A 57,020-nucleotide genomic window follows, 5' to 3' on the forward strand; every position below is an offset into this window, starting at 1 on the left:
AAACCCTGTTCGCGCTGCTGTACGGATTTGCCTGGCAGCAACGCTGGCCCACCCACATGGAGACGGTGGCGATCGTCTGCCTGGTCTCCGGTGTGCTGCTGTGCGCGCATGCGCATCGGCCGCCACGGGCGGTGGCCGAGCACGTCGGCTGAGCCCGAAGCCGCGCGGCGCAAGGATGGTCACATTCGCAACCGTTTCGCCGATGTTGCGCGGCGTTGCCTGCATCGGTTTTTTTGCAACGCAGCACTTGACAGGGCCCGGGCCGGCGTAGTTTTCTTGACGCATGGACCTGCGTATCGCCACCGCCTCGACGCCGCTTCCCGCCTCCGCGGGTCGCCCGGTCATGGCCGCCGGTACCACCACCATTACCACCGTCACCACTCGCCTGGTGCGGCCCGTCGTCTTCGCGTAATTTCCGAAAACCACGGCCCCGCACCCGGATCAGGTTGCGGGGGATGCCTTCAACCTGAACGACGCGGGGCCTCGAATCGAGGTCAGCATGTCTTCTGCCGCCGTTCCACCCCGTTCCGCCGATGCCTCCGTTGCTGCCGCGCCGCTGCGTGCGGTCACCTCGACCGTGGTCCACAAGTTCGGCGGCACCTCGGTCGCCGATGCAGAGCGCTACCGCCATGTGGCGCAGCTGCTGCTGGCCCGCGAGGAGGCGACCCAGGTCACCGTGGTGTCGGCGATGAAGGGGGTCACCGATGCGCTGATCGCCCTGGCCGGGCTGGCCGCCGACAACGCGCCCACCTGGCGCGACCACTGGCATGACCTGCGCGCGCGGCACCGCGGGGCGGCCGTGGCGCTGCTTGGCGAGCATGCCGGCGCGACCGTGGAATGGCTGGATGCCCGTTTCGAGCACCTCGCCGAGGTGCTGGGCGCGTTGGCGGTGATCGGCGAACTGCCGGCCGAGGTCCTCGACCGGGTGCAGGGCCTGGGTGAGGTGTACTCGGCGCACCTGCTTGGCCACTACCTGCAGGCCACCGGCGTGGTGTGCGAGGTGCTGGATGCGCGCGATGTGCTGGTGGTCGACCGCGGCGAGCTGGGTGTGGATGTGGACTGGGCGGTGAGCGCGCAGCGCCTGCAGCAGTGGCGGCTGGCGCACCCGGCCCCGCGCGTGGTGGCCACCGGCTTCGTTGCCCGCGACCGCCGTGACCGCGTGACCACGCTCGGGCGCAACGGCAGCGACTACTCCGGCGCGATCTTCGCCGCGCTGTTCAATGCCGATGAGCTGCATATCTGGACCGACGTGGACGGGGTACTGTCGGCCGATCCACGGGTGGTGCCCGAAGCGGTGCAACTGGAGGCGCTGAGTTACGACGAAGCCTGCGAACTGGCCTACTTCGGCGCCAAGGTGGTGCACCCGCAGACGATGTCGCCGGCGATCGAGCGCGGCCTGCCCATCATCATCCGCAACACGTTCCGGCCCGATCATCCGGGCACGCGGATCACCGCCGAGCGCACCGCGTCGGGCCCGATCAAAGGGTTGACGCTGAGCCCGGATCTGGCCGTGTTGAACCTGGAAGGCACCGGTCTGATCGGCGTGCCGGGCACCGCCGAACGCGTGTTCGCGGCACTGCGCAATGCGCACGTGTCGGTGGTGATGATCTCGCAGGGCTCGTCCGAGCACTCCATCTGCTGCGTGGTCCGGCAGGCGGAAGTGGCCCGCGGGCGCGACGCGCTGCTGCATGCGTTCGCGCATGAGCTGAGCCTGGGCCAGGTGCAGCGGGTGCAGGTCACCGACAACGTGAGCGTGCTGGCCGCGGTGGGCGACGGCATGGCCGGGCAGCCCGGCGTGGCCGCGCGGCTGTTCGAGTCGCTGGGCCGCGCGCAGGTCAACATCCTGGCGATCGCGCAGGGCTCGTCCGAACGCAACATCTCGGTGGCGGTGGACAGCCGGCACGCCACCAAGGCGCTGCGTGCGGCGCACGCCGGTTTCTGGCTGTCCCCGCAGACCTTCGCGGTCGGCGTTATCGGCCCCGGCAACGTGGGCGCAGCGCTGCTGGACCAGCTGCAGGGCGCACAGGCGTCGCTGCTGGGACGTGCCAACCTGGACCTGCGCCTGCGGGCGGTGGCCTCGCGCAGCCGGATGCTGCTGGACCCCCGCAGCCTGCAGGGGCCGTGGCGCGACGCGTTGGCGGCCGGCAGCGTGCCCAGCGATCTGGACGCCTTTACGGCGCACCTGCTGTCGGCGCACCTGCCACATGCGGTGATCATCGACTGCAGCGGCAGCGCGGACGTTGCCGATCGCTACGCCGGCTGGCTGGCGGCCGGCATCCACGTGGTCACCCCGAACAAGCAGGCCGGCGCCGGCTCGCTGGAGCGCTACCACGCCATCCGCGAGGCGGCCGCTGCCAGCGGTGCGCGCTTCCGTTACGAAGCCACGGTCGGCGCCGGGCTGCCGGTGATCACCACCCTGCGCGACCTGGTCGATACCGGCGACGAAGTGCTGGCCATCGACGGCATCTTCTCCGGCACGCTGGCCTGGCTGTTCAACAAGTACGACGGGCAGGTGCCGTTCTCGGCGCTGGTGGAGCAGGCGCGCGGCATGGGCTACACCGAGCCGGACCCGCGCGACGATCTGTCCGGTGTCGACGTGGCGCGGAAGCTGGTGATCCTCGCACGCGAGGCCGGGCGCGAACTGAGCCTGGCGCAGGTGCAGGTGGAAAGCCTGGTGCCCGAAGCGCTTCGCCAGGCCAGCGTGGAGGACTTCATGGCCGGGCTGGATACGGTGGACGCGGCGTTCGCCGAGCGCCTGGCGCAGGCGCGGGCACGCGGCGCGGTGCTGCGCTACGTGGCGCGGCTGTCGACCGACGGCGCGTCGGTGGGGCTGGTCGAACTGCCGGCGGGGCACGCGTTCGCCGGTCTGCGGTTGACCGACAACGTGGTGCAGTTCACCACGCGCCGCTACTGCGACAACCCGTTGGTGGTGCAGGGGCCGGGTGCCGGGCCGGACGTGACGGCGGCAGGCGTGTTCGCCGACCTGTTGCGCGTGGCCGCCGGTGAAGGAGCGCGCCTGTGAGGGCAGTTCTGGACCAGGCACGCGCGTTCTCACCGGCGTCGGTCGGCAACGCGGCGGTAGGGTTCGACATTCTCGGCCATGCCATCGCGGGCGTCGGCGACACCGTGACGGTGCGCCGCATCGATGCGCCCGAGGTGCGTATCGATGCGATCCGCGGTACGCCGTTCGACCTGCCGTTGCGTGCCGAAGACAACACCGCCGGTGCGGCATTGATCGCCCTGCGCGAGGCGCTGGCGTTGCCGTTCGGCTTCGCGGTGGAGATCGACAAGGGCATCGCGCTGGGCTCGGGCATGGGCGGTTCGGCCGCATCGTGCGTGGCTGCGCTGGTGGCGGCCAACGTGCTGCTGGCGGTGCCGCTGTCGCGCGAAGCGCTGTACCCGTTCGCATTGACCGGCGAGGCGGTGGCCAGCGGTGGCCGGCACGGCGACAACCTCGGGCCGATGCTGCTGGGCGGGCTGGTGCTGAGCACGGCCGACCGGCTGGTGCCGGTGCCGGTGCCGGCGGAGTGGCACAGCCTGCTGGTCCATCCCGAGGCGGTGCTGGAAACCCGGCGCGCACGCGCGGCCCTGCAGGGCGCCTATGCGCTGTCGGAGTTTGTGGCGCAGAGCGCCAACCTGGCGCTGGTACTGAGCGGCTGCTACACCGGCGATGCGACGCTGGTGCGGGCCGGGCTGCGCGATGTACTGGTCGAGCCGCGCCGTGCCGGGCTGATCGGCGGCTTCCACGCCGCGCGCGATGCGGCATTGGCGGCCGGCGCGATGGGCGCGAGCATTTCCGGCGCCGGTCCCAGCGTGTTCGCCTGGTTCGAACACGCCGCCGCGGCGCAGGCCGCGCAGGCGGCGGTGCAGCGGGCGTTCGCCGATGCCGGTTTTGACAGCCAGGCCTGGGTGTCGCCGTTGAACGCGCCTGGCGCGCACCTGCTGTGAGCGCTGCGACCCTCTCCCTTTCCCCAGGATGTCCGATGAATTTCGTTTCCACCCGTCATGCCGCTCCCGCCGCTTCGCTGAGCCAGGCCATCGCCGCCGGGCTTGCCCCCGATGGCGGGCTGTACGTTCCGGCCCGTCGTCCCGTGCCGCAGGCATGGCGCGCGCAGGGCAGCCTGGCGCAGGACGCCGCTGCGGTACTTGCGCCGTACTTCGCCGGCGATGCGCTGGCTGCCGCGCTGCCAGCGCTGTGCGCGCAGGCATTCGACTTCCCGGCGCCGCTGCGCGCGCTGTCCACGCCGGGCGACCACGTGCTGGAGCTGTTCCACGGTCCCACCGCGGCGTTCAAGGATTTCGGTGCGCGTTTCCTCGCCGCGAGCCTGTCCCGGCTGCAACGCGACCAGGCCCGCCCGCTGACCATCGTGGTGGCCACTTCCGGCGACACGGGGGCTGCCGTGGCCGCCGCGTTCCATCGCCAACCGGGCATCCGGGTGGTGGTGCTGTATCCGGATGGGCGGGTATCGCCGCGGCAGGCGCATCAGCTGGGCTGCTTCGGCGACAACATCCGCACGCTGCGCGTGGCCGGATCGTTCGATGACTGCCAGGCGATGGTCAAGCAGGCGCTGGGCGACCGCGCGCTGCAGGAACAGGTGCCGCTGAGCTCGGCCAACAGCATCAGCCTGGGGCGTTGGCTGCCGCAGATGAGCTACTACGCGCATGCCGCGCTGGAACACCAAGCCGCCACCGGGCAGGTGCTGAACCTGGTGGTGCCCACCGGCAACCTCGGCAATGCGATGGCGGCGCTGCTGGCGCGGGCGATGGGCCTGCCGCTGGGTCGGATCGCGCTGGCCACCAATGCCAACGATGTGCTGCCGCGCTTCTTCCACGGGGCCGACTATGCGCCGGCCACCAGCGTAGCGACGGTGGCCAATGCAATGGACGTGGGCGCGCCGAGCAATTTCGAGCGGTTGCGCTGGCTGTATGCCGAGGACGACGCGGCGCTGCGGGCCGACGTCCGTGCCGAGGCAATCGACGATGCGGCGATCCGCGCGCTGATCGCACGTCGGCATGCGCAGGCCGGGGAGGTGTTCTGTCCGCATACCGCCACGGCGGTGGCCCTGCTGGAACGCCTGCGCGCGGAAGGTGTCCAGGGCGATTGGGCGGTCGCCGCCACTGCACACCCGGCCAAGTTCGAGGCGGTGGTGGAGCCGGTGATCGGCCGTGCGCTCGAGGTGCCGCCGGCATTGGCCGCGCTGCTGGAGCGCCCGGCGAGCGCCGAACCCTGCGCGCCGGACTACGCCGCTTTGCGTGAGGTGCTGCTGCAGCCGTAAGACCCGTCAACGCCGGGTAGGCCCCGGCAGTGCGTCAGTACGCTTCGTCGGCCGACAGCTGGCGCAGGGCGTCCTCGTCGAGAATCTCGACGGTGTTCAGATGGGGCAGGGCGATCAGGCCCTGCTGGCGCAGCTTGGTGAAGGTGCGGCTGACCGTTTCCATCGTCAGGCCGAGGTGGTCGGCGATATCGCCGCGCCCCATCGGCAGGGTCACGCGTTGCCCGTCGCCCCCCAGCCGTGCTTCGCGCGCGGCCAGCCGCAGCAGGAAGTCGGCCAGTTTCTCGGCCGGTTGCAGGCGGCCCAGTGCGAGCGCGGCATCCTGGGCCGCATCCAGTTCCTGGCAGGCGCGCTGCAGCAGCTTGCGCTCCAGGTGCGGGAAGCGCGCGCGCAGGTCCTTCATCTGCGGCAGGGCGACCCGGCACACGCGGCTGTCGGCGATGGCCTCGATGTCATAGCGATGGTGGTCGCTGCCGCTGAGGCCGAGGTAGTCGCCCGGCAGCACGAAGCCGCTGATCTGGCGGCGGCCGTCGGCCAGGGTGCGCACCAGGCGCAGCGCGCCGGCGGTCAAGGTATAGACATGGTGGCGCGGCTCACCGGCGCGGGCCAGGTTGGCCCCCAGCGGCAGCGGCTGGGACACGGTGACGCGCTCCAGGGCCAGCACCTCGTCCGGCGCCAGTGCCGAGCACACCGCCAGATGACGCACCGAGCAGTGCAGGCAGTCGCGCAGCGGCGAGCAGCCCGGCGCGACGGGGTCTTCAACGGCGGAGAGGGCGTTACCGGGGTGGGGCCGGGTCATGTCAAACCAGGGAGCGGGGCCTGCCTATGATACGTCATGCGGTCGTTGGCCCGGGCCGTGCCCGCCGGGCGAGGTGCCGCCGCCCGGCTGCGGCTAGAATATGCAGCTCGCTCATCCCCCCGTTTTGCAGGAGTCCCGCAAGTGATCAAGCCCCGTACGCCGCCTGGCATCATGGAATTGCTGCCGCGTGAGCAGATCGCGTTCCAGCGCATGCTGGACGTCATCCGCCGCAACTACGAGCGGTTCGGGTTCCTGCCGGTGGAGACGCCGGTGTTCGAGCTGTCCGACGTGCTGTTGACCAAGTCCGGTGGCGAGACCGAGCGCCAGGTGTATTTCGTGCAGTCCACCGGTGCGCTGGCCAATGCCGCCGAAGCGGGCGACAAGAGCCTGCCGGAACTGGCCCTGCGTTTCGACCTGACCGTGCCGCTGGCGCGGTATGTGGCCGAGCACGAACACGACCTGACCTTCCCGTTCCGCCGTTACCAGATGCAGCGGGTGTACCGCGGCGAGCGCGCCCAGCGTGGTCGTTTCCGCGAGTTCTACCAGTGCGACATCGATGTGATCGGCAAGGACAGCCTGAGCGTGCGCTACGACGCCGAAGTGCTGGCCGTGATCCACGCGGTGTTTGCCGAGCTGAGCATCGGTGATTTCAGCATCCAGTTGAACAACCGCAAGCTGCTGCGCGGCTTCTTTGAAAGCCTGGGCGTGGCCGATGGCGAACGCCAGCTGGCGGTGCTGCGCGAAGTGGACAAGCTGGACAAGCGCGGCCCGGATTACGTGCGCGAGACGCTGGTGGGCGAGGGCTTCGGCATTCCGGCCGAGCAGGTCGAGCGGATCCTGGCCTTTGTCGCGGTGCGCTCCAGCAGCCACGCCGATGCACTGGCGCAGCTGGATGCACTGCTGGCCGACCCGGCCGCCAGCGACATGCTCAAGGCCGGTGTGGCCGAGCTGCGCGAGGTGCTGGAGCTGGTCAAGGCGCTGGGCGTGCCGGACTCCGCGTACTGCCTGAACTTCTCCATCGCCCGCGGCCTGGATTACTACACCGGCACCGTTTACGAGACCACACTGACCGACCACCCGCAGATCGGGTCGATCTGCTCGGGCGGCCGCTACGAAGACCTGGCCAGCCACTACAGCAAGTCGCGCCTGCCCGGCGTGGGCATCTCGATCGGCTTGACCCGCCTGTTCTGGCAGCTGCGCGAAGCCGGCCTGATTGCCGGTATCGAGGACAGCAGCGTGCATGCGCTGGTGGCGCTGATGGACGACAACGGTCTGGCCCAATCGCTGGACATCGCCCGCCGCCTGCGTGCCGGCGGCATCAACGCCGAAGTGCAGATGGAGCCGAAGAAGATCGGCAAGCAGTTCCAGTACGCCGCCAAGGCCGGCATCCGTTTCGTGGTGCTGGCCGGTGAAGACGAGCTGGCGCGCGGCGTGGTCGCGGTCAAGGACCTGCTGCGCGAGCAGCAGTTCGAGGTCGCCCGCGAAGAACTGGCCAGCAGCCTGCAGGTGGAGCTGGAGCAGGCCAAGGTCATGCCGTGAGGCAGACCGGGGCAGGGGCGCTGATGGCGCTCCTGCTGGTGGGGTGCCAGAGCGATCCGGCGCTCCACAGCCAGCGCATCGGCCCGGGGCACTACCGGCTGGTGGTCGACCGCTGCCATGTGTACGAGGTGGAGCCCCAGCAGCGCAACCCGCTGGAGCTGGACCTGGAAGCGCTCGCCGCACGGACGTGTGGCGGCCGGGCGGGGCCGCTGGAAGCGCTGCAGCCGGTGCCCAGCCGCCAGGGCAGCCTGTTCGGCGAATGCCTGCGCAGCGGCGCCCTGCGCGCCGAGGTGCGTTGCCAGGGCATCACTCCCCGATAGCGCCGACCGTGGGTCGCCTGTCGTCGTCACGACATCCCCCGGGAGCCGCCGCGCCGTGCGCTGCCCGCCGTCCACCGGTGGGCTTTCCCCCATATCTGAATCCTCCCCGGTCCGCGCCCTGCGGTGTTTGACCGTGGCCCTTCGTTTGCGCTAATGTATTAGCGCGCTATTACATTGATACGATGAAACTACGCCCGATCCCCCGTGAAAAAGATGCCCAGGCCGACCTGTCGGCGCTGGCCCGTGCCTTCGCTGCGCTGTCCAGCCCGGAGCAGGTCACCGCCTTCCTGCGTGACCTGTGCACCCCGGCCGAGCTGGAGGCGCTGTCGGACCGCTGGAAGGTGGTGCCGCTGCTGCAGCAGGGCGTGCCGTATCGCGAAATCCATGAATTGACGGGTGTCAGCGTGACCACCACCGGCCGCGTCGCGCGTTCGCTGGAGCATGGACATGGCGGGTATGCCGCCGCCGTTGCTGCCACTGCGACCCCTTCCGAATCCACGTAGAGACCCTCCCCATGAGTGCAACCCAGACCGCCCCGGCACGCGACCGGCTGCGTATCGCCATCCAGAAGAACGGGCGGCTGGCCGAGCCGGCCCGCAGCCTTCTTACCGCCTGCGGGCTGAGCTGGCGGCAGAGCCGCGACAAGCTGTTCTGCTATGGCGAATCGCTGCCGGTGGACCTGCTGCTGGTGCGTGACGACGACATTCCCGGCCTGATCGCCGACGGCGTCTGCGATTTCGGCATCGTCGGCCGCAACGAGCTGGACGAGCAGGGGGCCGCCCGTCGCCGGATCGGGCTGCCGCAGGCCTACCAGGCGCTGCGCGGGCTCAACTTCGGCCAGTGCCGGTTGATGCTTGCGGTGCCGGAGGAATGGGAGTGGCAGGGCGTGGCCACGCTGGCCGGCAAGCGCATCGCCACCAGCTACCCGGCAATCCTGGCCGACTGGCTCGAGGCGCGCGGCATCGACGCGCAGGTGGTGGAGCTGTCCGGCTCGGTCGAGATCGCGCCGCGCCTGGGCACGGCCGACCTGATCTGCGACCTGGTGTCCAGCGGCGCGACGTTGGCCGCCAACCAGCTTAAGCCGGTGGAAACGCTGCTCGACAGCGAGGCGGTGCTGGCCGGTCCGGTACGGACGCCCGATGATGCGCGCGCCGGCCTGATGGCGATGCTGCTGCGCCGCCTGGATGCCGTGGTGAAGGTGCAGGACAGCAAGCTGCTGATGTTCCGCGCCGCGCTGGACCGCGTGTCCGAGCTGACCCGCCTGCTGCCCGATGCCGATCCGCTGGTGCACCTGCCCGACGACGGCGGACACCTGCGCCTGCAGACCATGTGCCACGGTGCCTTGACCTGGCAGCGGCTGGAAGAGCTGGAGCGCGCTGGCGCCCAGGGATTGATGGTCCTGAGCGTGGAGCGGTCGCTGGCATGAATCGTCTGCAATGGTCCCAACTGGATGCCGATGCCCAGGCGCAGGCGCTGCAGCGCCCCGTGCAGGCGGTGGCGGCACGCACCCGCGAATCGGTGGCGTCGCTGATCGCGGCGGTACGCGCCGATGGCGACACCGCGCTGCGCGAAATCAGCCTGCGCTTCGATGGCGTGGCCCCGGCAACCTTCGAGGTAAGTGAGGCCGAATTCGCCGCTGCCGAGCAGGCGGTGTCGGCCGATCTGCGCCAGGCGATGGTCGAGGCCGCCGCACGCATCGCGATGTTCCACCAGGCCGGCATGAGCCAGGGCTATGCGGTGGAGACCGCGCCCGGTGTGCGCTGCGAGCGCGTGGTGCGGCCGATCGGCCGGGTTGGCCTGTACGTGCCGGCAGGCAGCGCGCCGCTGCCGTCCACTGCATTGATGCTCGGCGTACCGGCGCGGTTGGCCGGCTGCCGCGAAGTGGTGTTGTGCACGCCGCCGCGCAGCGACGGTACTGCCGATCCGGCGGTGCTGGTGGCCGCACGCCTGACCGGTGTGCACCGTGTGTTCACGCTCGGCGGCGCACAGGCCATCGCCGCGATGGCCTACGGCACCGACAGCGTGCCGGCCTGCGACAAGCTGTTCGGGCCGGGCAACAGTTTTGTCACCGAAGCCAAGCAGCAGGTGGCACAGGACGGTGCGGCGGCGATCGACATGCCGGCCGGTCCCTCTGAAGTGCTGGTGATCGCCGATGCCGGCGCCAACCCCGCGTTCGTCGCCGCGGACCTGCTGTCGCAGGCCGAGCACGGCCCGGATTCGCAGGTGCTGCTGCTTACCGACGATGCGGCCATGCTCGCCAAGGTGGCGGCGGCGGTCGACGACCAGCTCGCCCGCCTGTCGCGCGCGTCGATCGCGGCGCAGGCATTGCAGGCATCGCGCCTGATCCAGGTGGACTCGCTGGCGCAGGCCTTCGAGATCAGCAACCGTTACGCGCCCGAACACCTGATTCTGGCGCTGCGCGAACCGCGCGCCTGGCTGGACAAGGTCGAGGCCGCCGGCTCGGTGTTCCTTGGCGACTACACACCCGAAGCGCTGGGCGACTACTGCAGCGGCACCAACCACGTGCTGCCCACCGCCGGCGCGGCGCGTGCATACAGCGGCGTCAGCGTAGCCAGCTTCCAGAACCTGATCAGCGTGCAGTCGGCCACGCCCGCGGGCATCGCGGCGATCGGCGAATGCGCACGCGTGCTCGCCCGCGCCGAAGGCCTGGATGCGCACGAGAACGCGGTGACGCTGCGCATGGAGGCGGCCGCATGAGCGCTGCTTCCATCCTGTCGCTGGTGCGCAGCGATCTGCAGGCGTTTGCCGGCTATTCGTCGGCACGCAGCAGTGCGCTGGCGGGCGATGTGTGGCTCAACGCCAACGAATCGGCGTGGGCCAATCCGGCTGATGCTGCCGGTGGCGCACGCCGCTACCCGGACCCGCAGCCGGCCGCATTGCGCGGGCGACTGGCCAGCCTGTACGGCTGCGCGCCCGAGCAGCTGCTGATCGGCCGTGGCAGCGACGAGGCCATTGATCTGCTGGTGCGGGCGCTGTGTGAGCCGGGCCGCGACGCGGTGGTGACCACGCCGCCGGTGTTCGGCATGTACGCGGTGTGCGCGCGGCTGCAGAACGCGCCGCTGGTCGAGGTGCCGCTGGTCGATCATGGTGATGCGCTCGCGGCCGATATCGACGCGGTGATCGCTGCGGCGCTGGCCGCCAACGCCAAGCTGGTGTTCCTGTGTTCGCCATCGAACCCGGCCGGCAGCGCGATCATGCTGGCCGAGATCGAGCGCGTGGCGACGGCGCTGCAGGGCAGGGCATTGGTGGTGGTGGACGAGGCCTATGGCGAGTATGCGGAGCAGCCGTCCGCCACGACGCTGTTGAGCCGCTACGACAACATCGCCGTGCTGCGCACGCTGTCCAAGGCGCATGCGCTGGCGGCCGCCCGCATCGGCAGCCTGATCGCCGACGCCGGCCTGATCCAGCTGCTGCGCCGCTGCCAGGCGCCGTACCCGGTGCCGGCCCCCTGTGCGGATCTGGCGTTGGCCGGTCTTGCACCGGACGCGCTGGCCGTGACCACCCAGCGCATCGCGCAGGTCAAAACAGAACGCGCGCGGCTGCGGGCCGGCCTGACTGCGCTGCCCGGTGTGCTGCGCGTGTATCCCTCGCAGGGCAACTACCTGCTCGTACGCTTCGCCGACGCACAAGGCGCCTTCGATGCGCTGCTCGCCGCCGGCGTGGTGGTGCGCGACCAGCGCGCCGCGCCGCAGCTCGGCGATGCCCTGCGCATCACCCTTGGCAGCCCGGAGCAGAACGACCGCGTGCTTGCCGCCCTGACTGCCCGGAGGGCCGCCGCATGACCCCGATTCTGTTTGTCGACCGCGACGGCACCCTGATCGAAGAGCCGGCCGATTTCCAGATCGATGCCTACGAGAAGCTGCGCTTCGTCCGCGACGTGATCCCGGCGATGCTCAGACTGCGCGACGCCGGCTATCAGTTCGTGATCGTCAGCAATCAGGACGGGCTGGGCAGCGAGGGCTATCCGCAGGCCGCGTTCGACGGCCCGAACGACCTGATGCTGCAGATCTTCGCCAGCCAGGGCATCGTGTTCCGTGACGTGCTCATCGACGGCACCTCGCCGCACGAGAATGCACCGACGCGCAAGCCCGGCATCGGCCTGATGCTGCCCTATCTGCAGGACCGCGGCATCGACTGGGCGCGCTCAGCGATGGTGGGCGACCGGCCCACCGACATCCAGTTCGCGCAGAACATGAACATCCGCGGCTTCCAGCTGCGCACCGCGCAGTTCGGTGGCGAGTGGGACTGGAACGGCATCGCGCACGAGCTGGCCGATGCGCCGCGGCGCGCGGTCGTGCAGCGCAATACCAAGGAAACCCGGATCCGCGTCGAGGTCGACCTGGACCGCGTCGCCGAGCCGCAGACCCACACCGGCCTGCCGTTCTTCGACCACATGCTGGAGCAGATCGGCAAGCACGGCGGGTTTGCGCTGACCGTGCAGGCCGAGGGCGACCTGCACATCGACGAGCACCACACCATCGAGGACACCGGTCTTGCGCTGGGCCAGGCCCTGCGCGAGGCGCTGGGCGACAAGCGCGGCATCGGCCGCTATGGCTTTACCCTGCCGATGGACGAGACCCTGGCCAGCGCCGCGCTGGATTTCAGCGGCCGGCCGTACTTCGTGTTCGATGGCGAGTTCAAGCGCGAGCGCGTGGGCGACATGCCCACCGAGCTGGTGCCGCACTTCTTCCGCTCGCTGTGCGATGCGGCCGGCCTCAACCTCAACCTCAGCGTGCGCGGCGACAACGACCACCACAAGGTCGAAGCCTGCTTCAAGGCACTGGCCCGCGCCCTGCGCCAGGCCTTGCCGCGCCAGGGCAGCGCGTTGCCCAGTACCAAGGGGGCGCTGTGAGCGAGGTCGCCCTGATCGATGCCGGCGGCGCCAACCTCGGCTCGGTCCGCTATGCACTGGAGCGGCTTGGCGCACGCGTGCGCCTGGTGCGCGATGCAGCCGGCCTGCGCGGCGTGTCGCGGGTGATCCTGCCCGGTGTGGGCGCCGCGCCGCACGGCATGGCGCGCCTGCATGCGCAGGGGCTGGTGCAACCCCTGCGCGAACTGGAGGTGCCGCTGCTGGGCATCTGCCTGGGCATGCAGCTGTTGTTTGAAGGCTCCGAAGAAGGTCATGTCGAGTGCCTCGGCCTGCTGCCCGGCGTGGTCCGCCACCTGCATCCGGCCACCGGGATCCGGGTGCCGCACATGGGCTGGAACCGCCTGCTGCCGCTGCGCCATGCGACGCTGATGAACGGCGTGGCCGACCGCGCCAGTGCCTACTTCGTGCACAGCTACGCCGCGCCGTTGAACGAACACACCGTGGCGGCATGCGACCACGGCGGCCTGTTCGCGGCGGTGGTGCAGCGCGGCCGCCACAGTGGCGCGCAGTTCCATCCCGAACGGTCGGCCGCCACCGGCGCCCGGATCCTGCGCAACTTCATCGAGAACGCCTCCCCATGAGTTTCATCGTCTATCCCGCACTGGACATCCGCGACGGCCGCGTGGTGCGCCTGCTGCAGGGCGATTACAACCAGCAGACCACCTATGGCGACGACCCGCTGCCGCGCGCGCAGGCGTTTGCGGACGCCGGCGCCAGCTGGATGCACCTGGTCGACCTCGACGCCGCCCGTGCCGGCGGCTACACCCTGGCGCCCCTGCTCTCGGCGATCACCACGCAGACCGGGCTGAAAGTGCAGACCGGCGGCGGCGTGCGCTCGCGCGACGATGTCGCGCGCATCCTGCAGGCCGGTGCTGCCCGCGTGGTCGTTGGCTCGGTGTCGGTACGCGAGCCGGACACGGTGATCGGCTGGCTGCGTGAGTTCGGCGCGGAGCGGCTGACCATCGCCCTCGACGCCCGCCAGGCCGAGGACGGCCGCTGGCTGTTGCCGGTGCACGGCTGGACCGAGACCGCCGAGGACACCCTGGACGTGCTGGCCCAGCGCTACGCCGAGGCCGGCATGCGTCATCTGCTGTGCACCGATATCGCCCGCGACGGCATGCTGTCCGGCCCGAACATCCCCCTCTACCACCATCTGGCAGACCTTCTCCCGGGTGTGGCGGTACAGGCCTCCGGCGGCGTGCGCAGCGCCGCCGATGTGGCCGAGGCCAAGGCCGTGGGCTGCGGTGGCGCGATCCTGGGCAAGGCGCTGCTCGAGGGGCGGATGACCCTGGAAGGAGCGCTGGCATGCTGAGCCGCCGGCTGATTCCGTGCCTGGACGTGCGCGATGGCCGCGTGGTCAAGGGCGTGCGCTTCCGCGACCACGTCGACATGGGCGACATCGCCGAGCTGGCGCTGCGCTACCGCGACCAGGGCGCCGACGAACTGGTGTTCTACGACATTGGCGCGAGCCCGGAAGGGCGCGCCGTGGACGTGGCCTGGATCGAGCGGATCGCACGCCTGATCGACATTCCGTTCTGCGTTGCCGGTGGCATCAGCGACGTGGAGACCGCCCGCCGTGTGCTGTATGCCGGCGCCGACAAGATCTCGATCAATTCGCCGGCGCTCGGTCGCCCGGCCTTGATCGAGGAACTGGCCGACGCCTTCGGCGTGCAGTGCGTGGTGGTCGGCATCGATTCGGTCCGCGAGCCCGATGGCGAATGGCGGGTGCGCCGTTTCAGCGGCGACCCCGACAAGACCCAGGCGGTGCCGATGCGCACGCTGGACTGGCTGGTGGAGGCGCAGCGCCGCGGTGCCGGCGAGATCGTGCTGAACTGCATGGACAGCGACGGCGTGCGCCGCGGCTACGACGTGGCCCAGCTGCGCCAGGCACGCGCGCTGTGCCAGGTGCCGCTGATCGCCTCCGGCGGCGCCGGGGAGATGCAGCATTTCGCCGATGTGTTCGACCAGGCCGATGTCGATGGCGCCCTGGCCGCGAGCGTGTTCCACAGTGGCGCCATTGCCATTCCCGCACTCAAGCAGTTCCTGCGCGAGCAGCAGATCGAGGTACGTGATGTCTATTGAAGTATTTCCCTCCCGCGAGGCGCTGGCTGCACTCGACTGGGCCAAGGGCGACGGCCTGCTGCCGGTGGTGGTGCAGGATGCCGATACGCTGGCCGTGCTGATGCTCGGCTACGCCAACGCCGAATCGCTGGAACTTACCCTGGTGACCGGCCACATGACCTTCTTCAGCCGCAGCAGGCAGCGTCTGTGGACCAAAGGCGAGTCGTCCGGCAACGTGCTGGCGGTGACGGCCGTGCGGGTGGACTGCGACAGCGACAGCCTGCTGGTCAGTGCGCGCCCGGCGGGACCGACCTGCCATACCGGCACCGAAAGCTGCTTCGCGCAGGCACCCGGCAGCTTCCTCGGGCGGCTGGATGCGCTGGTGCGGCAGCGCGAGCAGGCGCGTCCGGCCGGCAGCTACACCACCTCGCTGTTCGAGGCAGGCACCCGGCGGATTGCCCAGAAGGTGGGCGAGGAGGGCGTGGAAACCGCGCTGGCCGGGGTGGTACAGGACGACGCGGCGCTGCTGGGCGAATCGGCGGACCTGCTGTTCCACCTCACCGTGCTGCTGCGTGCGCGCGGACTCGGGCTGGAGGATGCGGTGGCCGTACTGGCGGCGCGTCACGCCGCCTGAGCGTTGCCCCGGCTGGTTTAACGTTGGTGAAACGCACAGCAGGGGATGATGTGCGGCTTTACAATCGCCCACCCCGAACGGAACCCCCTCGATGACCCGCACTGCTGCCTGGCTGGCCTGCCTGCTGTTGACGACCGCCCCTGCCTGGGCTGCCGAGGTGACCGTGACCGGCAAGGTCTACCAGGAACGCGACGGCAAACCGGGGCGTGGCCCCACCGATCCGGGCCTGGCCGGCGTGCAGGTCTCCAACGGCGAGACCATCGTGCGGACCGCCGCCGACGGCAGCTATGCGCTGCCGGTGCGCGACGGGCAGACGGTGTTCGTGATCAAACCGGATGAGTACCGGTTCCCGGCGGCGGCCAACGGCCTGCCCGGCTACTGGCGCCACTACGCGCCGCAGGGCTCGCCCAAGCTGAAGTACGACGGCATCGCCGCCACCGGCGCCGGCACCCGCCACTGGGATTTCGCGCTGGAGCCGGTCAAGGACGCCGCCGCCGCCCGCGACGGCTTCGAGATGCTTGTGTTCACCGACTCGCAGACCGCCAGCCGCCAGGACATCGGGTATTACCAGCGCGCCATCGTCGAGCCGATCATCGGCAAGCACCCGGCGCGCCTGGGCACCACGCTGGGCGACATCGTCAATGACGACCTGTCGCTGTACCCGGACATCAACAAGGTCACTGCGCAGCTGCAGGTGCCGTGGTTCCACGTGCCGGGCAACCACGACCTGGACATGGACGCCGGCGACGACCGCCATTCGCTGGACAGCTGGCGCGCCGTGTACGGGCCGGACACCTATGCGGTGGAAGAGGGTGGCGCCAGTTTCGTGTTCCTCGATGACGTGGTCTACGACCCCACCGCGCGGCCGAAGTACGTCGGCGGCCTGCGCGCGGACCAGTTCACCTTCCTCGGCAACTACCTCAAGGGCCTGCCGCGCGACCGCCTGGTCGTGCTGGGCATGCACATCCCGCTGTTCGATGCCGAACCGGGCCGCGAAACCTTCCGCCACGCCGACCGCAAGCGCCTGTTCGCGCTGCTCAAGGACTTCCCCAACGTGCTGGTGCTGAGCGGCCACAGCCATACCCAGCGGCACTACTACCACGGCGCCGCCGAGGGCTGGCAGGGCGCCAAGCCGCTGCACGAGTACAACGTCGGCGCGGCCTGCGGTGCGTTCTGGTCGGGGGTCAAGGACAGCAACGGCATCCCCGACGCGACCATGAGCGATGGCACCCCGAACGGCTACGCCGTGCTGTCGGTCAAGCCGGCCGGCGACTACGCCCTGCGCTATTACGTGGCGCGCGCGCCGGACGACTACCAGATCGCCCTGCAGGCGCCGCGCGTGCTGCGCAAGGGGGCCTATCCGGCCTGGGGCGTGTACGCCAACGTGTTCATGGGCCAGGACGACACCCTGGTCGAGTACCGCGTCGATGGTGGCGCGTGGCAGCCGATGAAGCGCGTGCTGCAGCCGGACCCGCGCCTGCTGGAAGAGAACGTCGCCGACGACACCGCCGAACGCCTGCGTGGCTTCGACCGCTCGCCGGAGGCCACGCCTTCGCCGCACCTGTGGCGCGGGGCGCTGCCCACCGACCTGGCGGCCGGCGCGCACAAGGTCGAGGTGCGCGCGGTGCACGGCGACGGTCCCACTGCCACCGCCAGCACCACCTATCGCCTGCAGGTCGCCTCGCCCTGAGCGCGCATACGCCCCTGTACGGCAGGCGCTGCTTTGCAAACCCCGGGCGATCACCGAAAATCGCCCGGATTGATTCGATCCCAGCCAAGGCCTGCGAGTGAGCGTTGCGGCACCGTTTTCCGGGCATGTCCCGCTCCCTTCCGATTCGTCCCCCGCGTCGCCCGGTCCGGGCGCGCGCCATGATCCGATGATCATCGTTGCCGATGTCGGCGGCACCTTCGCGCGCCTGGCGCTGGCCGAGGTCCCGGTGGGCCTTCCGCCGCGCCTGAGCGGGCTGCGGCAGTACCGCTGTGCCGATTACGCCAGCCTGGCGGCGATCCTGGCCGACTTCACCCGCGCCGCCCTGCATCCGGTCGACACCGCCGTGGTGGCGATCGCCGGGCTGCTGGAAGGCGATCACCTGGTCAACACCAACCTGGCCTGGCCGGTATCGGTGGCGGCTACGCGGGCCGAGGCCGGCCTGCGCTCGCTGGCATTGATCAACGATTTCGAAGCGGTGGCCTACGCCATTCCGCATGTGCAGCCGGACACCCTGGTGCCGCTCAACGGCGAGCCCGGCGTCGCATCGCCGTGGCCGGCGCTGGTGCTTGGTCCGGGCACCGGGTTGGGCGCGGCACTGCGTTTCCAGGGCGGCGACCAGCCGGTGCTGGCCAGTGAGGCCGGGCACGCCGCGCTCACCGCCGGCAACGCACTGGAGCTGGAGATCCTGCGCCAGATGCAGCAGCGCTGGGCGCATGTGGACCAGGAGCGGATTCTGTCCGGCAGCGGCCTGATGAACCTGTATCCGTGCCTGTGCGGCATCCGCGGCGTGACGCCACGTTGGCAGTCCACCGAAGACCTGATCGCCGCCGCCCATGCGGGCGACGATGTACTCGCGGTGGAAACGCTGCAGGTGTTCAGCGCATGGCTTGGCAGCCTGGCCGGCGATCTGGCGATCACCTTCGGCGCGCGTTCGGTGTACCTGGCCGGCGGCATCCCAACGCGCGTCGCGGCGTTCCTGCATGCCGGTGAGTTCCGCGCGCGCTTCCTCGCCAAGGGCGTGATGAGCGGCGTGCTGGCGCAGGTGCCGGTGTGGCGGGTGGAACACGGCGAGCTGGGCATGCTGGGTGCGGCGGTGTGGCACGGCGCACGGCGCGACCGCGCCGTTGCATGAGGCAACCCCGCCGCGCGGTGCGGTGGGACCACGACAGGCAGTGCAGGGAGGGGTAGGCATGACCGATCGCAGGCAGTTTCTCCAGGCCGGGGCGCTGGCCGCCGGTGCGTTGGCGTTGCCGCACGCAGGCGCGCAGCGCCGCAGTGGCGCGCGGGTGGTGTCCACCTGGGATTTCGGCGTAGGCGCCAACCAGGCGGCATGGGCGGTGCTGTCGGCCGGCGGCAGCGCGCTGGATGCGGTGGAGGCCGGCGCGCGCTGGGCTGAAAGCGAGCTGTGCAATCCCACGGTGGGGCGCTGCGGCAATCCCGACCGCGATGGCGTGCTCAGCCTGGATGCCAGCATCATGGATGGCGACGGCCGCTGTGGATCGGTGGCTGCCCTGACCGACATCCTGCACCCGGTGTCGGTGGCACGCAAAGTGATGGAAAACACCCCGCACGTGATGCTGGTCGGGCAGGGCGCACAGCAGTTCGCGGTGGAGCAGGGGTTCGAGCGCGAGAAGCTGCTCACCCCGGCCGCCGAAAAGGCGTGGCGCGAGTGGTTGAAGACCGCGCAGTACACCCCCGAGATCAACGTGGAGCGGCGCGGCCGCCCCGGCGACAGCAGCAACCATGACACGCTGGGAATGCTCGCCATCGACGCCAAGGGTCACCTGGCCGGTGCCTGCACCACCAGCGGCATGGCCTGGAAGCTGCATGGACGTGTCGGTGACAGTCCGATCATTGGCGCCGGCCTGTACGTGGACAACGAAGTCGGCGGCGCCACGGCGTCGGGCGTCGGCGAAGAGATGATGCGCAATGCCGCCTCGTTCCTGGTGGTGGAGCTGATGCGCCAGGGCCGGTCGCCGGCACAGGCGTGCCGCGAGGCGATCGCACGCCTGGTGCGCAAGCGCCCGGAGGCCAGCAAAACCCTGCAGGTATGTTTCCTGGCGCTGGACCGGCATGGCGAGGTCGGCGCGTATGCGCTGCACCGCGGCTTCGTCTATGCGGTGTGCGACACGGACCGCCAGGACGACCTGCGCGACTCCGCGTCGGTCTATACCAGCGAGCAGACCTGAGCATGGCGCGCCGGCTGCTGGAGATCGCGTCCAACTCGGTGGCGTCGGCGCTCGCCGCGCAGCAGGGCGGCGCGGACCGGATCGAACTGTTCGACAATCTCGCCGAGGGCGGCACCACGCCGTCGCACGGCAGCATCGAGGTGGCGCGCGAGCGGCTGCGCATTCCGCTGTTCGTACTGATCCGGCCGCGTCCCGGTGACTTCCACTACGGCGCGCTGGATGCGGAGATCATGCTGCGCGATATCGCCCACTGCCGCGCCTTGGGGTGCGACGGCGTGGTGATCGGCGCGCTGGATGCCGAGGGTGACATCGACATGACGCTGTGCCGCGCGCTGGTGCAGGCTGCCGGCCCGCTGCAGGTGACCTTCCACCGCGCGTTCGATGCCGCACGCGATCTGCCACGCGCGTTGGAGCAGGTCATTGAACTGAGCTGCCAGCGCGTGCTGACGTCCGGTGGCCAGGCCAGTGCCGAAGCAGGGGCCGCGGTGTTGGCCGCACTGGTCGCGCAGGCGGACGGGCGCATCGCGGTGATGGCCGGGGCAGGGCTCAACGCCGGCAACATCGTCGCCGTTGCCGCCCGCAGCGGCTGCACGGAACTGCATGCGTCGGCCAAGGCCGCGCAACGCTCGGCCATGCGCCATCACAACCCGGCACTGACCGGGCTGTCGCCGGACTGGATCGCCACCGATGCCGCGGAAGTAGCCGCGCTGCGCGCCGCGCTGGACGCAATCGCCGGGTAGACCCGCGCGTAGACACCCGTCCGCTGCGGAAAAAAAACGGCAGCCGCCTGTACCAGCGCAGCTGCCGTGGAGGAACGTCCCCCGCCCGCAGGCGGGGGGAGACACTCAGAACTTCCAGGTCATGCCGAGGTAGAGCTGGCGACCGGAGTACAGGTTGGACAGCAGGCGGGCCTTGCTGTCGTTGCCGAGGTAGACGCGCTGTTCGGACTTGGTGGCGTTGAGCACCGATGCGCTGAGGATCAGCGCGTCGGTGATGTTGTAGGCCGCGTTCAGATCCAGCTGGTCGTACGGTTCGGAGTACTGGGTGAGGCCGTTGTTCAGGCCGCCCACCACTTCACCACGGCGGTTGAACGAGGCGCGTGCCAGGAACTTCTCGTTCTCGTAGAACACGGTGACGTTGGCCTGGTTCTTGGCGCTGCCGACCAGCGGCGAGGAGCCGATGCGTTCGCCGTCGAGCACCACGGCGGCCAGGTTGGTGTCGTTGTAGGTGTAGTTGGCCTGGATGCCCAGGCCGATGTCGAAGGTGTACTGGCCGTACAGTTCCACGCCCTGCGACACGCCATCCTGGCCGTTGGCCTGGGTGGAGTACTTCTGCACCGTGACCGACTGGCCACCGACGTTCATCTGCTGGTCGCGCACCACCGGCACGGTGAAGTTGCTGATGTCCTTGCGGAACAGCGCCACACCGGCGACCGAACCCGGGCGGAAGTACCACTCCAGGCCGAGGTCGTACTGGGTGGCCTCGAACGGCTGCAGGTTCTTGTTGCTGCCCGAACCGTACCAGCCGGGGGTGTCGGTGCCGCCGGCGACGCGGCGATCGTTGCTGTATTCCTCGCTCACATAGCTCAGGCCGCCCGGGTAGGCGATGCTGGTGTAGCCGGGGCGGGCGATGACCTTCGACGCGGCGCCGCGCAGCACCAGGCTGTCGGTGATGTCCCAGGCGATGTTGAAGCTCGGCAGGAAGTCGGTGTAGGTCCTCTCCATCGAGCTGAGCGCATAGGTCTTTTCACGGGCCAGGTTGTCGGGCAGGCGCACGAAACCGCTCTGGCAGACATAGCCGGTGTTGGAGGCGATCAGCGGTGCCGCCGCCGGATCGTTGCAGCCCATCGGGGTGCCGGCGGCGTTGTCCTGGAAGTAGTCGTTGAACTTCTCCACCGAATCGCTGGACTCGGCAAACTGGCGGGTACGCACCACCCGCACGCCCACGTTGCCGCGGACACGTTCAGTACGGAAGTTGGCCTGGAAGTAGCCCGAGTAGATCTTCTCGTCGACGTTGTAGACGAAGTCCTCTTCCTTGCGGTTGTGCGAGCCGCCGTAGGTCTGGTTGAGGTAGTTGATGTAGGCCGGGTAGTTGATGCCCGGGAACACATTGGCGTTGAAGCCGCCGGCGATGTTGTTGATCGGGTTGGACAGGAAGAAGCCGGGCTGGGCGGTACCGGCCGTGGCGTCGCAGCCGGACTGGTAGCGGTTCTTGTCGTAGAACGCCGGATCGGCATCCTTGCCCTGGCACACCCAGTAGGTGTTGCCGGTATTGCGGTGCACCGAGCCGTCGCGGTACTTGGTGCCGAACTGGATCGAATCCAGCCAGCCGTTTTCGAACAGCTTGGTGAAATCGGCCTGGAAGTAATTCTGCTTGATGTCGGTCTGCGTCCACGACGAGTCGGTCGAGCCGGTGTCGATTTCGGCGACGCCCGCCATCAGCTGTTCCTGCAGGTCCGGCGAGAACGTCGCGCTCGGCGTGCCGGTGAGGTCCCAGGCGCTGTAGCTGTTGCCGGACTGCCACACGCCATTGACCTGGCGGCGCGGCTTGGCCGCCATGCGGAACTTCATCGACGGGCCACCTTCGGACCAGGTCCGGCCGCCGGTGAACGATGCCTTCCACAGCGGGCTGATGTCCCAGTCGATGGACAGGTCGGCGGTCTGCGACAGCGCCTTTTCACGGCTGTAGTCGCCGGTCAGCTGCGGGGTGGGGATGGTGCAGTCGTCCGGACCCCAGCCACCCGGCGCGAGGCCGGCGGCCGCCGCCTGTTCCTCGCTGCAGTAGTAGGTCTTGCCGGCCAGCTTCTCGTACTGCGCGCCGGTCACGATGCTGCCGCTGGGATCGAAGGTGAGCCCGTCCAGCATGCGGCCGCCGGCCCAGTTGCCGTCGCCGTTGTAGCGCGCCAGATTCCATTCGGGAATCTTCAGCATGTTCTGGGTGTAGTTGCCTTCCAGCTCGAAGCGGAAGTAGTTGGCGGTCAGCGTCAGGTTGTCGAGCGGCTTGAACTGGAAGGTGAACTGGCCACCCTTGCGCTCGCGTTCCTCTTCCTTCACGGCGAAGTTCACCGAGGTCGGCATGAAGAATTCGCTGTAGTTGCGGCCGCTCTGGTCATTGAAGCCGGACCGGCCCCACCAGTAGTGGATGCCGTCCTGTTCCAGCACGTTGCCGTTGGCGTCGCGCGCATCGGTGTTGTTGCCGTACCACTGGAAGTCCTCGGTGCTGGCTTCCATCGTGCGGCTGGTGCGCTTCTGCTGGGTCACGCCGACCAGCATGCCGAAACGCTCGTCCTTGCTGTGCCAGGAGTACAGCGCCGACAGCTGCGGATCGACGTCGTGGCTGGTGTCGGAGGTGGTGCCTTCGACGGTGACGTAGCCCGAGTTGGCTTCCATGTCCAGCGGACGGCGGGTATGCAGGATCACCGTGCCGCCGATGCCGCCTTCGTCGATGCGCGCTTCCGGCGACTTGAACAGCTCGGCGCTGGACAGCATGTTCGACGGCAGCAGCGTGTAGTTGAACGAGCGCGTGGCTTCGTTGTTGGTTTCCGAGGTGGCGACGTAGTTGCCGTTCAACTGGGTCAGGGTGAGGTCGGGTGCCAGGCCGCGCACGCTCACCGTCTTGCCTTCGCCGCCGTCGCGGGTGATGACCACGCCGGGCACGCGCTGCAGCGCGTCGGCCACGTTCTTGTCGGGGAACTTGCCCACGTCTTCGGCGGTGATCACTTCGACCACGGCATTGGCGTCGCGCTTCTGCTGCAGACTCTTTTCGATGGCGTAGCGGTAGCCGGTGACGGTCACGCTGTCGAGCGTGGTGGCATCCGGCGACGCGGTCGTGCCGGCCTGTTGTGCGAAGGCGCCGGCCGGGGCCAGCGCGGCGGCGAACAGCGCGGCGGTGATGGCTGCCGACAGCGTGTCGCGGTTGCGCATGCGGGACATCTTGTTCATTCCACTCTCTCCCTCTCCTGGATTGAAACGGTGGCGATACGTGATTGAATCGATCTAATTTTGGAGGTCGCTGTTGCCAGCAACGAACGACGGTGCGTCCCGCATGCAACGTGAGGCAGGCCCCCCACCTACCTTTCCGTCAATCGTGACCGTTTGAAGTTGGATCGATCTAAACGATTGGCGGGGAATTTTTAGCACGGCCCGGGAGGCGAAGCATGCTGCTGCGCAATATGACCGCGGTGTGTCGGCAACGCCCGATTCCCGGCGTTGAGATGAAAACGTTTTCTTGCGCAGGCGGGGGCCAGGCGGTTGCTCTCGGCGGTGCCTGGGGGCAGGGCGGCGCACGCGGCCGACCGAGTGCCGGGCAATGCAGGCAGCACCCCGGTGGCACCGGCTGCGCTGCCTGACCGGACGAAGCGGGGCATCCATGTTGCGCCGCAGAATGCATCCGTCGAAATCCCCGTGCTTTACTTGAATCGATCTAAATTCACGGCAACGTGGAGTTGGATACGCGCCAACGGGGGATGGCCGGCCAGCAATGGCGGGGCTTTCACCCGTCCAGTCGCCTGGTTCCCGGCATCGGCCGGGCCAGCCTGTCGCCCGCACCGACATCGACCCACAGGAACCCCGCATGCGCCGAACGTCTGCCCTTGCCGTCACCTCCCTGCTTGCCCTGGCCTTCGCGCCCCTGCTGCAGGCGGCCGCGCCGGCCGCGCTGGAGCGCGAGGTCAACACGTTCATCGGCAGCAAGGATGACGGCAACACCTTCCCGGGTGCCTCGGCACCGTTCGGCCTGATCCAGGTCAGCCCGATCGGCGAGCACTATGCCGGCTGGCGTTACGACGATCCGAAGATCCGCGGGTTCGGCCACTCCTTCCTGTCCGGTGCCGGGTGCTGGGAGCAGGGCGGCCAGGTCTCCGTGCTGCCGGTCACCGGCAGCATCGGGCCCGGCGGCGATTTCGACACCGCCAACGCCAAGAGCTTCGACCACAAGGCCTACGCCGCGTCCTACACCCATGAGGGCGAGGTCGGCCAGGCCGGCTACTACAAAGTGCGCCTGACCAGCTACGGCGGCATCGACGCCGAGGCCACCGCACGCACCCGCGCCGCGGCCGAGCGCTACACGTTCGCCGCCGGTACCGACAACGGCCACGTGCTGGTCAACGTCGGCCAGGCCAACGAACGGCATTCGGTGATCGGCAGCGTCATCGATGTGGTGGGAGACCGTGCGGTCGAAGGCAAGCTGGTCACCCGCAGCTTCTGCGGTGGCCATCAGTACACCACCTGGTTCCGCATCGAGTTCGACCGCCCGTTCAAGGCCTTCGGTACCTGGGGCGAGGGCGGCGGGCTGCCCGGCGCGCGTCACGGCATGGAAGGCGAACTCAAGCCGAGCGGCGCCTGGTTGAGCTTCGACCTGTCGCAGGGCCGCGCAGTCACTGCCGTGAGCGCGATCTCGCACGTGGATGCCGAGGGCGCGCGCGCCAACCTGCGCAGCGACGGCATGGAAAAGGGCCGCCTGCTCGGCTTCGACCGGATGCGCCAGCTGGCGCAGACGCACTGGCGCGACGAACTGCGCAGCGTGCGCGTGCAGGGCGGCAGCGGCGACGACCGCACCGTGTTCTACACCGCGCTCTACCACGCGCTGCTGCAGCCGTTGACCGGCAGCGATGCCGACGGCCGCTACCGCGGCTACGACGATGCCATCCATCGTGCCGACGGCTGGACCTACTACGAGTACTTCTCGCTGTGGGATACCTATCGCGCGCAGAACCAGTGGCTCGCGTTGACCCGTCCGCAGGTGGCCCGCGACATCGGCCGCAGCCTGCTGGCCATCGATGCGCAGGGCGGCTGGCTGCCGCGCTGGGGCTACGCCAACTTCGAGACCAACATCATGACCGGCGATCCGGTCACCCCGTTCATGGTCGATCTGTGGCGCTTCGGCGCGCTGGACGGCCGCGAGGCCGAGGCATACGCGGCCCTGCGGAAGAATGCGTTCAGCACCCCGCCGATCAACTCGCGCCACGCCGGCCGTTCCGGCAATCCCAGCTATCTGGCCAACGGCTTCGTGCAGTACGACCGCGCGTTCCCGTCCAAGGGCATGGATGTGGATCCGCATCATGGCGGCTCGGCCACGCTGGAGTACGCGCTGGCCGACTGCGCGCTGGCACAGATGGCCGACGGCCTCGGCCACGCCGACGATGCCGGTGTGCTGCGCACGCGTGGCCGCAACTGGAACAAGGTGTGGGACCCGGAGGTGCGCGACGAGGGTGGCTTCAGCGGCTTCCCGCGGCCGCGCATGGAGGACGGCAAGTGGTACGTGCCGGCCGACGGCCGCTACAGCCCGCGCTCCCACCACGGGTTCCATGAAGGCACCGCGTGGCAGTACCAGTGGCTGGCCCAGCAGGACATCCCGGGCCTGGTGCAGGCGATGGATGGCCGCGCCGAAGCCGCACGCCGCCTGGATACCTTCTTCGCCTACGACGCACTGCGCGAGGCGCCGTTGACCGCCGCGCGCAAGGAGTGGGTGGTGGGGCCGTACAGCTACTACAACCAGTTCCGCTACAACCCCAACAACGAACCGGACCTGCACGCGCCGTGGATGTACACCCTGATCGGCCAGCCGTGGAAGACCGCCACGGTGGTGCGCGCCGCGCAGCAGCTGTTCACCAACGCGCCCAACGGCGTCACCGGCAACGATGACCTTGGCACGATGTCGGCGTGGTACCTGTTCAGCGCGCTGGGCCTGTATCCGGCCGTGCCGGGCAGCGGCCAGTTCCTGCTGCACACGCCGCGTTTTGCCCAGGTCGACGTCGACCTTGGCCAAGGCCGCACCCTGACCGTGAAGGCGCCGGGCGCCGATGGCCGCGCGCTCCAGTACGTGCAGGGCGTGCAGGTGGATGGCCGCGCGCATGCGCCGGTGTGGCTGGACTGGGCACGCCTGCAGCAGGGCGGTCGCATCGATGTGGCGCTGGCAGCGCAGGCGCCGGAAAGCGGGTGGGGCACGCACGTGGCCGACCTGCCGGTGTCGTACTGCGCCACCCCGGGTGCGGCGCTCGAATGAGCGCTGCTGCAATCGTTTAGGCTTGCACGATGCCAAGGAACCCCAGCACACGATGAACGACAAAGCTTCCCCCGCCGGCAAGGGCACACGCGCGGTGACGGTGACCGATATCGCCGAGGCGATCGGCGTGTCGCGCGCCACCGTCTCGCTGGTGTTGCGCGGCAGTCCGCTGGTCAACGTGGATACGCGCGCGCGGGTCGAGGCCGAACTGCGGCGGCAGCGCTACGTCTACAACCGGGGCGCGGCCAACCTGCGCCGGCGCACCTCGTCCAGCATCGCACTGGTGATCAACGACCTGTCCAACCCGTTCTTCGCCGAATTCGCTTCGGGCGTCGACGAAGCGCTGGGCGGGAAGGGCTTCGTGACGCTGCTGGGCAGCACCGGCGAATCGCCGGAGCGGCAGCAGGCGGTGCTGACCACGCTGATGGAACACATGCCGGCCGGGCTGATCCTGTCGCCGGCCGAAGGCAGCGATGCCGGCCAGCTGCGGCAGGTGCTCGGCCACGCCAACGTGCTGCTGTTCAACCGCGAGCTGCCCGGCGCCGAGTGGGACTTCCTGACCCTGGACAACCAGCAGGGTGCGTACCTGGCCACGCGCCACCTGATCGAACGCGGCCACCGCCGCATCGCCTTCTTCGGCGGCCACGCCGCGTCCAGTTCGTGCCATCAGCGTCGCACCGGCTATGCGCAGGCAATGCACGAGGCCGGGCTGGAGACGCAGGCCGAATGGCTGATCGAAACCTCGCCGAGCCGACTGGATGCGGCCGCCCGCAGCGGTGAACTGTTCGCGGCCGCCGCCGCGCCAACCGCGGCGGTCTGCTACAACGACAGTGTCGCGCTGGGGCTGATGCTCGGTCTGGCCTCGCGCGGCGTACACCCGGGCCGCGATTTCGCGGTCACCGGTTTCGATGACATCTCCGAAGCGGCGGTGGCGATGCCGCCGTTGACCACGCTGACCGTCGATCCGCGCGCGCGCGGCCGGCAGGCGGCGGAACTGCTGCTGCAGCGTCTGGATCACCCCGATGCCGCGCCACAGCGTACTGTTGCACCCGTCCAGCTGCGCATCCGCGACAGCAGCGGCCCCACGCTTGCCTGATGCCTGTCCCTATCACCTGCTCGCGCACTGAGGCGCGTACCTGAATGCCCATTTCCCCAACGCCCCGACTGCCCGCCTCATCGTCCGCCGCGCCCGTGGTCAACACGCGCGTCGCGCTTGCGGTGGCGACCACGATCTTCTTCATGTGGGGCTTCCTGACCTGCCTCAACGACATCCTGATCCCGCACCTGAAGGCGGTGTTCGAACTGAACTACGCCCGCGCGATGCTGGTGCAGTTCACCTTCTTCGGGGCGTACTTCCTGATGTCGCTGCCGGCCGGCCGGCTGGTGGCGCACCTGGGCTACAAGAAGGGCATCGTGGCCGGGCTGGCGATCGCCGCAGTCGGCGCGCTCGGCTTCTGGCCGGCGGCCGAACTGCGCATCTATGAAGCCTTCCTCGGCGCGCTGTTCGTGCTGGCCACCGGCATCACCGTGCTGCAGGTGGCCGCCAACCCGTACGTGGCGCTGCTGGGGCCGGAACAGACCGCGTCCAGCCGCTTGACCCTGGCCCAGGCGTTGAACTCGCTGGGCACGGCGATCGCGCCGATCTTCGGCGGCCTGCTGATCCTCGGCAACACGGTCAAGAGCGCCGAGGAGATCAAGGCGCTGCCGGGTGCCGAGCAGATCGCCTACCGCGTGCAGGAAGCGCAGTCCGTGCAGGGCCCGTATGTCGGCCTGGCCGTGGCGCTGTTCCTGCTGGCGGTGTTCGTCTATCTGTTCCGCCTGCCGGCGCTGACCGAAACCACCGAGCAGGCCGACACCGGCAAGCACACCCTGATGGATGCGCTGCGCCATCGCCATGTGCTGTTCGGCGTGCTGGCCATCTTCTTCTACGTGGGCGCGGAAGTGTCGATCGGCAGCTTCCTGGTCAACTACCTGTCGCTGCCCAACATCGGCGGCTTCACCGAGAAGGAAGCCACCCACTATGTGTCGGCGTACTGGACGCTGGCGATGATCGGTCGCTTCGCCGGCTCGGCGATCATGACCCGGTTCTCGCCGCGCGTGCTGCTGACCCTGTTCGCGGGCATCAATGTGGCGCTGCTGGCGCTGACCCTGCTGAGCCAGGGGCAGGTGGCGCTGTACTCGATCGTGGCGGTGGGCCTGTTCAACTCGATCATGTTCCCGACCATCTTCGCGCTGAGCATCGAACGCCTGGGCACGCTGACCAACAAGGCCTCCAGCCTGTTGATCATGGCCATCGTCGGCGGCGCGGTGGTGCCGTACCTGCAGGGCCTGCTGGCCGACCAGATCGGCCTGCATGAGTCGTTCATCCTGCCGCTGCTGTGCTACGGCTACATCATTTTCTACGGTCTGTCGGGCTCGCGCCCGGCGGTCGGATTCCGCCAGGGAGCGTGAGGGCACGATGTCCAAGATTGTTTGTTTCGGCGAGATTTTGATCGATCTACTCGCCCAGCCACCGGCCTCGCCGGATACCCCGCGCGCCTTCCTGCAGTACGCCGGCGGCGCCCCGGCCAACGTGGCGGTGGCCGCCGCGCGGCTGGGTGCCGACACGCACTTTGCCGGGATGCTGGGGCAGGACATGTTCGGCGACTTCCTGGCCGAGAGCCTGGCGAGCGCGGGTGTGGCTACCGACTGCATCGTGCGCACCGACGCGGCCAAGACCGCGCTGGCGTTCGTGGCTCTCGACGCCAGCGGCGAACGCAGCTTCAGCTTCTACCGTCCGCCGGCGGCGGATCTGCTGTTCCGCAGCGCGCACTTCCATCCCAACTGCTTTGACGGCACGCGCAGCTTCCACGTCTGTTCCAACAGCCTGACCGAGGCCGACATCGCCGAGGCCACGCTGGAAGGCATGCGCCGCGCGCGTGCGGCCGGTGCGATGGTCAGCATCGACCTGAACCTGCGTCCGGCCCTGTGGCCGGCGGGTGTCGATCCGCTGCCACGGCTGTGGGAAGCGCTGCTGCTGGCCGATCTGGTCAAGCTCTCGCGCGAGGAGCTCGAGTTCCTGGCCGCCGCGCAGGCGGGCGGGGGGGATGCCGTGGTGCAGCGCCTGCTGACCGCGCAGGCCCAGGCGGTGGTGATCACCGATGGTGCCGCCCCGATCCGCTGGTTCACCCGCCACACGCAGGGCGTCCTCACCGGTTTCCGCGTGCAGACCGTCGACTCCACCGCCGCCGGCGACGCCTTCGTTGGCGGGCTGCTGTTCGGTATCGGTGAGCGCGGTGGCGATGGCAGCGCGTTCGCAGCGTTCTGCCAGGATCCGGCCGCGCTGGTGGAGGCGATCCGCTTCGGCGCCGCAGTGGGCGCGCTCGCGGTGACCCGCAAGGGCGCGTTCGCGGCCATGCCCAGCCTCGATGAAGTCCAGCAGCTGCTGCAGCAACAACAGGATGACGCCGCATGACCACGCCCGTTCCGCCGCAACCCGATTTCCGTTCGCCTGACTTCCTGCGCGCCCACATTGCGCAGAGCATGGCGTTCTACCAGCCCAACGAGATCGACCCGACGGGCGGGTTCTTCCACTACTTCCGTGACGACGGCAGCGTCTACGACGCCAGCCACCGCCATCTGGTCAGCAGCACGCGCTTCGTGTTCAACCACGCGATGGCGTACCGCGAGTTCGGCAAGCCGCAGGATCTGCAGGCGGTCGAGCACGGCATCCGCTTCCTGCGCGAGGTGCATCGCAACCCGGCCACGGGCGGCTATGCATGGACGCTGCGCGATGGCGTGGTGGAAGACGCCACCAACCACTGCTACGGCGTGGCCTTCGTGCTGCTGGCCTACAGCTGCGCGCTGAAGGCCGGCATCGGCGAGGCGCGTGCCTGGATGGACGAGACCTGGGCGCTGCTGGACAGCCGCTTCTGGGAACCGGCCTTCGGCCTGTACAAGGACGAAGCCGACGCGGACTGGACCTTCAGCGACTACCGCGGCCAGAACGCCAACATGCACATGTGCGAGGCGATGCTGGCCGCGTTCGAGGCCAGCGGCGAGCAGCGCTATCTCGATCGCGCCCTGCTGCTGGCCGACCACATGACGCGCCGCCAGGCCGCGCAGGCCGATGGCCTGGTGTGGGAGCACTACGACCGCCAGTGGCAGATCGACTGGGACTACAACCGCGACGATCCCAAGCACCTGTTCCGGCCGTGGGGCTTCCAGCCCGGCCACCAGACCGAATGGGCCAAGCTGCTGCTGATCCTGGATCGGCACGTGCAGGCCGACTGGCTGGTGCCGACCGCGCGCCATCTGTTCAACACCGCCGTGGCCCGTTCGTGGGACGCGGTGCGCGGCGGCCTGTACTACGGCTTCGCGCCGGATGGCAGCGTCTGCGATGACGACAAGTATTTCTGGGTGCAGGCCGAATCGCTGGCCACCGCCGCCCTGCTGGCCGCGCGTACCGGTGATGACGCCTACTGGGCGTGGTACGACCGGCTGTGGGCGTATGCGTGGGCGCACATGATCGACCATCGCTACGGTGCCTGGTACCGCATTCTGGATGCCGACAACCGCACGTACAGCGACGAAAAGAGCCCGGCTGGCAAGACCGACTACCACACGATGGGCGCCTGCTACGAAGTGCTCAACGTGGTGCGTTGAAGAAAACAGGGAGCAGCACATGCGGATGCGTCGTTTCGTTCTGATCGTCGGGTCGCTGTTGCTGCTGCTGGGGGCGCTGCCGCTGTCGGCGGCGCCGCTGCAGGCGCAGTGGTCGTTCCGCCTGCTGCCCGGCGACGCGCGGCTCGCCGCGCATCCGCAGCTGGCCGACTGGCGCACGGCGCAGGTGCCCGGCGCAGTGCACACCGATCTGCTCGCCCAAGGGCTGATCCCGGACCCCTACGCGGGCGCGCCGGAAGCGGGTCTGCAATGGATCGGCCTGGCCGACTGGGAGTACCGCGGCCGCTTCGACGTGGATGCGGCAACGCTGGCCCGGGCGCATGCCGAACTCGCCTTTGAGGGCCTGGACACGTTCGCCACGGTGGAGCTCAACGGCGCGCCGCTGCTGCAGGCCAACAACAGCCACCGCACCTGGCGGGCGCGGGTGGACGGGCGGTTGCGCGCCACCGGCAATGAACTGCGGGTGGTGCTGCGCTCGCCGATCACCACACTGCTGCCGGGCGTGCAGGCGATGCCGCACAGGATCGCCGGCAATTACCCCTCGCCGTACGGGGACGAGCCCAAGGATGCGATGGTCGGCAACTTCGTGCGCAAGCCCGGCTACCACTTCGGCTGGGACTGGGGCCCGCGCTACGTCACCGCCGGCATCTGGCGCCCGGTGCAGCTGGAGAGCTGGGATGCCCAGCGGCTGACCGACCTGGCCGTGCATACGCGCTCCCTGGCGGCGGACAAGGCCGAACTGGACATCGCGGTGCAGGTGGAAAGCGCGGCTACCGGTACGGCGGCGCTGCGCATTGAACTGATCGATCCGGACGGGCGCGTGCTGCGGCGTTTCGACCCGCGCGCCGCACTGCAGGCCGGCGACAACCGCGTGGTGGTGCCGGTGGTGCTGCCGGCGCCGCGCCGCTGGTGGCCGGTGGGGCAGGGCGAGCAGGCACGCTATACCGTGCGTGCCACCCTCGCGCCAGACACCGCGACGGCCGTGCGGATGGAGCGCCGCATCGGGCTGCGCACCGTCGAACTGCGGCGTGAGGTCGACCGCAATGGCGGCCAGGGCTTTACGTTCGTGATCAACGGCGTGCCGATCTTCGCCAAGGGCGCCAACGTCATTCCCTTCGACATGTTCCCGGCGCGGGTCGACGCCGCGCGCATCCGTCGCGAGCTGACCGCCGCGCGCGATGCCAACATGAACATGCTGCGCAACTGGGGCGGCGGCTATTACGAAGACGACGCGTTCTACGACATCGCCGACGAGCTGGGCCTGCTGGTCTGGCAGGACTTCATGTTCGGTGGCGGCATGCAGCCCGGTTACGATCCGGCCTTCCGCGCGAACGTGGTGGCCGAGGCGCGCGACAACGTGCGCCGCCTGCGCCACCATCCCAGCGTGGTGCTGTGGTGTGGCAACAACGAGGAAGAGACCGCCTGGAAGGACTGGGGCCACGGCCGCGACCTGACCGCGGCCGACCCGGCCTTTGCGGCGACGGTCTGGCAGGGCTATGTCGACCTGTTCGGGCAGGACCTGCGCCAGGTAGTGGCCGAGGAAGGGCTGGGTGTGCCGTACTGGTCCAGCTCGCCCGGCAACGACCTCGACGAGAAGGCCAACGATTCCACACGTGGCGACAAGCACTACTGGCAGGTCTGGGGCAATCCGGCGCTGCCGGTGACCGCCTATCTGCGCGAGACCCCGCGCTTCATGTCCGAGTACGGCCTGCAGGCGTGGCCGGTGCTGCGCACGCTGGACGGCATCATTCCCGCCGCCGAGCAGCGCGTGGACAGCCCGACCGTGCGTGCCCATCAGAAGTTCATGGCCGGGGAGGGCAACCAGCGCCTGCTCAAGTACATCGAGGAGGGCTACGGCACGCCGCGTGACTTCCCCACGTTCGTCTATCTCAGCCAGGTCATGCAGGCCGAGGGCATCGCGCTGGCCGCGTTGCATCACCGTGCCTCGCGGCCGTACACGATGGGCTCGCTGTACTGGCAGCTCAACGATGTGTGGCCGGGCGCGTCGTGGTCCAGCATCGACTACGCTGGCCGCTGGAAGGCACTGCATTTCCAGGCGCGCCGCTTCTTCGCCGACCGCGCCGTGGCCGCACTGCGCGACGAGGGCACGACCCGGATCAGCCTGCTCAACGACCGCCGCGACGCGCTGGTGGGGCAGTGGCGGCTGCGGGTGATGGACCTGGACGGTCGCGTCCACACGCGCCAGCAGCATGCCGTGACCGTGCCGCCGGGTGCGGCGCTCGAGGTGGCGCGGCTGGACGATGCGACGCTGCTGGGCCAGGCCGATCCCCACCGCACCGTGGCAGTGGTGGAACTGCTGGATGGCGGCGGCCAGGTGCTGTCGCAGGGCGTGGTCTATTTCGACGTGGCCAAGGCGTTGGCGCTGCCCCGGCCGCAGATCCACAGCGAGCTGCAGCGCGAGGGCGATGGCTACCGCCTGCGCCTGCGCAGCGACCGGCTGGCGCGTGCGGTGTGGATCGGGTTCGACGGGCTCGACGCGACGCTGCAGGACAACGCGCTGGACCTGCTGCCGGGCGAAACCGTGCAGGTAAAGGTGGCCGCCGATGCGGACCTGGCCACGCTGCGCCGCGCGTTGCGGGTGCAGTCACTGGCCGATGCGCTGGCGCCGGTGGACGAGGTCGCTGCGGCGCGTTGATCGCGCCGCAGGCGCGGCCTACATGCCGCTGCGGTTGACCACTTCGATGCCGTTGACCAGCACCCGGAAGCGCTGTTCGCGGAAGGCCGCGAACAGGATGGAGCGGGTCTTCTCCACGATCACTTCCTGGCCGGCGATGCGCCGCAGCCAGGATTGGGTGGTGGTGAAGGAAAAATGCGTGCCCGGGTGCGCCGGGTGCTGTACCCACACCGTTTCATCGGCGCTGACCAGCTTCATCCCGCCCCAGAACCAGTCGCGGGTGAGCTTGACCGGTGTGGTGCCGACCATGAAATCGATGTCCATCTCGGGTGTTCTCCGTACAGGGGCAGGCAGATCGGCTCAGAGCGCGATCTGCTGGAAGTTCTCGGCGCGCTCGTGGCCGTGGGTGGCCTCGCCGCTGCGCGGCATCGGGTAGTCGTCCAGACGGTCGAGCAGGCGGGTCTGCAGGCCCGCGTCGCGGGCGGCATCCAACTCCTCGACCACGTCGGACAGGAACACGATCTGGCCGGCCGGCACGCCGATGGCCTTGACGATGTTGCGGTAGCTGTCGGCCTCACGCTTGCCGCCGATCTCGGTATCGAACCAACCCGACACCAGCCCGGTCAGGTCGCCGGCCTCGCTGAACCCGAAGAACTGCTTCTGCGCCGGTACCGACCCGGACGAGTACACGTACAGCGGCTTGCCTTCGGCGTGCCAACCTTTCAGCACGGCCGCCACCTCGGGGTAGAAGTGGGCCTTGTAGTCGCCGTTGCGGTAGCCGCTTTCCCAGATCATGCCCTGCAGCGCCTTCAGGGCGGTGTGCTTGCGATCCTGGTCGATCCAGCCCTGCAGGGTTTCCACGATCAGGCTGTCCTGGCAGGCGCCGCCGATCTCCACCGCCACCGCATCCAGCCAGCGACGCACCTCCGGTTGCTGGCCGTGCTCGGCCACGAACGCCGGCAGCGCCTGGCGCGCATACGGGAACAGCACGTTCTTGACGAACGAGATGCTGCTGGTGGTGCCTTCGATGTCGGTGAGGATGACGGTGGGGTGGGGCATGGATCAGGACGCCTTGGTCGGAATGTAACGGGGGAATTTCTGCGCGATGTCGGTGCCGGTGAAATGGCCGACCCAGCCGTCCGGCTCGGTGAAGAAACGGATCGCGACGAAGCTGGGCTCATCGCCCATGTCGAACCAATGGGTGGTGCCGTCCGGCACGGCGATCAGGTCGTTCTTGACGCACTCGATCTCATAGACCTTGTCGTCCACGTGCAGGGTGAACAGGCCAGAGCCGGCGACGAAGAAGCGGACTTCATCTTCCTTGTGGAAGTGCTCGTCGAGGAACTTCTTCCGCAGTTCGGCGCGGTTGAGGTTGTCCGGGGCGATCGAGGCCACGTCCACGCTCTTGAAGCCGTGCTGGGCCACCAGGCGGTCGATGTCGCTTCGGTAGGCGGCGAAGACCTCGTCCTGGCTGGCGCCGGGGGCAACGTCATGGGCAGCCTGCCAGCGTTCGAAGGTCACCCCGATCTTCTGCAGTTCATCGGCAATCCGCGCGCCGTCCTGGGTATCCAGCAGCGGGGCGTCGGGAATATCGTGGTCGTAAATGCGCAGTCGGCTCATGGCGGCAGTGGGGAGGGGGGGGGGGGGGGGAAAAGGTGTGGGGTGCTGGGCTCTGCCCGCCAACCCGACACCCTGCCCTGGAATTCAGCATCCCGGCCGCCGCACCGGTCGCGCCGGTCGCTGGCCGGCCCGGGCGACGCGGTTTCGATCAGGGCCCGCGCAGCTTGCGCAGCTCCAGTTCGCAGTGCAGCAGGAACTCGAACGCTTCCAGATGCCGGCGCGCCTCGGCCATGTCGCGGCCCCACGCGTACAGGCCGTGCCCGTCGATCAGGTAGCCCCACAGGCACTGCCGGTCCAGCAGGTCCTCGACCTGGGCGGACAGCACGTCCATGTCCTGGGTGTTGGCGAACACCGGGACGTCGATGGCCATCTCGTGGGTGCTGTTGCCGTGGAAGGCCTTGAGCAGCTCATAGCCTTCCAGGCGGATGTGGCCCTGCGGCGCATACAGGCGCGAGGCGACGGTCTGCACCGGCGAGTGGGTATGCAGCACGCAGCCGATCTCCGGGAACCGGCGGTACAGCTGGGTGTGCAGCAGGGTCTCGGCCGAGGGCCGCAGCGGGCGGCCGACGGCCTTGCCGTCGAAGTCCACCACCATGATGTCGTCTTCCACCAGCCGCCCCTTGTCCTTGCCGGACACGGTGATCGCGGCATGGCGGTCATCCAGGCGGTGGGAGAAGTTGCTGCTGGTGGCCGGGGTCCAGCCGGCCTGGGCCAGCTCGCGGACGTTGTCGATCAGCAGCTGGGCCAGTTCGCCCAGGCGCGCGGTGTCGTAGGGGGTGTTGTTCATGGCGGCATTTTAGCTAGATGAGGCGCTAAAAGCAGGGCGTCCGGAGCAGGGCGTCCGGAGGAGGGCTGGGCGGGGTGGGGTATGCGGGGGGCGCCGCAAGTACATCCCTGTAGGCTTAGTCGCCGCTTGCGCGTGTGCGCTGTCCTGCGCACACGGCAAGACCGGGGTTGGGCTCCTGCCCAACCCGTCGGGCGTATACGCCCGACCCATGCGGCTCATACCCCCGCAAACCCCACCCCACCCAGCCCCCGAGCTGCTGAGGCGAGTGCCGGCATTTGGGGGGATTGGGGGGAAGGGCAGAACCGGCTGCCAGCCGGCTCCAGGGCGTGGCGACCAACGGTCGCCACCCACTTCGATGTTGCTGCCTTGGCCGTTTGCCATTCGCACCGTCGCCGAGAATCTGTCCAAGGTGGGGTGGTATGGAGTCGCGGGGGTATCGGCGCCAGGGATGGCGCTGCTAAGCCTACATGGACGTATTCACGGCGTCCCCCGCGATTCCATACCGCCCCGCCAAACCGACGGCAACGGTCGAGCCAATGCTCCGGCTCCGGCTCTGGCTCTGGCGGGCGCCGGGCCGCAGGCCCGGCATTCCCTCTTCCCCTTACTTCCCGCGCAGGCGGCTGTGGCGGAAGCCGTAGAGGAAGTAGATGGCGAAGCCGACCGCCGTCCAGACGCCCATCAGCATCCAGTTGTGTGCCGTCATCGCGGTCAGCAGGGCGATGCAGCTCAGCACGCCCAGGCTGCAGATCAGCCAGGCCATCGGCATGCGGAACGGACGCGGCAGGTCCGGCTGGGTGCGGCGCAGGATCAGCACGCCTGCGCAGACCGCCGCAAACGCGATCAGCGTGCCCATCGAGGTCAGCTCGCCCAGGATGTCAAGCGGGAACAGGGCCGCCAGCAGGGCGATGCCGATGCCGGTGATCACCGTATTGATGTGCGGGGTGCGGTAGGTCGGGTGGATCTTGGTGAACACCGGCGGCAGCAGGCCGTCGCGGCCCATGATCATGAAGATGCGCGGCTGCCCGATGATCATCACCAGCACCACCGACGACAGGCCGATCAGCGCGCCGATCTCCACGATGATGCGCAGCCAACCCAGTTGCGGGTGCGCGGCCACCGCAGTCACCACCGGCTCGTCGGTGCCCAGCTGCGGGTACGGCACCAGCCCCGTCATGACCGCGGCCATCGCGATGTACAGCACCGTGCAGATCACCAGCGAGAGCAGCATGCCGATCGGCATGTCGCGCTGCGGCCGGTGCGATTCCTGCGCGGCCACCGACACCGCCTCGAAGCCGATGTAGGCGAAGAACACCATCGCCGCGCCACGCAGGACGCCTTCGAAGCCGTACTTGCCGGGGCCCTCGTTGTCGGGGATGAACGGGGTCCAGTTGGCCGGGTCCACGTACTTCCAGCCGGCGATGATCACCAGCACGATCAGGCCGGTCTTGAGCACCACCATCGCCATGTTCATCGCCGAGGACTTGCTGATGCCTACGTAGCACAGCCAGGTCAGCAGCAGCACCAGGATCGCCGCCGGCAGGTTGGCGATCGCCCCGGTCGGCCGCAGCTGGGCGTCCAGCGGCGCGCTGACCAGCGCCGCCGGCAGATGGATGTCGAAATGACTGAGCAGGCTCAGGAAGTAGCCGGTCCAGCTCACCGCCACCGCCGATGCGGAAACGCCGTACTCCAGCACCAGCATCCAGCCGATGAACCAGGCCGAGAGCTCGCCGAAGGTGGCATAGGTATAGGTATAGGCACTGCCGGACACCGGCACCATCGCCGCGAACTCCGCGTAGGCCATCGCGCAGAACGCGCAGCAGATCGCGGCCAGCACGAACGAGAGCATGATCGCCGGGCCGGCGTGGTTGGCCGCGGCCTGGCCGGTGATCACGAAGATGCCGCCGCCGATCACCGCGCCGATGCCCAGCGCGGTCAGGCCCCACGGGCCGAGGGTGCGGCGCAGGCTCAGGCCATTGGCGTCTTCATGGGCGGCGTGCGGATGCTTGGTGGCCCACAGTTGCTTGAACATGGTGTTGGGTGTCTTGGTTGGCGCCGCAGAACGCGCGCGATGGAGCAGAAACAACCGGGCCGGCACTGGGCCGGCCCGGCAGCGATCAGGCGGAGGGCTTGTTCAGCTTGCTGTTGCGGATGCCGTAGCCGAAGTAGATCAGCGTACCCAGCAGCGTCCAGCCCACGAACAGGTGCCAGTGCTCGCGGAATGCCATGCCGAACAGCGTCAGGCAGGCCAGCGCACCCAGCGGGCAGATCAGCCACGCTGCCGGCACGCGGAAGGGACGTTGCAGTTCCGGGCGGGTATAGCGCAGCACCAGCACCCCGACGCACACCGTGGCAAAGGCGAGCAGGGTGCCCATCGAGACCAGCTCCCCGAGCACGTTCAGCGGCATCAGGCCCGCCAGCAGCGCGGCGATCACACCCACGACGATGGTCGCCGCATACGGCGTTTTGAAGCGCGCGTGCACCTTGCCGAAGATCTTCGGCAGCAGGCCGTCGCGCGAGATCGTGTACGCGATGCGGGTCTGGCCCATCATCATCACCAGCACCACCGAAGAGAGGCCGGCAATCGCGCCGACTTCCACGAAGGTCTTCAGCCACATAAGCTGCGGATGGGCTTCCAGTGCAGTCACCACCGGCTTGGCGGTGCCAAGCTGGGTGTAGGGCACCAGACCCGTCAGGACCAGGCAGACAATCACGTAGATGATGGTGCAGATCGCCAGCGAACCCAGCAGGCCGATCGGCATGTTGCGCTGCGGGTCCTTGGTCTCGCCGGCGGCGGTGGAGACCGCGTCGAAACCGATGAAGGCGAAGAACACGATGGACCCGGCGCGCAGTACGCCGCTCCAGCCGAACTCACCGAAAGTCCCCGTGTTTTCCGGAATGAACGGCGTCCAGTTGACCGGATTGATGTACGCCACGCCGACGCCGATGAACAGGCAGATCACGGCGACCTTGATCGCAACGATGATGGCGTTGACGAACGTGGACTGGGTGATGCCCACGTACAGCAGCCCGGTGACCGCCGCGACGATCAGGACGGCGGGCAGGTTGAACAGCTTCCCCGACGACACGAACTGCCCGGCTTCCCAGGCGAGCGGGGCAGATGCAAGCGCATCCGGGAAAGGCAGGTGCAGTGTGGTGGTGACGAAACTGAGCAGGTACGCCGACCAGGCCACCGCAACCGACGCCGAGGCGAACAGGTATTCGAGTACCAGGCACCAGCCGATGAACCAGGCCATGCCTTCGCCGAGGGTGGCGTACGAATAGGAGTAGGCGCTGCCGGACACCGGCATCATCGCCGCGAATTCGGCATAGCACAGGCCGGCGAGCGCACAGGCCAGACCGGCAGCGATGAAGGACAGCGTCACGGCGGGACCGGCGTGGAAGGCAGCGGCCTGGCCGGTCATGACGAAGATGCCGGCGCCGATCACCGCGCCGATGCCGAGCATGATGAGGTGTTTGGCTGTGAGGGTCCGCCTCAGTGTGGGCTCGCCGTCCAGGCTGCCTTCGATGGGCTCGCCGGCATCGACGTGCGGTGCCGGTGCGACCGGTTTGACCCTCAACAGAGACTTCAGCATGCAGTGCTTCCCTAAGTGAACAAAGGTGAGGTGCGCGGTACATTGCCGCGCCCCCTGATGGCGACTGGGCGCCCCTGCGGTGCGGGGCCCGCTGTACCTTAGCCAAAGCTGAAGCCTGCGCACAAGCTCAAATGCAGCATGGGCGCGAGATAATCGGCAGATTCCGTCCCATCCCCGGTCCACCATGTCGCTGAACCCTGAATCCGTTGTGGTTACTGACGCCGCGCTGCGCGGCCAACTGACTGATTACGCACGCCGGCACCCGGAACACGCCGCACTGGCTGCCGAATTCAGCACATTGCTGGATGACCCGGAAAACCCCTTCCTGCGCGAGCGGCTGGCCGGCCATTTCACCGGCAGCGCGTGGCTGGTCAGCGCCGACGGGCAGCGCGTACTTCTCACCCACCACCGCAAGCTGGACCGCTGGCTGCAGCTCGGCGGGCATGCGGACGGCGAGCGCGACCTGGGGCAGGTGGCGCTGAAGGAAGCCGAGGAGGAGTCCGGCCTGAGCGCGCTGGTGCTGGAGGACGGGGTGCTGTTCGACATCGACAAGCACTGGATTCCGGAACGGAAGGACGTGCCGGGGCACTGGCACTACGACGCCCGCTACGTAGTGCGGGCGCTGGGCAGCGAACAGTTCGCGGTCAGCGAAGAATCGCTGGCGTTGGCCTGGCGCGAGATCCGTGACGTGGCCGCCGCGGCGATCGAGACGCCGGACGGCGACGATTCGCTGCCGCGCATGGCCAGGCGCTGGCTGGCGAGGTAGTGCCGGGCGCTGCCCGGCTGCTTGTGGTGTTGTCTTCGCGTCCGATCCAGAGCAGCCGGGTAGAACCCGGCTCTACGGTTCGCGGCGTCGGTACAGGACGCGAAGGTTCGGGGCGTCGGTACAGGACGCGGCGGTGTGGGGCGTCCGTACAGTGCGCCCCGCTGTGGGGCGTCAGTACAGGACGCGGGTGCGCAGGGTGCCGGGAATCGCGGCCAGCTCTTCGCGTACCGCGCCGGCCTGTTCTTCGCTGGCGGTGATGTCGATCACCACGTAGCCCACCTTGCTGTCGGTGCGCAGGAACTGGCCGTCGATGTTGACGTTGTGGCGCGAGAAGATCTCGTTGACCTTGGACAGCACGCCCGGCACGTTCTGGTGGATGTGCAGCAGGCGCAGGCTGTCGGCGTGCTCGGGCAGGGTGGCCTCGGGGAAGTTGACCGCCGACAGGGTGCTGCCGTTGTCGCTGTAGCGCACCAGTTTGGCCGCCACTTCCACGCCGATGTTGTCCTGCGCTTCCAGCGTGCTGCCGCCGACGTGCGGGGTCAGGATCACGTTGTCGTGCGCGGTCAGCGGCGATACGAACGCATCGCCGTTGCCCTTCGGTTCGACCGGGAACACATCCAGCGCCGCGCCGCCGATGTGGCCGCTGCGCAGCGCCGCGTCCAGCGCGTCGATATCGACCACGGTCCCGCGCGCGGCGTTGATCAGGTGCGCGCCGGGGCGCATGCGGGCCAGCTGATCGGCACCGATCAGCCACTGCGTGGCGGGGGTTTCCGGCACGTGCACGGTGACGATGTCCGCACGCGCCAGCAGGTCGTCCAGGTCGATCGCCGCGCGGGCGTTGCCCAGCGACAGCTTGGTTTCGATGTCGTGGAAGATCACCTGCATGCCCATCGCCTCGGCCATCACGCCGACCTGGGTGCCGATGTGGCCGTAGCCGATGATGCCCAGCGTCTTGCCCCGGACTTCGTGGCTGCCGGCGGCCGACTTGGACCAGCCGCCCCGGTGGCACTCGGCGTTCTTCTGCGGAATGCCGCGGGTCAGCATGATCGCCTCGGCGATCACCAGTTCGGCCACGCTGCGGGTGTTGGAGTAGGGCGCGTTGAACACCGGGATGCCGGCCAGCTCGGCCGCCTCCAGGTCCACCTGGTTGGTGCCGATGCAGAAGCAGCCCACCGCCATCAGGCGCTTGGCATGGGCCAGCACCTCGGCGCTGAGCTGGGTGCGCGAGCGGATGCCGACGATGTGGGCCTCGGCGATGCGGGCCTTCAGCTCGTCCTCGGGCAGCGCCTTGGCGTGCAGTTCGATCTGCGAATACCCGGCGGCGCTGAACACGTCGATCGCCGTCTGGCTCACCCCCTCCAGCAACAGCACGCGGATATCCTGCTTCGGGAACGAGGTCTTCTTCGGCGACATGGGCGAGCGGCAGCATGTAGGACGGGAGCCGCCAACTATGCCAGAACCCGGGCGCGATTGTGCAGTGCGCCAAACGCTGCAGCGATGGTTTCAGATGCACCTATCGGGACGGCCGAAACGCAGGCGGTGTGGAGCGGTCTGCTACCCTTTTGGGCTTCCCTCGTTCCGTGCCGACGCCATGACCGACCCGCGCCTCTCTTCCCTGCTGCAGGACTGCCCCGGGCTGCGGCTCAAGACCGACGCGGCCGACCTGGAGCACTACGGGCGGGACTGGACGCGTCGCTGGGTACCGGCGCCGCTGGCGATCGCCCTGCCGGGCAGCGTCGAGGAGGTGCAGGCGATCCTGCGCTGGGCCTCGGCGCAGCAGGTGGCGGTGGTGCCGTCGGGCGGCCGCACCGGCCTCTCCGGCGGCGCGGTCGCGGCCAATGGCGAGCTGGTGCTGAGCCTGGAGCGCATGAACAAGCCGCTGGCCTTCGATGCGGTGGACCGCACGCTGACCGTGCAGGCCGGCATGGCGCTCGAGGCGGTGCACAACGCGGCGCTGGAACACGGCCTGATCTACCCGGTGGATTTCGCCGCGCGCGGCTCGTGCTCGATCGGCGGCAACATCGCCACCAATGCCGGCGGCATCCGGGTGATCCGCTACGGCAATACCCGCGAGTGGATCGCCGGCCTCAAGGTGGTCACCGCCGACGGCCAGCTGCTCGAGCTCAACAAGGGCCTGATCAAGAATTCCAGCGGCTATGACTTCCGCCAGCTGCTGATCGCATCGGAAGGCACGCTGGGCGTGATCGTCGAGGCGACGCTCAGGCTCACCGATCCGCCGCCGGCCAGCAACGTGATGCTGCTGGCGCTGCCGAGCTTCGAGGTGCTGATGCAGGTGTTCGCCGCGTTCCGCGACCGCATGCAGCTGCAGGCCTTCGAGTTCTTCACCGACCGCGCGCTGGAGCACGTGCTGGCGCATGGCGCGCAGGCGCCGTTTGCCGAGGTGCATCCGTTCTACGTGGTCACCGAATTCGCCGCCGGCGACGAGGCCCAGGAAGCGGCGGCGATGGCGGCGTTCGAGGCGTGCATGGAGCAGGGCTGGGTGAGCGACGGCGTGGTCAGCCAGAGCGAGGCACAGGCGGCACAGCTGTGGCGCCTGCGCGAAGGCATCACCGAGTCGGTGGCGCGTTACAAGCCCTACAAGAACGATGTGTCGGTGCGGATCTCGGCGATGCCGGCCTTCATGGCCGAAACCCAGGCGCTGATCGGCCAGGCCTACCCGCATTTCGATGTGGTCTGGTTCGGCCACATCGGCGACGGCAACCTGCATATCAACGTGCTCAAGCCCGACGCGACCGCCGATGCGGAGTTCCTGACCCAGTGCGAGCACGTGACCAAGCTGCTGGCCCAGGTGCTGGCGCGTTTCGATGGGAGCATTTCCGCCGAGCACGGTATCGGGCTGGTCAAGAAGGGCTATCTGGACAGCACCCGCAGCGCGCCGGAGATCGCACTGATGAAGGCGGTCAAACGCGCATTTGATCCCCAAGGGCTGCTGAATCCGGGCAAGCTCTTCGACCTCTGACGCGCGACAGATCTTCACGCAGCCTATACGCTCTGCGTTTTCCAACGCGAACGACACCCTGATGATGCGTCCGATCCTGCTTCTTGCCGTCCTTGCCCTGCCGCTGTCCGCACTGGCGTCCAGTTTCGCCGGCAGCTCCGCCGGTTCCGCCTCCGGCGCGTCGTCGGCCGGCTCGTCCAGCTCGAGCGACGACAAGGTCGTGCTGGATGCCCGTGACGATGCGGCGGCCTTCGTCGCCAGCGACGGTGCCATCCGTGGCGCGCGTCTGGAAGCGGCACTGCTGCACGTGCGCGAGCGCGATGCAACGCAGCGTCAGGTCAGCGACCTGGCGCTGGCCAAGGCCCTGCTGGCCCGCTGATGTCCAGCGCACGTGGTCCGGCCCGCCGCTGGCGATGGGCGGTCCTGACCACGTTGCTGCTCGCGCCGCTGGCCGTACAGGCCGCGCTGCAGCTGGAGCTGCAACCGCAGGGCCTGGATGCCCGGCAGGCGAGGGCCGCCGGTCGCGTCCTCGACGAGGTGCAGGCGCGGATGCCGCTGGACTGGCAGGCCCGCTTCGATGCGCCGGTGCCGGTGCGCTGGACGGACACACTGCCGGATCGCGTCCACGGCCGTGCGCGCGCCGGCGCGATCACCCTGCGGCGCGCGCTGCTCGACGCGGTCGAGGACGACCAGCCGCTGCCCCGCGCCGTACAGGCGGCGCTGATCCACGAACTCACCCATGTGCTGGACCGCTCCGATGCCGGTGGCTGGTCGCGCAGCGCCCGCTGGCGCGATCTGGCGGGCTGGCAGCAGCGGCCGTGGCGCTGGGGCCGCACCGGCAACCAGTTCAGTGCGCGCAGCCCCGACGCCTATGAGCGCACCAGCCCGGCCGAATTCCTCGCGGTGAACGCCGAACACTATCTGCTCGACCCGGACTATGCCTGCCGACGCCCTGCGCTGCAGGCCTGGTTCGCCGAGCACCTCGGAGCGCGCGCCGACGCGCCCGCGTGCGACGCGCGCCTGCCGCTGGTGCAGGCCGACGACGCCACGGGTGCGGCATCGCTGCTGGAACTGGACCCCGCCCGTGTCTACGCGGTGGACTACCTGCTGGCCGAAGGCAACGACCAGCTGATGAGCCGCTGGGGCCACAGCATGCTGCGGCTGGTGATCTGTGCGCCGGGCCGCGCGCCGGGCCCGGCCTGTCGCATGGACCTGTCGTATCACCGTGTGCTGTCGTTCCGCGCGTTCGTCGGCGACGTGCAGATCTCCAGCTGGCGCGGATTGACCGGCTCCTATCCCTCGCGCCTGTTCGTGCTGCCACTGAACCAGGTGGTCAACGAGTACACCCAGCTGGAACTGCGTGGCCTGTCGTCGGTGCCATTGCGCCTGCAGGGCGACGAAATCGCCACGCTGCTCGAACGGGTCGCACAGGTGCACTGGAGCTACGACGGCCGCTATCTGTTCGTCAGCAACAACTGCGCGGTGGAGACCGGCAAGCTGCTGCAGGAGGGGGTGCCGCGGCTGGCGTCGCCGGGGCTCAACCGGATCACGCCGCACGGCCTGCTGACCCGGCTGGAACGGCAGGGGCTGGCCGACCGCTCGGTACTGGACGACCGTGCCGCCGCTACCCGGGGCGGCTACTACTTTGCCTCCGCGCAGACGCACTACCAGCTGTTGTTCGACGTGGTGCGGCAGGAGCTGCCGCTGGGCACCGATGCGGTCACCGTGTGGTTGCAGCGTCCGGCGGGCGAGCGCGCGCGGTGGGTGGACGCAGGGGGGCTGCGTACTACCTCGGCGCTGCTGCTGCTGGAGCAGGCCGCGCGCTATCGCGAGGAACTGCGTGCCCGCGACCGGCTGAAGCAAACGCTGGGCGACCCCGGCGCGGGTATCGATGCCGCGCGCGAAACGCTCCTTGCGCTGCTCCGTGATACGGGCCAGCTGGTCAGTCCGGCGGCCCTGCTGGACCAGGGCGGCTACGGGCTGCCGATGGCCGCCGAACGCGCCGAGGCGTCTGCTGCCGCCGCACGCATCAGCGCCCGCGGCGTCCCGGCGTGGACCGCGCTGCAGCAGCAGATGCGGGCCCGCCTGCCGCCGGCGCAGCAGCGCGAGCTGGACACCATCGACGACAGCCTGACCCGCCTGGGCGACCGCATGCGCCGGTTGGCGCAGGAAGACAGCGCTACTGGCGCGGCAACGCGATGACGAACCGGGCACCGCCGAGCACGCTGGCGGTGCACCAGACCTGGCCGCCATGCGCATCGGCGATGGCCTTGACCACGGCCAGCCCCAGGCCGCTGCCGCCCCGTTGACGCGAGCGCGAGCCGTCGCCGCGCATGAACGGATCGAAGATGTGCGCGCTCAGTGCCGGGTCGATGCCCGGGCCCTCGTCATCGACGGCGATCTCCACGTGAGTGGCGGTGTCGTGCACGGCAATGCGCACGCGCCCCGGTGTGGCGTAGCGGCGGGCGTTCTCCAGCAGCGCCATCAGGGCCTGGCGCACGCGCGTGGGATCGCAGTGCGCCGGGTGCTCCCCGCGCGAGGTTTCCAGTTCCAGCACGAAGCCGCCGTTGCGGAAGCCGGGATCGACCAGGGTCATCACCGAATGCACCTCCTGCACCACGTCGCTGCGCGCGCGGCGCACATCCAGGCGCGCGCTGTCGGCCAGGCTCAGCACGCGCAGGTCTTCGATCAGCCGTGACAGCCCTTCGACCTGGGCCAGCAGGCTGCGGAACTGCGCTTCGTCGGGCGCGAACACGCCTTCGGCGAGCCCCTGCAGCCGACCGCGCAGAATGGTCACTGGGGTGCGCAGTTCATGCGCGATCGCCGCATGCCACATGACCCGGTCGGCATCCATGTTCTGCAGCCGCCGTGCCATCGCATTGAAGTCGTCCACCAGCAGCGCCACCTCGCCGAGCGAGTGGTGGCTGGCGGCAGCGCGTGCGCCGAGGTCGCCATTGGCGAGACGACGGATGCTGTCCACCACCGAATTGAGCGGGCCCAGGATGCGTTGCGACAACCGCACCGAGGCGGCAATCGCCAGCCCGAGTCCGATCAGGGTCACCCCGGCCATCCAGACCAGTTCGGGGCCGGTAGGCGCCCAGCTGGCCGGCTCCTCGGTGGCGCCCGGGTAGAAGGTCACCAGGATGGCGTACAGCACATAGGAGCTGAGGATCACCATCACGATCACCGACAGCGCCATCAGCGACATCGACACCACGATGTGCCGGCTCAGCCCGGAGCCGCGCATCAGCGATCCGCCGCGAGACGGTAGCCGACGCCGCGCACGCTGGCCGGCACGTTCTCCAGGCCGACCTCGTCGAGCTTGCGCCGCAGCTTGCTGACGTGGCTGTCCACCGTGCGCTCCAGGGCCTCGCTTTCCGGCAGGCATTCGTGCATCAGTTCGCTGCGGCTGAAGATGCGCAGCGGCGCCAGCGCCATGCAGTGCAGCAGCTTGAACTCGGTGAGCGTCAGCAGCAGTTCGTGGCTGTAGCCGTCGCCTTCCACATGGACCTGGTGGTTCTCCGCATCGATGACCAGGTTGGCCACGCGCAGCACGCCGGAGGCGCCGGCCGGGCGCTGGTTGAGGGTACGCCGCAGCACCGCCCGCACCCGCGCGGCCACTTCGGCCGGATTGAACGGTTTGACCACGTAGTCGTCGGCACCCATGCGCAGCGCGGTCAGCTTGTCCAGGTCCTGGTCCAGCGCGGTGAGCATGATCACCGGGGTATCGCCGCGCTGGCGCAGCGTATTGAGCACGGTCCAGCCATCCATGCCGGGCATCTGCACATCAAGCAGGATCAGGTCCGGGCGTGCGCTCCGGTGCAGGGTCAGTGCGGCCAGCCCGTCCTGTGCGCGCAGCGTGCGCAGACCTTCGCGCTCCAGGTAGGCGGCCACGATGTCGGCGATTTCCGGTTCGTCTTCAACGATCAGGACCAGCGCGTGGAGGGAGCGGTCCCAGCGCGCGGCGGTGGCACTGGGCGAATCGGTGGCGTGCATGCAGGCAGGGCCGGAAGGTGCTTAGCGCTCCATCGTATCTCCACATTTCCTCCATCGAAACCCCACGCGCCCCGCGCAGACTTCGCCATTCATGATTCCAGCCGGTGATCCGGCCCGTGTGCCGCAGATGAAGACCAACAGGATTTACGCCGCCGCCTGCGCGGCGATCATGGCCGTGACCGCGGCCTGCTCCAGGGAAGAAGCGCCTGCCGTCACGGCGCCCGCGGTCAGCGTGGCGACCCTGTCGCCGTCGATCGTACAGCTCGACGATGAGCTGCCCGGCCGGGTGGCGGCGGTACGCACCGCGCAGATCCGCGCACAGGTAGGCGGCATCGTGCTCAAGCGGCTGTTCGAGCAGGGGGCGGAGGTCAAGGCCGGTACGCCGCTGTTCCAGATCGACCCTGCCGCGTTCCATGCCGAGGTCGACAGCGCGGCCGCGCTGCTCCAGCGCAGCGAGGCGACCCTGGCGCGTACCCGCGTGCAGTCCGAGCGGCTGCAGTCGCTGGCGGCGGCGCAGGTGGTCAGCCACCAGGCCCGCGACGACGCGCGCGCCGAGCACCAGCAGGCGCTGGCCGATGTGGCCCAGGCACGCGCCACGCTCGCACGGCGCCGCCTGGATCTGCGCTATGCGACGGTCGATGCGCCCATCGACGGGCGCATCGACCAGGCGCTGGTCACCGAGGGTGCGCTGGTGACCGCCAGCGATGCCACGCCGATGGCGGTGGTGCAGCAGCTGGACCAGGTGTACGTCGATGTGCGGCAGCCGGCGTCGATGCTGGAGAGCATCCAGCGCAGTGTGGTATCCGGCCAGCTCGACAAGGCCAAGGGCCTGCCGGTGACGCTGCTGGGCAGTGGTGGGCACGCCTACCCGGAGCAGGGCAGGATCCTGTTCTCGGGGATCAACGTGGACGCCGAAACGGGCGACATCGTGCTGCGCATCGTGGTCGACAATCCCGAGCGGCGCCTGCTGCCCGGCATGTTCGTGCGCGCCCGGGTGCCGCGCGGCGTGCAGCCGGCGGCGCTGCTGCTGCCGCAGCAGGCGGTTCTGCGCAGTACCGGCGGGCAGGCGTACGCATGGGTGATCGGCAAGGACGGCAAGGCGGTGATCCGCACCGTCGAGATCGATGGGCAGGTCGAACGCCAGTACGTGGTCAAGCACGGCCTGCATGCCGGCGAACGCGTGGTGGTAGAAGGCCAGGAGCGCCTGCAGGAAGGCGTGGTGGTCGATGCCAGGCCCTGGAAACACCCACAGACGACGGGCGCGCTGGGCGCGCCCTGATTTCCCCCGGCTGACCCCGTCGGGGCAGGCGCGCCAGCGCCGGCCCGACGCGCAAAGGACGTTGCATGCCCCAGTTCTTCATCGATCGCCCGGTATTTGCCTGGGTGCTGGCCATTTTCGTGGTGCTCGCCGGCGTGCTGGCCATTCCCCGGCTGGCCATCGAACGCTATCCGGCCGTTGCGCCGCCCAGCGTGAGCATCTACGCCAGCTACCCCGGCGCCACCCCGCAGACCATGAACGATGCCGTGGTCGGACTGATCGAGCGCGAGCTGTCCGGGGTCAAGCATCTGCTGTACTTCTCCTCCTCCACCGACACCTCCGGCGAGGCCACCATCTCGGCGACCTTCCGCCCGGGCACCGACCCGGAACTGGCGCAGGTGGATGTGCAGAACCGGATCAAGGCGATCGAGCCACGGTTGCCACAGGTGGTGCGCCAGAACGGACTGACGGTGGAAGCGGCCGATTCGGGCTTCCTGATGCTGGTCGGCCTGAAGTCGGTGGACGGGCGCCTGGACGAGGTCGATCTGAGCGACTACATGGCGCGCAACATCGTCGACGAGCTGCGCCGCATCGATGGCGTGGGCCGCGTGCAGCTGTTCGGTGCCGAGCGCGCGATGCGGATCTGGGTGGACCCCGCGCAGCTCATCGCGTACAGCCTCACGCTGGACGACCTGACCCAGGCGATCGCCGCGCAGAACGTGCAGATCGCGCCGGGCCGCGTTGGCGACTCGCCCGCGCTGCCGGGCCAGCGGGTGACGATTCCGCTGACCGCCGAGGGCCAGTTGACCACGCCGGACGCGTTCGCCGCGATCGTGCTGCGCGCCCGTGCCGACGGCGGCAAGGTGGTGCTGGGCGACGTGGCGCGGGTCGAGCTGGGCGCGCAGAGTTATGCGTGGTCCACCCGTGAGGACGGTGTCGCGGCCACGGCCGCGGCGATCCAGTTGTCGCCCGGCGCCAACGCGGTGCGCACCGCGCGGGCGGTACGGGCGCGCATCGCCGAGCTGGCGCCGACCCTGCCGGCGGGCATGCAGGCGACGGTGCCGTTCGACACTGCCCCGTTCGTGGAGATATCCATCCGCCAGGTGCTGATCACGCTGATCGAAGCGATGGTGCTGGTGTTCGCGGTGATGTACCTGTTCCTGCAGAACATCCGCTACACGCTGATTCCGGCGATCGTGGCGCCGATCGCGCTGCTCGGCACCTTCGCGGTAATGCTGGCCGCGGGCGTGTCGATCAACGTGCTGACCATGTTCGGCATGGTGCTGGCGATCGGCATCATCGTCGACGACGCGATCGTGGTGGTGGAGGGCGTGGAGCGGATCATGGCCGAGGAAGGCCTGCCGCCGCGCGAGGCCACGGCCAAGGCGATGAAGGAGCTGACCGGGGCGGTGATCGGCATCACGCTGGTGCTGACGGCGGTGTTCATTCCGATGGCCTTCGCGGATGGATCGGTCGGCGCGATCTACCGGCAGTTCACGCTGGCGATGTCGGTGTCGATCCTGTTCTCGGCGATCCTGGCGTTGAGCCTGACCCCGGCCCTGTGCGCGACCCTGCTCAGTCCCAGCACCCGCGGGCATCATGGACGCGGCGGTTTCTTTGGTTGGTTCAACCGCGGTGTCGAGCGGATGACGGCCGGCTACCAGCGCCGCGTGGTGCGCATCCTGCAGCGTGGCGGGCGCGGCATGGCCGTGTTCGTCGCGCTGGTGGTCGCCCTGGGCCTGGGGTTGCACATGGTGCCGGGGGCGTTTCTGCCGGAGGAAGACCAGGGCTATTTCATGACGTCGATCCAGCTGCCGGCCGATGCCACCGCCGAGCGCACGCTGGAGGTGGTGAAGCGCTATGAAGCGCACGTCGCCTCGCGTCCGGGGATCGCCTCCAACCAGTCGATCATGGGCTACAGCTTCGCCGGGTCCGGCCCGAATGCCGCGTTGGCCTACACCATGCTCAAGGACTGGAATGCCCGTGACGGTGCCAGCGCGGGCGACGAAGTGCAGCGTGCGCAGGCAGCAATGGCCGCAGCGCCGGAAGGGCAGGTCATGAGCGTGATGCCGCCGGCCATCGACAGCCTCGGTACCTCGTCGGGCTTCGAGCTGCGGCTGCAGGCGCGTGCCGGTCAGGATCATGCGCAGCTGCAGGCGGCGCTGCAGCATCTGCTGGCGCTGGCGGCGAAGAGTCCGCTGCTGCGCGATGTGTATGCCGAGGGCCTGCCGGCCGGCAATACCGTGCGGCTGGAGATTGATCGCCACAAGGCCGAGGCGATGGGAGTGGGCTTCACCCGCATCAGCGACACGCTGTCGGCGGCGCTGGGCTCGCAGTACGTCAACGACTTCCCCAATGCCGGGCGCATGCAGCAGGTGATCGTGCAGGCCGACGCGCCGCACCGGATGCAGGTGGAGGATGTGCTGAAACTGCACGTGCGCAACGCCTCGGGCGGCATGGTGGCGTTGTCTGAAGTGGTCACGCCGGTGTGGTCACAGACGCCGCTGCAGTTGGAGCGCTATCAGGGCTTTCCGGCACTGAGTGTGTCCGGCAACGCCGCGCCGGGCGCCTCCAGTGGCCAGGCGATGGCCGAGATGGAGCGCCTGGCCCGGCAGCTGCCGGCGGGCTTCGCGCTGGCGTGGACGGGTCAATCGCTGCAGGAGCGGGCATCGGGCGCGCAGGCGCCGTGGTTGCTGCTGCTGTCGATGCTGGTGGTGTTTCTGGTGCTGGCCGCGTTGTACGAAAGCTGGTCGATCCCGGCGGCAGTGATGCTGGTGGTGCCGCTGGGGCTGCTGGGCGCGGTTGCGGCGGTGCTGCTGCGCGGCCTGCCCAACGACGTGTTCTTCAAGGTGGGCATGATCACGGTGATCGGCTTGTCGGCCAAGAACGCGATTCTGATCGTGGAGTTTGCCCGCCAGCTGCAGCAGCAGGGGCGCGGCGTGGTCGAGGCGGCCGTGGAAGCGGCGCGGCTGCGGCTGCGGCCGATCCTGATGACCTCGCTGGCGTTTGCGCTGGGCGTGGTGCCGCTGATGCTGGCCTCCGGCGCGTCGGCCGAGACCCAGCATGCGATCGGCACCGGCGTGTTCGGCGGCATGCTGACCGGCACCGTGCTGGCCGTGTTCTTCGTGCCGCTGTTCTATGTGCTGGTGCAGGGCATGCGCCGCTGGCGCTGGCCGTGGCGACGACACCGTGGAGGATGAGATGACCGTGGATGGGATCGAGCAGCGCACCGCACTGGCCGAGGCCGGGCTGCACGACGTGCTGCTGGCGCGGGATGTGGACGCGGCGCAGCAGTGGCTCTCACCGGCCCTGTTCTTTACCGACGCATCGGGCCGCTGGCAGGGCGCACCTCCCTGCCTGCAGGCCTGGATTGCGCGTCGCCTGCATGTGGTGGCGATCGAGCAGGGGCCGATCGAGTACCTGGCCTGCGGGCAGCTGCTGCTGGCCGCCAGCGATATGTGCCTGGCCTACGTGTCCGATGGCGGCGAGCAGGTGCGCCGCCTGCGGCTGCTGCGGGTCTGGGCCCGCTGTTCGTCGCCGGCCGGTGTGCACCTGCTGTCGGTGGGAATGCTGCCGCTGCGCGGCGGGTGAGGGCGTGGCGGGGGCCGGCGAGTCACCGCCGCTTCACCTCCCCCGGCCGGGTGCGCGCTAGGATCGGATGTTGAGTGGAACAACTGCAAGGAGTGGAACATGCGTGCATCCCAGGGACTGTTGAGTGTGGCCATCGTGCTCGGGCTGGCGGCCTGCCAGCCGGCGCAGCAGCCACCGGCGGATGCGGTCGATCCGGCCGCGGGCAACACCGATGCGCCGCCGGCTACGGCCGCGACCACCGATGCGCGTACCTATGCCTTCCGCTGTGGTGATCTTGCCGTGCGCGCCACCTACCGGGGCGACGATGCGGCGACCGTGGTTGCCGGCGAGCGTACCTTCGCGATGTCGTCCCAGCCTGCCGCGTCCGGCGCGAAATACGGCGACGGCGAAGGCAACGTGTTCTGGACCAAGGGCGCCACCGAGGGCATCCTGACGCTGAAGGGCGAGGCGGATCGCAGCTGCACCGGCGCGGGCGAAGAGGGCGCCACGGTGCCGCCGCCGGCCGCAGCGGCCGGTACGGCGTTCCGTGCCACCGGCAACGAGCCGGGCTGGCTGGCCGTGGTGGCCGATGGCGCCACGCCTCACCTGCGCGTGGAAACCGACTACGGGCAGCGCACCTTCGAGATCGCCACGCCCACGCAGGGCAAGGATGGCTGGTCGGGCAAGGCGGCCGATGGGACCGACATCAAACTCACCTTCCAGCGCACGGTGTGCCAGGACGACATGAGCGGCCAGGCCTTCGGTGCCACGGCGATGCTGACCGTGGGCGCACGCCAGTACCACGGCTGCGGCGACTTCGCCGGCGCGCCCGCGCTGGCAGCGCGGCCCTGACCGGCACCGGCCTCAGCGGGCGGTGCCGGGCGGGCAGTCCTCCGGCGCCTCCCCGGTGAACAGGTCGTAGCGCGTGCCCACGTCGAGCAGCAGGTGGCGGACGGTGCAGTCGTCGCCGTGGGTGTCCAACAGGCCGGCGAACAGGCGTTCGCGTCCGTCGCAGAAGGTTTCGCCGGCGGCGGCCAGTTCTTCGGCCCGGGCGTCGTCGTACGCCTCTTCGCCAGCAAAGTGCTGGCAGGTGTTCTCGCGTTCGAGGAAGGCGCGCGCGTCGGCCGGCAACGCGCAGTACACCCGGATGTCGTTGAGGTCGTAGACCGCTTCGGGGATGTCGCATCCGGCATCGGCGCGGGCGCGATCCAGTTGTTCGCGGCTGTCGGGCATGCCGGACGCATCGCCACCGACGGTGGCGCCGGCGCTGCCCGTTGCCGGGTCGGCATCAGGCACGGTATCGGGCGGCGGCGGCACCTGGGCCGCTGTCGTCACCTCATCTGCGTGGGGCGTCTCCACCACCGCGTCGGCCCCTTCGTCGGCGCTGTCCGCTGCCCGCGGCGCGCACGCCGCAAGCAGGGACAGGCAGGCTGCCAGAACGAGGCGCTTAGTCGGCACGGCCGGCAAACTCACCGGTGGTGGTGTTGACCAGCACGCGTTCGCCATTGGCGATGTACTCCGGCACCATGATTTCGATGCCGGTGTTGAGCTTGGCCGGCTTCGGGCGCTTGGTGGCGGTGCCACCCTTGAGCTCCGGCGGGGTCTCGATCACTTCCAGCACCACGCTGGTGGGCAGCTGCACCGCCACCGGCGTTTCATCGATCACCTGCACGTAGATGCCGGTCAGGCCATCGGTGATGTAACCGGCGTCATCGCCGACCACATCGGCATCCAGGGTGTAGGGGGTGTAGTCCTCGTCGTCGAGGAATACGAATGCATCGCCGTCCTTGTACGAATAGGTGGACTGGCGGCGCAGCAGCTCGACTTCCGGCAGGTTGTCGTCGGCATCGAAGCTGGCGTCGAGCTTGTTGCCGCCCGGCACGCTGTACATGATGAAGCGGAAGCGCACATTGCCGCCGCGGCCCTGCGGCGAGCTGCGTTCGATGTCGCGGATCTGGTAGACGCCGTTGTTGTATTCGACGACGTTGCCTTTCTTGATGTCGTTGGCTTTCATGGGAGTGACGGTCGGTTCGTGGAGGTGTCGGGCGCCCGCAAGGACGCCCAGTGGGTGGCGCGGATGTTACTTGGGTGCCAGGCGCACCGCACCATCGAGGCGGATGGTTTCGCCGTTGAGGTAGGTGTTGCCCAGGATGTGGCCCACCAGGCCGGCGAAATCCTCCGGCTTGCCCAGGCGCGGCGGGAACGGGATCGAGGCGGCCAGGGATTCCTGCACGGCCGGCGGCATGCCATCGACCATCGGGGTCCAGAAGATGCCCGGCGCGATGGTCATCACGCGGATGCCGAAGCGCGACAGCTCGCGCGCCATCGGCAGGGTCATGCCGACCACGCCGCCCTTGGACGCCGCATAGGCGGCCTGACCGATCTGGCCTTCGTAGGCAGCCACGCTGGCGGTGTTGATGATCACGCCGCGCTCGCCGTCGTCGCCGACGGGGTTGTGCTGCATGCGGTTGGCGGCGGCCTTGGCGACGTTGAAGCTGCCCACCAGGTTGACCATCACGGTGCCCTGGAAGTTGGCCAGCGGCATCGGCGCTTCCTTGCCCAGCACGCGGCCGGCGCCGAGGATGCCGGCGCAGTTGATGGCCGCATTCAGCCCGCCGAGGAACGCGTGCGCGGCGTCGATATTGGCCACCACAGCGGCTTCGTCGCTGACGTTGGTGGTGAAGTAGCGCGCATGTGCGTCGCCGAGTTCGGCGACGGCGGCCGCGCCCTTGTCGTCGTTGAGGTCGAACAGGGCCACCTTGCCGCCGTGGGCGACCAGGTGACGGGCCACGGACAGGCCCAGGCCGGAAACGCCGCCGGTGATGACGGCGCGGACGGAAGACAGCTGCATTGCGCGTACCTGTGGAGTCTGGAAGCGCCGATTCTAGCGGATGCGGCCGGTTTCGCCTTTGTGCACCGCCACCGCCGGTGCGGGGCGCGCGGCCAGGCGGCGGGCGAACTCGTCCGGCGGCAGGCCGGGGGCGAACAGGAAGCCCTGGCCGACCGATACCCCCAGCGCCTGCAGGAAGTGGCGCTGCTGTTCGGACTCGATGCCCTCGGCCACCAGCCCCAGCCCGAGGCTGCGGGCGATGCCGCAGACCGCTTCGCATACCGCCACGTCCGAGCGGTTGCCGGGCACGCCCTCGACGAACAGCTGGCTCAGTTTGAGGCCGTGGATCGGCAGCCGGCGCAGGTAGTTCAGCGCGCTGTAGCCTTCGCCGAAGTCGTCGATGGTCAGCAGCACGCCCATCTCGCGCAGCCGGGCGAAGGTCTGCAGGGTGTCCGGGGCATCCTCGATCAGCACCCGCTCGGTGAACTCCAGCTCCAGCGCGCTGCCGGGCAGGCCGAACTCGTCAAGCACCTGGCGCACGTTGCGGGCCAGATCCTCGCCGACGAACTGGCGGTAGGACACGTTGACCGCCACCCGCACGATGCCCAGCCCCTCGTTTTGCCATTGGCGGACCTGGCGGCACGCCTCGCGCAGCACCCACAGGCCGATCCGGACGATGTCGCCGGTGCTTTCGGCGTGGCCGATGAAGATGTCCGGGCGCAGCTCGCCCAGCTGCGTGTTGCGCCAGCGGATCAGCGCCTCGGCGGCCACCAGCTGGCCGCTGCGCAGGTCTACCTGCGGCTGGTAGACCAGGTGGAACTCGTCGTCGTCCAGTGCCCGATGCAGGCGGCTTTCGATCTGCAGGCGGTCGTGCTGGCGCTGCGCCAGCTCCGGCGAAAACACCTGCCAGCCGTTGCGGGTGCGGCGCTTGCAGTCGTACATGGCGATGTCCGCGTTCTGGATCAGCTGCTGCGGGCGCAGCCCGTCCTGCGGTGCGCGGGCGATGCCGATGCTGGCGGTGACCGCGAACTCGTCGCTGCCGAAGCGGAACGGCGTGCTGAAGGCCTGGGTGATCGCGTCGGCCAGGCGCTCGGGCTGGTCGTGCTGGTCGCGGGTGTCGCAGATCACCAGGAACTCATCGCCACCGAAGCGTGCCACCAGCCCTTCGGTGCCGATCGCCGTGGCGATGCGGCGGGTGGCGTCGATCAGCAGTTCGTCACCGGCGTTGTGGCCAAGCAGGTCGTTGACGGTCTTGAAGCGGTCCAGGTCGATGTACAGCACCGCCACCCGGCAATGGGTCGGGTTGGACATGCGGGCGGCGAGGTCGTTGAGCACGGCATCGCGGTTCATGATGCCGGTCAGTGGATCGGTACGCGCCTGGATGCGCAGGGTTTCCTCGGCCTGCTTGCGCGCGGTGATGTCCTGCACGGTGCCGGCGATGCGCGCGGCATTGACGTCGCCGGCCTCGGCCTCGCCGATCATGCGCACCCAGAAGGTATGCCCGTCGCTGCGCTGGCCCTGCAGTTCCAGCTCGAATGGCGCCTGCTTGTCGATCACATCGAGCAGGGCCTGCTGCAGCAGCGAACGGTCGTTCAGGCGCAGGCAGTCGAGCAGCTGGGCCATGTCCTGCAGCGGCGGCTCCTGGCCGAGGATGCGGGTGGCTTCATCGGTGAGGTACAGCCGCTGCAGGCCGCGATCCCACTCCCAGCCGCCGATGTGGGCCAGCGACTGCGCGCGGTCGAACAGGGTGTTGTTGCGCTTGAGTTCGGTGATGTCGCTGAACAGCCCGAATACATGGTCGGGACTGTCGCGGCCGGTGCCGTAGACCGGTACGTTGGTGGTCGAGATCCAGATCATCCGGCCGCGGGGCCGGTGGTACAGCCCGACGATGGTGCTGCGGATGATCCGCCCGGTGCGCAGCGAGA

At 69.1% G+C, this 57,020-nt stretch carries 48 protein-coding genes and 1 pseudogene (2 of these 49 cut by a window edge); 34 read left to right on the plus strand and 15 right to left on the minus strand.

Features of this window, described 5'->3' with window-relative positions; genetic code table 11:
• From ACO6VK_RS08795 to thrC, 5 genes are all read left to right on the plus strand, one after another.
• Nucleotides 1–152: the final stretch of a DMT family transporter gene (locus tag ACO6VK_RS08795; protein WP_422506501.1), read on the plus strand. It extends 796 nt beyond the left edge of the window; 152 of the gene's 948 nt are visible here — the last part of the coding sequence; its start codon lies off the left edge, out of view; its stop codon occupies nt 150–152.
• A gap of 131 nt (nt 153–283) precedes the next feature.
• Nucleotides 284–412: a hypothetical protein gene (locus ACO6VK_RS08800; RefSeq protein ID WP_422506502.1), complete on the plus strand. Its 129-nt coding sequence runs from the start codon at nt 284–286 to the stop codon at nt 410–412.
• 87 nt (nt 413–499) lie between these two features.
• Complete coding sequence (gene thrA, locus ACO6VK_RS08805) at nt 500–3,022, plus strand: bifunctional aspartate kinase/homoserine dehydrogenase I (protein WP_422506503.1); 2,523 nt, start codon at nt 500–502, stop codon at nt 3,020–3,022.
• The gene (locus ACO6VK_RS08810; RefSeq protein WP_422506504.1) at nt 3,019–3,948 is read left to right on the plus strand and encodes a homoserine kinase; all 930 of its coding nucleotides are present in this window, start codon (nt 3,019–3,021) and stop codon (nt 3,946–3,948) included. The genes thrA and ACO6VK_RS08810 overlap by 4 nt, the downstream gene beginning before the upstream one ends.
• Before the next feature lie 35 nt (nt 3,949–3,983).
• Nucleotides 3,984–5,276, plus strand: a complete 1,293-nt coding sequence (gene thrC / locus ACO6VK_RS08815) for a threonine synthase (protein WP_422506505.1) — start codon at nt 3,984–3,986, stop codon at nt 5,274–5,276.
• Nucleotides 5,277–5,310: 34 nt separating this feature from the next.
• Here the strand turns inward: thrC and ACO6VK_RS08820 are convergent, their stop codons facing one another.
• Nucleotides 5,311–6,072: a helix-turn-helix domain-containing protein gene (locus tag ACO6VK_RS08820; protein ID WP_422506506.1), complete on the minus strand. Its 762-nt coding sequence runs from the start codon at nt 6,070–6,072 to the stop codon at nt 5,311–5,313.
• Between the two features lie 141 nt (nt 6,073–6,213).
• Between ACO6VK_RS08820 and hisS the strand changes: the two genes are divergently transcribed.
• The 15 genes and pseudogenes from hisS (at nt 6,214) to ACO6VK_RS08895 (ending at nt 20,157) form a co-directional block, all read left to right on the plus strand.
• Nucleotides 6,214–7,611 (plus strand): histidine--tRNA ligase, encoded by a 1,398-nt coding sequence (hisS, locus tag ACO6VK_RS08825; RefSeq protein WP_422506507.1) that lies wholly within the window; start codon nt 6,214–6,216, stop codon nt 7,609–7,611.
• Nucleotides 7,612–7,634: 23 nt separating this feature from the next.
• On the plus strand, nt 7,635–7,931 hold the full coding sequence (locus ACO6VK_RS08830; protein WP_422506508.1) for a hypothetical protein: 297 nt from the start codon (nt 7,635–7,637) through the stop codon (nt 7,929–7,931).
• Nucleotides 7,932–8,113: 182 nt separating this feature from the next.
• Entirely contained in the window at nt 8,114–8,434 is a 321-nt protein-coding gene (locus ACO6VK_RS08835) for a YerC/YecD family TrpR-related protein (protein ID WP_422506509.1), read from the plus strand.
• A gap of 11 nt (nt 8,435–8,445) precedes the next feature.
• A complete protein-coding gene (gene hisG / locus ACO6VK_RS08840; protein ID WP_422506510.1) occupies nt 8,446–9,357 on the plus strand; it encodes an ATP phosphoribosyltransferase in 912 nt (303 codons plus the stop codon).
• Nucleotides 9,354–10,649 carry a histidinol dehydrogenase gene (gene hisD / locus ACO6VK_RS08845; protein ID WP_422506511.1) on the plus strand — a complete coding sequence of 432 codons (1,296 nt, stop codon included), beginning with the start codon at nt 9,354–9,356 and terminating at the stop codon, nt 10,647–10,649. The genes hisG and hisD overlap by 4 nt, the downstream gene beginning before the upstream one ends.
• On the plus strand, nt 10,646–11,734 hold the full coding sequence (hisC, locus tag ACO6VK_RS08850) for a histidinol-phosphate transaminase (RefSeq protein ID WP_422506512.1): 1,089 nt from the start codon (nt 10,646–10,648) through the stop codon (nt 11,732–11,734). Before hisD ends, hisC begins: the two co-directional genes overlap by 4 nt.
• Entirely contained in the window at nt 11,731–12,804 is a 1,074-nt protein-coding gene (gene hisB / locus ACO6VK_RS08855; RefSeq protein WP_422506513.1) for a bifunctional histidinol-phosphatase/imidazoleglycerol-phosphate dehydratase HisB, read from the plus strand. Before hisC ends, hisB begins: the two co-directional genes overlap by 4 nt.
• A complete protein-coding gene (hisH, locus tag ACO6VK_RS08860; protein ID WP_422506514.1) occupies nt 12,801–13,403 on the plus strand; it encodes an imidazole glycerol phosphate synthase subunit HisH in 603 nt (200 codons plus the stop codon). The genes hisB and hisH overlap by 4 nt, the downstream gene beginning before the upstream one ends.
• Nucleotides 13,400–14,134: a 1-(5-phosphoribosyl)-5-[(5-phosphoribosylamino)methylideneamino]imidazole-4-carboxamide isomerase gene (hisA, locus tag ACO6VK_RS08865; RefSeq protein WP_422506515.1), complete on the plus strand. Its 735-nt coding sequence runs from the start codon at nt 13,400–13,402 to the stop codon at nt 14,132–14,134. Before hisH ends, hisA begins: the two co-directional genes overlap by 4 nt.
• On the plus strand, nt 14,128–14,904 hold the full coding sequence (gene hisF, locus ACO6VK_RS08870; RefSeq protein WP_422506516.1) for an imidazole glycerol phosphate synthase subunit HisF: 777 nt from the start codon (nt 14,128–14,130) through the stop codon (nt 14,902–14,904). Before hisA ends, hisF begins: the two co-directional genes overlap by 7 nt.
• The gene (gene hisIE / locus ACO6VK_RS08875) at nt 14,894–15,517 is read left to right on the plus strand and encodes a bifunctional phosphoribosyl-AMP cyclohydrolase/phosphoribosyl-ATP diphosphatase HisIE (protein ID WP_422506517.1); all 624 of its coding nucleotides are present in this window, start codon (nt 14,894–14,896) and stop codon (nt 15,515–15,517) included. The genes hisF and hisIE overlap by 11 nt, the downstream gene beginning before the upstream one ends.
• Nucleotides 15,518–15,608: 91 nt before the next feature.
• A complete protein-coding gene (locus ACO6VK_RS08880) occupies nt 15,609–17,207 on the plus strand; it encodes a calcineurin-like phosphoesterase C-terminal domain-containing protein (RefSeq protein ID WP_422506518.1) in 1,599 nt (532 codons plus the stop codon).
• A 175-nt stretch (nt 17,208–17,382) separates the two neighbouring features.
• A pseudogene (locus ACO6VK_RS08885) lies at nt 17,383–18,360 on the plus strand (glucokinase); the annotation flags it as partial.
• 58 nt (nt 18,361–18,418) lie between these two features.
• Nucleotides 18,419–19,417 carry a N(4)-(beta-N-acetylglucosaminyl)-L-asparaginase gene (locus ACO6VK_RS08890; RefSeq protein ID WP_422506519.1) on the plus strand — a complete coding sequence of 333 codons (999 nt, stop codon included), beginning with the start codon at nt 18,419–18,421 and terminating at the stop codon, nt 19,415–19,417.
• Nucleotides 19,418–19,419: 2 nt separating this feature from the next.
• Nucleotides 19,420–20,157, plus strand: a complete 738-nt coding sequence (locus tag ACO6VK_RS08895; protein WP_422506520.1) for a copper homeostasis protein CutC — start codon at nt 19,420–19,422, stop codon at nt 20,155–20,157.
• Between the two features lie 105 nt (nt 20,158–20,262).
• On the opposite strand, the gene ACO6VK_RS08900 is transcribed toward ACO6VK_RS08895, so the two are convergent.
• On the minus strand, nt 20,263–23,358 hold the full coding sequence (locus tag ACO6VK_RS08900) for a TonB-dependent receptor (protein WP_422506521.1): 3,096 nt from the start codon (nt 23,356–23,358) through the stop codon (nt 20,263–20,265).
• Nucleotides 23,359–23,989: 631 nt separating this feature from the next.
• Here ACO6VK_RS08900 and ACO6VK_RS08905 point away from each other — a divergent pair.
• From ACO6VK_RS08905 to ACO6VK_RS08930, 6 genes are read left to right on the plus strand one after another with little or no spacing between them, the layout of a single operon-like run.
• Nucleotides 23,990–26,419 (plus strand): GH92 family glycosyl hydrolase, encoded by a 2,430-nt coding sequence (locus ACO6VK_RS08905; protein WP_422506522.1) that lies wholly within the window; start codon nt 23,990–23,992, stop codon nt 26,417–26,419.
• A gap of 52 nt (nt 26,420–26,471) precedes the next feature.
• Nucleotides 26,472–27,515: a LacI family DNA-binding transcriptional regulator gene (locus ACO6VK_RS08910; RefSeq protein ID WP_422506523.1), complete on the plus strand. Its 1,044-nt coding sequence runs from the start codon at nt 26,472–26,474 to the stop codon at nt 27,513–27,515.
• 44 nt (nt 27,516–27,559) lie between these two features.
• Nucleotides 27,560–28,870, plus strand: a complete 1,311-nt coding sequence (gene fucP, locus ACO6VK_RS08915; protein WP_422506524.1) for an L-fucose:H+ symporter permease — start codon at nt 27,560–27,562, stop codon at nt 28,868–28,870.
• Nucleotides 28,871–28,877: 7 nt separating this feature from the next.
• Nucleotides 28,878–29,873 (plus strand): carbohydrate kinase family protein, encoded by a 996-nt coding sequence (locus ACO6VK_RS08920; RefSeq protein ID WP_422506525.1) that lies wholly within the window; start codon nt 28,878–28,880, stop codon nt 29,871–29,873.
• The gene (locus ACO6VK_RS08925) at nt 29,870–31,063 is read left to right on the plus strand and encodes an AGE family epimerase/isomerase (protein ID WP_422506526.1); all 1,194 of its coding nucleotides are present in this window, start codon (nt 29,870–29,872) and stop codon (nt 31,061–31,063) included. Before ACO6VK_RS08920 ends, ACO6VK_RS08925 begins: the two co-directional genes overlap by 4 nt.
• Nucleotides 31,064–31,088: 25 nt before the next feature.
• Nucleotides 31,089–33,737 (plus strand): beta-mannosidase, encoded by a 2,649-nt coding sequence (locus tag ACO6VK_RS08930; protein WP_422506581.1) that lies wholly within the window; start codon nt 31,089–31,091, stop codon nt 33,735–33,737.
• Between the two features lie 18 nt (nt 33,738–33,755).
• Here ACO6VK_RS08930 and ACO6VK_RS08935 read toward each other — a convergent pair whose 3' ends face one another.
• The 6 genes from ACO6VK_RS08935 to ACO6VK_RS08960 all read right to left on the minus strand — a co-directional run bounded on the left by ACO6VK_RS08935 (nt 33,756) and on the right by ACO6VK_RS08960 (nt 39,716).
• The gene (locus tag ACO6VK_RS08935) at nt 33,756–34,040 is read right to left on the minus strand and encodes a hypothetical protein (protein ID WP_017355462.1); all 285 of its coding nucleotides are present in this window, start codon (nt 34,038–34,040) and stop codon (nt 33,756–33,758) included.
• 36 nt (nt 34,041–34,076) lie between these two features.
• The gene (gene mtnC / locus ACO6VK_RS08940; protein WP_422506527.1) at nt 34,077–34,775 is read right to left on the minus strand and encodes an acireductone synthase; all 699 of its coding nucleotides are present in this window, start codon (nt 34,773–34,775) and stop codon (nt 34,077–34,079) included.
• 3 nt (nt 34,776–34,778) lie between these two features.
• Nucleotides 34,779–35,336 carry a 1,2-dihydroxy-3-keto-5-methylthiopentene dioxygenase gene (locus ACO6VK_RS08945; RefSeq protein ID WP_422506528.1) on the minus strand — a complete coding sequence of 186 codons (558 nt, stop codon included), beginning with the start codon at nt 35,334–35,336 and terminating at the stop codon, nt 34,779–34,781.
• 148 nt (nt 35,337–35,484) lie between these two features.
• The gene (locus tag ACO6VK_RS08950) at nt 35,485–36,123 is read right to left on the minus strand and encodes a methylthioribulose 1-phosphate dehydratase (protein ID WP_422506529.1); all 639 of its coding nucleotides are present in this window, start codon (nt 36,121–36,123) and stop codon (nt 35,485–35,487) included.
• Between the two features lie 601 nt (nt 36,124–36,724).
• Nucleotides 36,725–38,152 (minus strand): amino acid permease, encoded by a 1,428-nt coding sequence (locus tag ACO6VK_RS08955; RefSeq protein WP_422506530.1) that lies wholly within the window; start codon nt 38,150–38,152, stop codon nt 36,725–36,727.
• 85 nt (nt 38,153–38,237) lie between these two features.
• Complete coding sequence (locus ACO6VK_RS08960) at nt 38,238–39,716, minus strand: amino acid permease (protein ID WP_422506531.1); 1,479 nt, start codon at nt 39,714–39,716, stop codon at nt 38,238–38,240.
• Nucleotides 39,717–39,900: 184 nt separating this feature from the next.
• Here ACO6VK_RS08960 and ACO6VK_RS08965 point away from each other — a divergent pair, with 184 nt between their 5' ends.
• Nucleotides 39,901–40,482 (plus strand): NUDIX hydrolase, encoded by a 582-nt coding sequence (locus tag ACO6VK_RS08965; RefSeq protein WP_422506532.1) that lies wholly within the window; start codon nt 39,901–39,903, stop codon nt 40,480–40,482.
• A 171-nt stretch (nt 40,483–40,653) separates the two neighbouring features.
• Here ACO6VK_RS08965 and serA read toward each other — a convergent pair whose 3' ends face one another.
• Nucleotides 40,654–41,895, minus strand: coding sequence for a phosphoglycerate dehydrogenase (serA, locus tag ACO6VK_RS08970; RefSeq protein ID WP_411850853.1), 1,242 nt, complete (start codon nt 41,893–41,895; stop codon nt 40,654–40,656).
• A gap of 178 nt (nt 41,896–42,073) precedes the next feature.
• On the opposite strand from serA, the gene ACO6VK_RS08975 reads away from it, so the two are divergent.
• From ACO6VK_RS08975 to ACO6VK_RS08985, 3 genes are all read left to right on the plus strand, one after another.
• A complete protein-coding gene (locus ACO6VK_RS08975; RefSeq protein WP_422506533.1) occupies nt 42,074–43,462 on the plus strand; it encodes an FAD-binding oxidoreductase in 1,389 nt (462 codons plus the stop codon).
• A gap of 61 nt (nt 43,463–43,523) precedes the next feature.
• Nucleotides 43,524–43,820, plus strand: coding sequence for a DUF2388 domain-containing protein (locus tag ACO6VK_RS08980; protein WP_411850855.1), 297 nt, complete (start codon nt 43,524–43,526; stop codon nt 43,818–43,820).
• Nucleotides 43,820–45,643 carry a DUF4105 domain-containing protein gene (locus ACO6VK_RS08985; protein ID WP_422506534.1) on the plus strand — a complete coding sequence of 608 codons (1,824 nt, stop codon included), beginning with the start codon at nt 43,820–43,822 and terminating at the stop codon, nt 45,641–45,643. Before ACO6VK_RS08980 ends, ACO6VK_RS08985 begins: the two co-directional genes overlap by 1 nt.
• On the opposite strand, the gene ACO6VK_RS08990 is transcribed toward ACO6VK_RS08985, so the two are convergent.
• Both ACO6VK_RS08990 and ACO6VK_RS08995 read right to left on the minus strand, forming a co-directional pair.
• Nucleotides 45,621–46,688, minus strand: coding sequence for an ATP-binding protein (locus ACO6VK_RS08990; RefSeq protein ID WP_422506535.1), 1,068 nt, complete (start codon nt 46,686–46,688; stop codon nt 45,621–45,623). The two genes, ACO6VK_RS08985 and ACO6VK_RS08990, sit on opposite strands and share 23 nt — an antisense overlap.
• The gene (locus tag ACO6VK_RS08995) at nt 46,688–47,437 is read right to left on the minus strand and encodes a response regulator (RefSeq protein ID WP_422506536.1); all 750 of its coding nucleotides are present in this window, start codon (nt 47,435–47,437) and stop codon (nt 46,688–46,690) included. The genes ACO6VK_RS08990 and ACO6VK_RS08995 overlap by 1 nt, the downstream gene beginning before the upstream one ends.
• 127 nt (nt 47,438–47,564) lie before the next feature.
• Between ACO6VK_RS08995 and ACO6VK_RS09000 the strand changes: the two genes are divergently transcribed.
• The 4 genes from ACO6VK_RS09000 to ACO6VK_RS09015 all read left to right on the plus strand — a co-directional run bounded on the left by ACO6VK_RS09000 (nt 47,565) and on the right by ACO6VK_RS09015 (nt 53,117).
• Entirely contained in the window at nt 47,565–48,716 is a 1,152-nt protein-coding gene (locus ACO6VK_RS09000; RefSeq protein WP_422506537.1) for an efflux RND transporter periplasmic adaptor subunit, read from the plus strand.
• Between the two features lie 65 nt (nt 48,717–48,781).
• Complete coding sequence (locus ACO6VK_RS09005) at nt 48,782–51,895, plus strand: multidrug efflux RND transporter permease subunit (protein WP_422506538.1); 3,114 nt, start codon at nt 48,782–48,784, stop codon at nt 51,893–51,895.
• 1 nt (nt 51,896) lies between these two features.
• Complete coding sequence (locus tag ACO6VK_RS09010; RefSeq protein WP_422506539.1) at nt 51,897–52,286, plus strand: nuclear transport factor 2 family protein; 390 nt, start codon at nt 51,897–51,899, stop codon at nt 52,284–52,286.
• A gap of 99 nt (nt 52,287–52,385) precedes the next feature.
• Entirely contained in the window at nt 52,386–53,117 is a 732-nt protein-coding gene (locus ACO6VK_RS09015; protein WP_422506540.1) for an MliC family protein, read from the plus strand.
• A gap of 12 nt (nt 53,118–53,129) precedes the next feature.
• On the opposite strand, the gene ACO6VK_RS09020 is transcribed toward ACO6VK_RS09015, so the two are convergent.
• The 4 genes from ACO6VK_RS09020 to ACO6VK_RS09035 all read right to left on the minus strand — a co-directional run.
• Complete coding sequence (locus ACO6VK_RS09020) at nt 53,130–53,723, minus strand: hypothetical protein (RefSeq protein WP_422506541.1); 594 nt, start codon at nt 53,721–53,723, stop codon at nt 53,130–53,132.
• The gene (yeiP, locus tag ACO6VK_RS09025; protein ID WP_411850864.1) at nt 53,713–54,279 is read right to left on the minus strand and encodes an elongation factor P-like protein YeiP; all 567 of its coding nucleotides are present in this window, start codon (nt 54,277–54,279) and stop codon (nt 53,713–53,715) included. Before yeiP ends, ACO6VK_RS09020 begins: the two co-directional genes overlap by 11 nt.
• Before the next feature lie 66 nt (nt 54,280–54,345).
• Complete coding sequence (locus ACO6VK_RS09030) at nt 54,346–55,116, minus strand: SDR family NAD(P)-dependent oxidoreductase (RefSeq protein WP_422506542.1); 771 nt, start codon at nt 55,114–55,116, stop codon at nt 54,346–54,348.
• A 33-nt stretch (nt 55,117–55,149) separates the two neighbouring features.
• A protein-coding gene (locus ACO6VK_RS09035; protein ID WP_422506543.1) for a sensor domain-containing protein crosses the window boundary here: on the minus strand, nt 55,150–57,020 show its 3' portion. 739 nt of this gene lie beyond the right edge of the window; the window shows 1,871 of its 2,610 coding nt (coding positions 740–2,610); the start codon falls outside the window, past its right edge; its stop codon occupies nt 55,150–55,152.

The organism is Stenotrophomonas sp. GZD-301, from assembly GCF_049310345.1.
Classification (GTDB): Bacteria; Pseudomonadota; Gammaproteobacteria; order Xanthomonadales; family Xanthomonadaceae; genus Stenotrophomonas.

Coding starts and splice junctions, on each gene's coding strand:
- ACO6VK_RS08920 (WP_422506525.1), top strand. CDS start 28,878: ATGTCCAAGATTGTTTGTTTCGGCGAGATTTTGATCGATCTACTCGCC.
- ACO6VK_RS08830 (WP_422506508.1), top strand. CDS start 7,635: ATGGCGCTCCTGCTGGTGGGGTGCCAGAGCGATCCGGCGCTCCACAGC.
- ACO6VK_RS08990 (WP_422506535.1), bottom strand. CDS start 46,688: ATGCGCGGCTCCGGGCTGAGCCGGCACATCGTGGTGTCGATGTCGCTG.
- ACO6VK_RS08820 (WP_422506506.1), bottom strand. CDS start 6,072: ATGACCCGGCCCCACCCCGGTAACGCCCTCTCCGCCGTTGAAGACCCC.
- thrC (WP_422506505.1), top strand. CDS start 3,984: ATGAATTTCGTTTCCACCCGTCATGCCGCTCCCGCCGCTTCGCTGAGC.
- ACO6VK_RS08895 (WP_422506520.1), top strand. CDS start 19,420: ATGGCGCGCCGGCTGCTGGAGATCGCGTCCAACTCGGTGGCGTCGGCG.
- hisC (WP_422506512.1), top strand. CDS start 10,646: ATGAGCGCTGCTTCCATCCTGTCGCTGGTGCGCAGCGATCTGCAGGCG.
- ACO6VK_RS09000 (WP_422506537.1), top strand. CDS start 47,565: ATGAAGACCAACAGGATTTACGCCGCCGCCTGCGCGGCGATCATGGCC.
- ACO6VK_RS08935 (WP_017355462.1), bottom strand. CDS start 34,040: ATGGACATCGATTTCATGGTCGGCACCACACCGGTCAAGCTCACCCGC.
- ACO6VK_RS08925 (WP_422506526.1), top strand. CDS start 29,870: ATGACCACGCCCGTTCCGCCGCAACCCGATTTCCGTTCGCCTGACTTC.
- serA (WP_411850853.1), bottom strand. CDS start 41,895: ATGTCGCCGAAGAAGACCTCGTTCCCGAAGCAGGATATCCGCGTGCTG.
- mtnC (WP_422506527.1), bottom strand. CDS start 34,775: ATGCCCCACCCCACCGTCATCCTCACCGACATCGAAGGCACCACCAGC.
- ACO6VK_RS08890 (WP_422506519.1), top strand. CDS start 18,419: ATGACCGATCGCAGGCAGTTTCTCCAGGCCGGGGCGCTGGCCGCCGGT.
- ACO6VK_RS08955 (WP_422506530.1), bottom strand. CDS start 38,152: ATGTTCAAGCAACTGTGGGCCACCAAGCATCCGCACGCCGCCCATGAA.
- ACO6VK_RS09015 (WP_422506540.1), top strand. CDS start 52,386: ATGCGTGCATCCCAGGGACTGTTGAGTGTGGCCATCGTGCTCGGGCTG.
- ACO6VK_RS08980 (WP_411850855.1), top strand. CDS start 43,524: ATGATGCGTCCGATCCTGCTTCTTGCCGTCCTTGCCCTGCCGCTGTCC.
- fucP (WP_422506524.1), top strand. CDS start 27,560: ATGCCCATTTCCCCAACGCCCCGACTGCCCGCCTCATCGTCCGCCGCG.
- ACO6VK_RS08930 (WP_422506581.1), top strand. CDS start 31,089: ATGCGTCGTTTCGTTCTGATCGTCGGGTCGCTGTTGCTGCTGCTGGGG.
- ACO6VK_RS08975 (WP_422506533.1), top strand. CDS start 42,074: ATGACCGACCCGCGCCTCTCTTCCCTGCTGCAGGACTGCCCCGGGCTG.
- ACO6VK_RS08900 (WP_422506521.1), bottom strand. CDS start 23,358: ATGAACAAGATGTCCCGCATGCGCAACCGCGACACGCTGTCGGCAGCC.
- ACO6VK_RS08950 (WP_422506529.1), bottom strand. CDS start 36,123: ATGAACAACACCCCCTACGACACCGCGCGCCTGGGCGAACTGGCCCAG.
- thrA (WP_422506503.1), top strand. CDS start 500: ATGTCTTCTGCCGCCGTTCCACCCCGTTCCGCCGATGCCTCCGTTGCT.
- ACO6VK_RS08945 (WP_422506528.1), bottom strand. CDS start 35,336: ATGAGCCGACTGCGCATTTACGACCACGATATTCCCGACGCCCCGCTG.
- yeiP (WP_411850864.1), bottom strand. CDS start 54,279: ATGAAAGCCAACGACATCAAGAAAGGCAACGTCGTCGAATACAACAAC.
- ACO6VK_RS09030 (WP_422506542.1), bottom strand. CDS start 55,116: ATGCAGCTGTCTTCCGTCCGCGCCGTCATCACCGGCGGCGTTTCCGGC.
- ACO6VK_RS08880 (WP_422506518.1), top strand. CDS start 15,609: ATGACCCGCACTGCTGCCTGGCTGGCCTGCCTGCTGTTGACGACCGCC.
- ACO6VK_RS08985 (WP_422506534.1), top strand. CDS start 43,820: ATGTCCAGCGCACGTGGTCCGGCCCGCCGCTGGCGATGGGCGGTCCTG.
- hisIE (WP_422506517.1), top strand. CDS start 14,894: ATGTCTATTGAAGTATTTCCCTCCCGCGAGGCGCTGGCTGCACTCGAC.
- hisB (WP_422506513.1), top strand. CDS start 11,731: ATGACCCCGATTCTGTTTGTCGACCGCGACGGCACCCTGATCGAAGAG.
- hisG (WP_422506510.1), top strand. CDS start 8,446: ATGAGTGCAACCCAGACCGCCCCGGCACGCGACCGGCTGCGTATCGCC.
- hisD (WP_422506511.1), top strand. CDS start 9,354: ATGAATCGTCTGCAATGGTCCCAACTGGATGCCGATGCCCAGGCGCAG.
- ACO6VK_RS08800 (WP_422506502.1), top strand. CDS start 284: ATGGACCTGCGTATCGCCACCGCCTCGACGCCGCTTCCCGCCTCCGCG.
- ACO6VK_RS08995 (WP_422506536.1), bottom strand. CDS start 47,437: ATGCACGCCACCGATTCGCCCAGTGCCACCGCCGCGCGCTGGGACCGC.
- ACO6VK_RS08960 (WP_422506531.1), bottom strand. CDS start 39,716: ATGCTGAAGTCTCTGTTGAGGGTCAAACCGGTCGCACCGGCACCGCAC.
- hisF (WP_422506516.1), top strand. CDS start 14,128: ATGCTGAGCCGCCGGCTGATTCCGTGCCTGGACGTGCGCGATGGCCGC.
- ACO6VK_RS08905 (WP_422506522.1), top strand. CDS start 23,990: ATGCGCCGAACGTCTGCCCTTGCCGTCACCTCCCTGCTTGCCCTGGCC.
- ACO6VK_RS08835 (WP_422506509.1), top strand. CDS start 8,114: ATGAAACTACGCCCGATCCCCCGTGAAAAAGATGCCCAGGCCGACCTG.
- ACO6VK_RS08910 (WP_422506523.1), top strand. CDS start 26,472: ATGAACGACAAAGCTTCCCCCGCCGGCAAGGGCACACGCGCGGTGACG.
- ACO6VK_RS08965 (WP_422506532.1), top strand. CDS start 39,901: ATGTCGCTGAACCCTGAATCCGTTGTGGTTACTGACGCCGCGCTGCGC.
- ACO6VK_RS09010 (WP_422506539.1), top strand. CDS start 51,897: ATGACCGTGGATGGGATCGAGCAGCGCACCGCACTGGCCGAGGCCGGG.
- ACO6VK_RS09005 (WP_422506538.1), top strand. CDS start 48,782: ATGCCCCAGTTCTTCATCGATCGCCCGGTATTTGCCTGGGTGCTGGCC.
- hisA (WP_422506515.1), top strand. CDS start 13,400: ATGAGTTTCATCGTCTATCCCGCACTGGACATCCGCGACGGCCGCGTG.